This window comes from Staphylococcus sp. SUC_1.2 (genome assembly GCF_026222585.1).
This window is the reverse complement of the sequence record NZ_JANJPM010000011.1, coordinates 1-57671: the sequence shown is the minus strand read 5'-3', so window position 1 is coordinate 57671 and position 57671 is coordinate 1. Positions and strand designations below refer to the sequence as shown.

The following is a 57671-nucleotide window of genomic DNA, read 5'->3' as shown; positions in this document are numbered from 1 at the left end:
GGAGCGTTGATGACTCCTTTAATGCTTATAGTATTTAGATTTCCACCTCATGTAGCAGTAGGGACAAGTATGATGATGATTTTCTTTTCAAGTGTAATGAGTTCAATTGGTCATATTATTCAAGGTCATGTTGCTTGGTCATATTCAATTATTCTAATCATTTCTAGTTATATTGGCGCTCAAATTGGAGTAAAAATAAATCACTCGATTAAATCAGAAACAGTAGTATTATTATTACGCACAGTAATGTTAATTATGGGTGTATATCTAATTATTAAATCGTTTCTATAATAAAACAGGAGGAATTTAAGTGAAGCTTACAATTTTTCATACAAATGACATTCATAGTCACCTTAATGAATATGCACGTATTATGACGTACATGGCTGAACACCGACCTGAACTTCAACACCCTTCACTTTATTTAGATATTGGTGATCATGTTGATTTATCTACACCAGTAACAGAAGCAACTATGGGCAAAAAAAATATTGAACTTTTAAATGAGGCTCATTGTGATATTGCTACAATTGGGAATAATGAAGGAATGACTATTTCTCATGAAGCATTAAATAATCTTTACAATGATGCACAATTTAAAGTCATATGTGCTAATGTTTTAGACGAAGATGGCCACTTACCTCGTCATATTGCCACATCTTATATAAAAGAAATAGAAGATGTACGCTTTTTATTTGTAGCAGCGACGGCACCTTTCACGCCATTCTATCGAGCACTTGATTGGATTGTGACAGACCCATTAGAAGCCATCAAAGACGAAATTGAACAACGCAAAGGACAATACGATGTATTAATAGTTATGAGTCATGTAGGTGTCTTTTTTGATGAAAAATTATGTCAAGAAATCCCAGAGATAGATGTGATACTAGGAAGCCACACACATCATCATTTTAATCATGGTGAAGTCAATAATGGTGTACTTATGGCAGCAGCAGGGAAATATGGATATTATCTTGGAGAAGTGAATTTAACGATTGAAAATAAAAAAGTAGTTACTAAAGAGGCTACATTACATCCAGTAGACACATTACCAGTGGTTAAAACACATTTTGATGAAGAAGGAAAAGATTTGATGAAGAAGGCGATTATTAATAAGCCAGTTTCTTTATCTAGTAAAACAAATGTGATTACAAAAACGACTTATTTACTTGCAGAAAGTGTGTATGAGTTTACAAATGCAGATTGTACAATTATTAATGCTGGATTAATTGTTAATAGTGTTGAGAGCGATCAACTTACTGAATACGATATCCATACTATGTTACCTCATCCAATCAACTTAGTTCGTGTACGTTTGAAAGGTTCTGAATTGAAAAAGGTAATCTTAAAAAGTCAAAAGCAAGAATATATGTATGAACATGTCCAAGGATTAGGATTTAGAGGTGATATTTTTGGTGGTTATATATTATATAAATGTGGATTTATTCAATCAGAACATCGCTTCTTTGTAGATGGACAAGAAATAGAAGATAACCGTACCTATATATTAGGAACTGTAGATATGTATACATTTGGAAGATATTTCCCATTATTAAAAGGAACATCGATTGATTATTTAATGCCTGAATTTTTAAGAGATATCTTTAAAGAAAAATTAATTCATATGCATCATTCTTCTTAGTACACAAATGTTCATAGTTATGTCTTAATTTTATAAGTTATTACATTTTAATTTAATGTAAATTTCGTTATAATAGTTGAAGATAGATTAAACAGGAGGGTATGTGTTGTTATGGCTACTAAAAATGAAGAGATTTTACGTAAACCAGATTGGTTGAAAATAAAGCTAAACACTAATGAAAACTACATCGGCCTCAAGAAAATGATGCGTGAGAAAAATTTACATACAGTTTGTGAAGAAGCAAAATGTCCAAATATACATGAATGTTGGGGAGCTAGACGTACGGCTACATTTATGATTTTAGGTGCGGTATGTACAAGAGCTTGTCGTTTCTGTGCAGTAAAAACTGGCTTACCTAATGAACTAGATTTAAATGAACCAGAACGTGTTGCAGAGTCTGTAGAACTAATGAATCTTAAACATGTTGTTATCACAGCTGTTGCACGTGATGATTTAAGAGATGCAGGATCTAATGTATATGCAGAAACGGTTCGTAAAGTACGTGAACGTAATCCATATACGACAATTGAAATTTTACCGTCAGATATGGGTGGGGATTATGAAGCACTTGAAACACTAATGGCTTCAAGACCTGATATTTTAAACCATAACATTGAAACAGTACGTCGTTTAACTCCAAGAGTTCGTGCGCGTGCGACTTACGACAGAACATTAGAATTCTTACGTCGTTCTAAAGAGTTACAACCTGATATTCCAACTAAATCAAGTTTAATGGTAGGTTTAGGTGAAACATTGGAAGAAATTTATGAAACAATGGATGACTTACGTGCAAATGATGTTGATATTTTAACAATTGGTCAATATTTACAACCATCACGTAAACACTTAAAAGTTGAAAAGTATTATACTCCATTAGAATTTGGTAAATTAAGAAAAATTGCAATGGAAAAAGGATTTAAACATTGTGAAGCTGGTCCAATGGTACGAAGTTCTTATCATGCTGATGAACAAGTAAATGAAGTGGCAAAAGAAAAACACCGTCTTGGAGAAGAACAGTTACAACAAAAATAATATTAACCCAAAAATTTAAAATAAACTTTCTGTTAAGTGATATTGCATAATGAAGTCATATTATCTTGTGAAACAATAATATGAGTACATAAAGTCAATTAACAATGTTTATTAATAGATAGATGCTAAAACTTAGATTGCTCTTTTTCTTTAAAATAGGCAATCTAAGTTTTTATTATAATTACAATTAAAGGTGACTTATTATGATTAAAGTTAATCAACAGTATTTTGAATTAATTGAAGATTATAGAGAATGCTTTGACGAAGAATTATTTGCTTCAAGATATTCAGATATACTTGATAAATATGATTTTGTAGTTGGAGATTTTGGTTATGATCAATTACGTTTAAAAGGATTTTATAAAGATTCAAATAAAAAAGCTGAAATTTCAAAACGTTTTTCAACCATTCAAGATTATATTTTGGAATATTGTAATTTTGGTTGTCCATATTTCATAGTGAGACATATTAATGATAATGAACGATTAGAACTAGATAGTGTAGATGAAGTAGAGGATAAATTACATGATGTTAAAATAAAACCAACAATACAAGCTACGCAATCTACTGAAAAAAAGAATAATAAATAATGAAAGGTCAAAACAATGATATTCACAAAATATACATTGTTTTGACCTTTCATTTATTGAATAACTTGATTTAGATATTCAATGATTTCTTCGCTTTCTTCTTGAGACACACCTAATATATGAGCAATATATCCTTCTTCTTCAATATCGTCTGTGCCTATGATGCCAAATTTATTAGTTTGAAGATTTAATACCAGTGTTTTACCGTAATGACGATCGGTCTGAATAAGCATTAAATCATAGCGACTATGTTCACCTACAAATCCTACAAATTGTGCTTGCGATTGTTCCTCATCATCGTACAGAAACATATCTATCATATCAGTCATGCTCCTTTATTTTTAATATGTGAAATTAGTATAACGACAAATGATGCATGATGCAAAACTATGATATGATAATAATAATAAGAGGTGACCGATATGTATTTTGTAGATAAAGATAAATTAGCACTTAAAATAAAATATTTAAATCAGCTTATTAAGGATTATGAAACAAATAAATCAAATCATTATGCATTTGAACGTATTGCGCAAATGTTAATTGAATCATCAGTAGATATTGGAAATATGATTATTGACGCTTTTATTTTGAGAGATCCTGGTAACTATAAAGATGTTATTGATATTTTAGAACTTGAAGGGGTGATTTCCAAAGATACACAAAACCATATTAATGATACAGTTAAAATCAGAAAACAGTTTGCACATCATTATACAGAATTAGAAGTTGAAACACTTGTACCATTATTTGACACCTCAATACCGTATTATCGACAATTTGTGAAAGAAGTTACTCAATTTCTAAAAAAAGAAAATGTGCCAATTACCGCTTTTGGAAAAGGAGATTATTCATAATGAAAAATTATAAAGGTTATTTAATCGATTTAGATGGAACAATGTATATGGGTACAGCAGAAATTGATGGTGCTGCTCAATTTATCGATTATTTGAACAAAAACGATATTCCTCATTTATATGTTACTAATAACTCTACTAAGACGCCTGAAGAAGTAACAGAAAAGTTAAAAGAAATGAAGATTGACGCTAAACCAGACGAAGTAGTTACTTCTGCTCTAGCTACGGCAAATTACATTGCAGAAGAAAATAGTCAAGCTAGTGTGTATATGCTAGGAGGTAATGGTTTAAGAACAGCATTAACCGATGCAGGTTTAACCGTAAAAGAAGATGAGAATGTAGATTACGTAGTTATCGGTTTAGATGAAGCAGTCACATATGAAAAACTTGCAATAGCTACTTTAGCAGTACGTAAAGGCGCAAAATTTATCTCTACGAATCCAGATGTCTCAATTCCTAAAGAAAGAGGCTTCTTACCTGGAAATGGAGCTATTACAAGTGTGGTTAGTGTATCTACTGGACAACAGCCACAATTTATTGGTAAACCAGAAACCATCATCATGCAAATTGCTTTAGATATTTTGAAACTAGATAAGTCTGAAGTGGCTATGGTGGGAGATTTGTATGATACAGATATAATGTCTGGTATTAATGTGGGGATGGATACGGTACATGTACAAACAGGTGTAACATCTTATGAAGAAATTCAAACTAAACAACCAAAGCCAACCTATTCATTTAAAGATTTGAATGTGGCTATAGCTGAATTAGAAAGTAATACTAATTAATAAAAATAATTTCTATGATAACTTCTTATTACTTAAATTGATGATATGAGTAATAAGAAGTTTTTATATCTAACAGTTTTGTTATGCTCTGTGTAATTGTGATATGTAATCATTAGTACTAATATATAGAATATCAAAGATAAGAATAAGGACATATCGGATAAGATAGATACATATTTAACACTCACTAATTATTATATAAAATAAATTTGATATATAATTAATATTTTTATATAATAAAGTGTAAAAATAAAAGTGCGATATAATATTTCTTGATAGTAAGATAACTTTACTAAATATAAAATAAGTAGAATTGTTCTTCAAAATAAATAGCAATGTTTGTGAGGTGTAATATTCAATTGAGAGAAACTAAAAAAATAAGTGTTTTTTATGAAAAAGCAAAACCATATCTACTGACTATTCTATACTTAGCAATTTTTATAGCTTTGTATCTTATATATGGTTCAGGCGATACACATAATAACTTTATATATAACGAATTCTAGTAAGGAGTCAAAGGATGACAGATATTATAAATTTAATTAATGATATTGGACAAAAAAATCCAGATCGAGTAGCTATTAGACATAAATCAGATGAGTTAACGTATCGTCAACTTATAGAAGAATCTAGTAAGCTAGCACATTATTTGCAAGATACAAATAAGCCATTAATCATCTATGGTCATATGTCACCATATATGGTAGTTGGAATGATAGGAGCAATCAAAGCAGGATGTGGCTATGTCCCAATTGATACGTCAGTTCCAATAGAACGTGTAGAAATGATTATGAATAAAGTAGATCCAACATTTATTTTAAATACAACTGATTCAAGTGTGAATCAACCAAGGAAAGAACTTACAATCGAAGATATTAAACATTCTGATTATCCTATTGTTTTTGATAGTCAAATTGATAAAACAGATGTTGTTTATACTATATTCACTTCTGGTTCTACAGGTGAGCCTAAAGGTGTGCAAATTGAGTATGCGAGTTTAATAGAGTTTGCAGAATGGATGGTCTCATTAAATGAAACAGATAATCATCAGGAGTGGTTGAACCAAGCACCATTTTCATTTGATTTATCTGTAATGTCAATTTATCCATGTTTAACATCTGGTGGAACACTTAACTTAGTAGATAAAGATATGATAAAAAAACCGAAGTTATTAAATGAAATGCTTGTTCAAACGCCAATTAATGCTTGGGTATCAACACCATCATTTATAGAAATGTGTTTATTACTTCCTAACCTTAATGAAAAAGATTATCCAAGTTTAAATCATTTCTTCTTTTGTGGAGAAATTTTACCGCATAGAACAGCTAAAGCACTTGTTGATAGATATCCAAATGCAATTGTTTATAACACATATGGACCAACGGAAGCGACAGTTGCAGTTACTGGTGTAAAAATCACACCCGAGATTTTAGAACGTTATAACCCACTTCCAGTAGGTGTAGCAAGACCGAATACTACACTATCAACAACTGATGAAGGTGAACTTGTTATTAAAGGAACAAGTGTGAGTTTAGGATATCTAAAAAACAAAGAAAAAACTGAAGCAGTATTTAAGTTTGATAATGGCGTTCGCATTTATCACACGGGTGATAAAGCTATTGAAAAAGATGGTTATTGGTTTATCCAAGGACGTATCGATTTTCAAATAAAGTTAAACGGTTATCGCATGGAACTAGAAGAAATTGAAACACAACTAAGACACTCAAAATACGTTAGAGAAACTGTTGTTGTGCCAATTTATAAAAATGGAAAAGTTGTTTATCTTGTAGGTGCTATTGTACCTACTAAAAAAGTTGATAATGACTTAGAGATGACCAGAAACATTAAAAATGAATTGAAATCTCGCTTACCTGAATATATGATTCCGAGAAAATTCGTTTGGATGGAACAACTTCCATTAACATCAAATGGAAAACTTGATCGTAAACAAGTTGCAGAGGATATCGACGCATGATTCCTTATGGTACGTTTACCTTCTTCTTAGTCGCATTTATCGTTCTTTTACCAGTCATCATACTCGGATTTTTAGGTAAGCGAAGCTATGTATACAATGGGATAAGTACAGTGATTATGATTGTGATTATTTTCTCTTCAGATACATACAATTTATTTGGACAGAAATATTTAAGTGTTCAATTAATCAGTTTTGTAATTTATTTAATATGGCAAGTGCTATTAATCATGTGGTATTACAAATCACGACAAAAAAATAATACTTTTATTAAATTTTTAATTATTATGATTTTATCTATTTTACCTTTAGCACTTGTTAAAATATTACAAAGTTCATGGTTAGGTGGACATCAAATACATTTCCATGAACATAAGTTAATTGAATTTGTCGGATTCTTAGGAATCTCATATGTTACTTTTAAAAGTGTACAACTTATAATGGAAATTAGAGATGGTTCTATTAAAGAAATTAAAGTGGGGAAATTGATTCAATTTATTTCATTCTTTCCAACAGTATCTTCAGGACCCATCGACCGTTATAAACGTTTTGTCAAAGACGATAAAAAAATACCAACTGGTGAGCAATACAGAGGTATGGTAGTTAAAGCGATTCATATGATTATGATGGGCTTCTTATATAAATATATTATTGCTCATTTAATTAATGTATATGCAATTATGCCATTATTAATGCATTTACATGGTTTTACTCATAAATGGTTATATATGTATGCCTATAGCTTTTACTTATTTTTTGACTTTGCAGGTTATAGTTTATTTGCAATAGCAGTGAGTTATCTATATGGCATTAATACACCACCAAACTTTAAACAGCCGTTTAAAGCACGTAACATTAAAGATTTCTGGAATAGATGGCATATGTCATTATCATTCTGGTTTAGAGACTGTGTTTATATGAGAACATTGTTCTATATGTCTAGTAAAAAAATAATGAAGAATCAATTTGCAATGTCAAATTTTGCCTTCTTCTTAAATTTCTTTATTATGGGTGTATGGCACGGATTAGAAGTATTTTATATTGTATATGGTATTTATCACGGTTTAATGTTTATCGGATATGGATATTATGAACGCTGGAGAAAGAAACATCCACCTCGCTTTCAAAATGGTTTTGCTACAGCATTAAGTGTTATTATCACATTCCATTTTGTAGCATTTGGCTTCTTAATATTCTCAGGAAAATTAATTTAAAGGGAGAAATAAATGATGGAATTTAGAGAACAAGTTTTAGAAGTATTAGCTGATGTAGCAGAAAATGACGTAGTTAAAGAAAACCCAGATGTTGAGATTTTTGAAGAAGGAATTATTGATTCATTTCAAACAGTTGGATTATTATTAGAAATTCAAAATAGATTAGGAATTGAAGTATCAATTATGGATTTTGATCGCGATGAATGGGCAACTCCTAATAAAATTGTTGAAGCTTTAGAAGAATTACGATGAAATTCAAACCATTTTTACCAATTCTTATTAGTGGAATCATATTTTTAGCTTTTGTATTAATGCCTGCGAGTTGGTTTACTGGTCTCGTTAACAATAAGACACTTGCTGATAATAGAACGTCACTAACTGATCAAGTACTTAAAGGTACGCTCATTCAAAATCAATTATTTAGTAATGATAAATATTATCCACTTTATGGTTCAAGTGAGTTAAATAAACGTGATCCGTTTAATCCTGCGATAGCAATGCATCATCGAAAAAATACAAAGCCTGTATTCTTAGTTGGTACGGGCGGTAATACAGATTTAATTAATGCTATTGAATTAGCGGGTCAATATGATCAACTTAAAGGTAAAAAGATGACATTTATCATTTCACCACAATGGTTTAGTACACATGGCGTTAATGATATGGATATGGCTGCGCGTACGACACCAAATCAAATCAATCAGATATTTCAACAAAAGGATATGCCTTCAGAGTTAAAACAACGCTATGCTAAACGATTATTAAAATTTAGAAGTGTTCCTAATAAGGAATATTTAAAAGAATTAGTAAAAGATCCAAGCAACCCAAAAGGTCGTTATATTTCTAAGTTTAAAGAAAGTCAACTTCTTAAAATTGAGGCAATAAAAACATACTTTTCATTAGATAAATCACCATTAACTCATGTACACTCACTTACATCACCCAATGATTCTTGGAAAAACATGAGTAATAAAGCAGTGCAACTTGGTGAAAAACGTTCTACTTCTAATAGTTATGGTATCCGTAACGAATATTGGAAAAAACTAATGCATAAAAAGCCAATGAATCGTCGCCAATATGAATTTAAAATGAATTCACCAGAGTTTAAGGATTTATCTTTACTAGTAGATACAATGCATCAAGCAGGTGCTGATGTACAATATGTTATTCTTCCAGTAAATGGTAAATGGTACGATCATTTAGGTATTCACCGTTCAACACGTGAACCTGTCTATAAAAAAATACATAAAACTGTTGTCGCACATGGTGGGAAAGTGTATGATATGTCAAATAAAGACTATGAAAAATATGTATTAAGTGATGTGGTACATGTAGGTTGGAAAGGTTGGGTATACATGGATCGTCAAATTGAAAAACATATGAACAATCATCAAACTCAATTCTAAATAGCAAAAAAAAAAACACCCTACTCTGATTAAATACTGAGTGTAGGGTGTCTTTAATTTATATCGTTAGAAAACTTGTTCTACTTCTATAACGCCTGGTACTTCTTCGTGTAAAGCACGTTCTATACCTGCTTTTAATGTAATAGTTGAGCTTGGACACGTTCCACACGCACCATGTAATTGTAATTTTACGATGCCATCTTCTACATCGACTAATGTACAATCTCCACCGTCACGTAATAAAAACGGACGTAAACGTTCAATAACTTCGGCTACTTGATCAAACATTGTTGCATTCTCAGTAGGCATGAGATATGTCTCCTTTCAAGTAAAATACTTCATAAACTTATTATTAATTTATTATAATAGATAAAGAAAGAAAAATCTATAAAACTAAACGGGGGATTAATATATGACGAAAGTAAGTGTTGTTGTTTACGGTGCAGATGTAGTGTGTGCAAGTTGTGTCAATGCACCAACTTCTAAAAATACGTATGAGTGGCTAAAACCATTATTAGAAAGAAAATATCCTAATATTCATTTCGAATATACATATATCGATTTTCAAAAAGAAACTGAAAATTTAAGTGATCATGATCAACAATATATTGAGCAAATTGAAAATGATGAGTTGTTTTACCCGCTTATTACAATGAACGATGAATATGTGGCTGACGGTTATATTCAGTCAAAAAAAGTGACTCATTTTATAGAACAATATATTATAAACAATTAATATAAAGTGCAGTATTCAATTTTTATAAAAATGTGGGGAAGCTTGAGATGATGAATAAAATTAAATTCTGTCCTGCTTCCCAGTTTTATTTATCCATTATGATATTTATATAGCCACAAAACACCTGATTTTAATATATGCGCTAAACGTCCTGTGACTGTGCGATCCATAATATAGGCAAACCCTTTTTTCTCTCCTAGAGAACCTAAGAAACCTTGAACTTTTAATTCAGGCATTTTTTCAGGAAGTGGTTCATGATTCCATTGTTTTTTTAGTACATCGGCAATTTGATCACCCTGTACTTCTGCTAATTGAGCACTTGGCGCATGTGGTAAAGCTGCGCAATCTCCAACTACATAAACATTTTTATAAGTTGGTACTTGATGATATTGATTAACGATAACGCGACCACTTTTATTAATATCAATAGGCAGTTTTCTTACAATTTCAACGGGTTGAATACCTGCTGTCCATACTACAATATCAACAGGCTCTGGTGTACCTCCATTATAAATTGTTCCTTGCTCAACTTTATCAATCAAAGAATTAGGAACCACGTTTACATTATTTTCGCGGAACCACTTCGCAATATAATTACTTAATTTTTCTGGAAAATTTCTTAATATACGAGGTCCACGATCATATAAAATAATTTCTAAATCTGTGCGACTTTCACGTAGTTCACTTGCTAATTCAATACCACTCAAGCCAGCTCCTACAATTCCAACACGCGCTCCTTTAGGTAACTCGCTAATACTATGAAACGTTTCACGGGCTTTAGAAAGCGTTTGAATACTATGAGTGTATTCTTTAGCTCCTGGAACATTATGATATTTATCTTCACAACCTAGTCCGATAATCAACTCACTATAATCTACTTTAGTTTGTCCTACCGAAACAATTTGGTTATCTAAGTCGATATCACTTATTTCTCCATAAATTGTATTTACGCGATGTGAATTAGGAAAATTCATTCGCACATCACTATCAGATTTTGTGCCTGCAGTGAGCGCATAGAATTCAGGTTTTAAACCATGAAACGGCATTCGATCTATAAGAGTTAATGTGTATTCTTGAGGAAGAACATCTGGAAGAATGCGCGACATAATACGCATATTACCATACCCTCCACCAAGCAGAACTAAATGTTTCATATTATGTTACCCCTTTACATTAAAATATCAATTGGCTATGTAGTATTAATGTCAGACCTTTATAATGTCAGACTGTATAAATAAAGTATAGGTTCAATAATAAGTGATTCAGCCTATTTTAACGCTTATTTTTCATTTATTGTCCCCTAACAAATAAATGAAAGATTAATATAATTTTATTATATATGTTTTTAATAATCACGACAAACAAATGTGAAATGTTATTGCAAAATACAAATAGTTAAAAACCATAGCAATGCAACATATTAAGAGATTTGTTATAATAATGTAATTAAATTAAAAAGAAGGTGAAGTATGTTTCCATTAGTCGAATTCTGTATATCGAATATGGCCAAAGGCGGAGACTACGTTTACGATAAACTCGAAAGTGATCCTGAAGTAGATGTGTTAGAATATGGATGTCTCAATAATTGTGGTTTATGTTCTTCTGGGTTATATGCATTGGTAGATGGAGAAGTCGTAGAAAGGGATACACCTGAAGATTTGTTAAACAATATTTATAAACACATAGAAGAAAATGATTTTACAAACTTATTATAGGAGTGATTAGAAATGCCAACAGTAATACTTACTGAAGCAGCAGCTTATGAAGTAAAAGACATGTTGAAAAGTAATCATATGGAAAACGGTTATTTAAAAATTAAAGTGAATGGTGGCGGATGTACAGGTTTAACATATGGTATGTCTGCAGAAGAAGCCCCAGGATCAAATGATGAAATATTAGAATATTATGGATTAAAAGTCTTAGTAGATAAAGATGATGCTCCCGTACTGAATGGCACTAAAATTGATTTTAAACAATCATTAATGGGTGGTGGATTCCAAATCGACAACCCAAATGCAATTGCATCATGTGGATGTGGCAGTTCTTTTAGAACAGCAAAAGTAGCTGGACATCCTGAAAATTGTTAAGTCTCATATTCTTAAGTTAATACAATATAGTAATAATAAATTTAAATAATCGTTCTGTTGTTGCTTGAAAATATGGTATAAAAACTATAAAATTGGAAGTGGATTAATTTTGTCTTTTTTGTGAATAAATGTTCGCAAAATGGAATATAAAAGTGTTGACTAAGACTATAAATGGGGATGAACAAATAGGTTAAGTTCAAAGTTTTACGAAACAATCAGTATTTTTACAATACTATTGTATTATAAAATGCTACGTTTCAACATGTTCTGAAACTTGTAGCCTTTATCTACATTTAAGAAAAAATACGAAAGCTTAGGTGAATGAAATGGCACAAAATCGTAAAAAAGTACTTGTATTAGGTGCAGGATATGCAGGTTTACAAGCAGTTACTAAATTACAAAAAGAAGTATCTGCAAATGAAGCAGAAATCACTTTAGTTAACAAAAACAAATATCATTATGAAGCAACTTGGTTACACGAAGCGTCAGCTGGTACTTTAAATTATGAAGATTTAATTTATCCAATTGAAAGTGTAATTGACAAAAATAAAGTCAACTTCATCAATGCAGAAGTAACTAAAATTGATAGAAACGCTAAAAAAGTAGAAACTACTCATGGTATTTTTGAATATGATATTTTAGTTGTTGCTTTAGGATTTGAAAGTGAAACATTCGGTATTAACGGAATGAAAGAACATGCGTTCCAAATTGAAAATATTCATACTGCCCGCGAATTATCTCGTCATATTGAAGATAAATTTGCGAACTACGCTGCATCAAAAGAGAAAGATGAAAATGATTTAGCAATTTTAGTAGGTGGCGCTGGATTTACAGGCATTGAATTCTTAGGTGAATTAACAGACAGAATTCCTGAATTATGTAATAAATATGGTGTAGATCAAAATAAAGTTAAAATTACATGTGTTGAAGCTATGCCTAAAATTTTACCAATGTTCTCAGAAAATCTTGTAAATTATGTAGTTAATTATTTAGAAGAACGTGGCGTTGAATTTAAAATTGGTACGCCAATCGTTGCTTGTAATGAAAAAGGTTTCAAAGTTAAAACAAATGATCAAGAACAACAACTTGAAGCCAATACTGCAGTGTGGGCTGCTGGAGTTCGCGGTAGTCAACTTATGGAAGAATCATTCGAAGGTGTAAAACGTGGTCGTATCGTAACTAAACAAGATTTAACAATCGATGGTCATGATGATATCTTCGTTATTGGTGATGTTTCTGCGTTTATCCCAGCAGGTGAGGAACGTCCATTACCAACTACAGCTCAAATTGCTATGCAACAAGGTGCACATGTTGCTAAAAACATTGAAAATATCTTAAATGGTCAAGCTACAACTGACTTCGAATATATTGATCGTGGTACAGTTTGTTCTTTAGGTTCACATGATGGTGTAGGTCATGTGTTTGGTAGAGACATCACTGGTAAAAAAGCTGCGTTCATGAAGAAAGTGATTGATACACGTGCAGTATTCAAAATGGGTGGCGTTGGCTTAGCATTTAAAAAAGGTAAATTCTAAGTTAATAAATTAAATATTTAATCATTAAGGAGTGAGACAGAAATCTGTGAAACAAAATAGATTTCAATATCTCACTCCTTTATTTTAAAGGAGAGTTATATGATACATTTTAATTATGATTCGAATAAAATGACCGACATTATTATTCTAGGAGTACCCGATCATCTTAATCAAATTGGAAAGATCACGTACAAAAATAGTGACCTTACACAAACTATTGAAAATTACCGACATCGACATATTGTAAGTAGTCAATTAGGAAAAACATCTTCGACTATTTTATACATAAATAATGAACCTAAACGTTTAATTACGGTTGGACTAGGAAATTTGAAAACATTATCTTATGCTTCATTTTTAAAAGTATTTGGTACACTTTTTCAATATCTAAAAAAAGAGCGTGTGACAGAAGCAAATGTTCTTTTTGATACATTTAATTCAAAACAAATTGACAAAACAAGTATTGCAGAGATTTTCGGATTACAAAGTAGACAATCGATTTATGAATTTAACAACTATAAATCTAACAAATCCACACCATATCAACTGGAATTATATATAGAATCATCTAATAGTGATGAAGATATAAAAAATATAAAAGCAGGGTATTTGATTGGTGAATCGGTGAATATAGCACGTGACTTTAGTAATATGCCTCCCAATATACTTACTCCAGAATACTTTGCAAGTGAAGTAGCACATCACTTTAAATCGTCTTCTGTTTTAGTAGATATTAAAAGTAATGACACATTGTTATCAGAAGGTTTTGGTTTACTACATGCTGTAGGTAAAGGATCCACTCACTCTCCTGTTGTTATTACTTTAACGTATCATGGAACAGATGAAAATGAAGCGCCTATTGCATTAGTTGGGAAAGGGATTACATATGATTCTGGTGGTTATAGCATCAAATCTAAAATGGGTATGCAAACAATGAAATTTGATATGTGTGGTGCTGCTAACGTTGTAGGAATGATTGATGCTGCGTCTAAATTATCTTTACCAGTAAATATTGTAGGTGTCATTGTCTCTGCAGAAAATATGATTAGTCAACAGGCTATGAAACCAGATGATGTATATACTGCCTTAAGTGGTGAAACAGTAGAAGTTTTAAATAGCGATGCTGAAGGCCGTTTAGTTTTAGGAGATGGCGTATTTTATGCAAATCAATTTCAACCACGTTTAATATGTGATTTTGCTACTCTTACAGGTGCTGCTATAGCGGCATTAGGAGAAGATAAGGCTGCTTTATTTAGTTCGAATGCAGATGAAGATATGAAACACATTTTAGAAAGTGCTAGAGAAGTTGATGAATTCGCTTTTGAATTACCTATTACTCAAACTGAACAACAATTGATTCGTAATACAGAGGTCGCTGATTTAGTGAATCATACAAATGGACAAGGTAAAGCCTTATTTGCTGCAGCTTTCGTTACGCATTTTAGTGAGCAAACGCCACATATTCATTTTGATATTGCAGGTCCTGCAACGATTAATAAAAATAACTATAAAGGTCCTAAAGGTCCGACAGGAAGCATGATAATGACCATTGTGAATTGGTTAAGACAATCAATATAAAATGGATGTTAGAAATGAATATACATTCATTGTGAGGCAAAATAGATAAATGTCTGAGGTACATTGATACCTTAGACGTTTATTTTTTTTAAATACTATTATATTAGGCGTTGACAACCGCCTAACTACTTGATATTATTAATCACATAATTATACACTTTAGTTCGGTAGAGTGATAAAGGATGTGAGTATAATGTTTAATGCTGTAGTTATTGCCGTAATATTAATGATTATATTATGTCTCTTAAGACTGAATGTTATCATTAGTTTATTTATTAGTTCACTTGTAGGTGGTCTAATATCGGGCATGAGTTTAAACAAAGTAATTAGTGTATTCGGTAAAAATATTGTAGATGGTTCGGAAGTGGCATTAAGTTACGCTTTATTAGGGGGCTTTGCAGCACTGATATCATATAGTGGCATCACAGATTATTTAGTAAATAAAATTATTCGTGCGATTCATACTGAGAATAGCCGCTTATCAAGGATTAAAGTAAAAGTGATTATTATTTTAGTATTACTAGCAATGAGTATTATGAGTCAGAACTTAATTCCAGTACATATTGCATTTATACCAATTGTAATTCCACCATTACTTAGTCTATTTAACGATTTGAAAATTGATAGACGATTAATTGGTTTAGTTATAGGATTTGGTTTATGTTGGCCATATGTTTTACTACCTTATGGCTTTGGACAGATTTTCCACCAAATTATACAAAGTGGATTTCAAAAAGCTCATCATCCTATCGAATTTAATATGATTTGGAAAGCAATGTTAATTCCTTCACTTGGTTATATTGTCGGTTTAGTTATTGGGTTGTTTGTTTATCGTAAACCACGTGAATATAAGCAAGAGGTACTTAAAGATAATGAAGAAGAAATAGCAGAAATTCGGCCATATGTATTAGTTGTTACGATTGTTGCTATTTTCGCTACTTTCTTAGTTCAAACATTTACGGATTCAATGATTTTTGGAGCATTAGCTGGAGTGCTGATATTCTTTATTTCTGGTATTTATAAATGGAATGAATTAGATAGTCAATTTGTAGAAGGAATAAAAATAATGTCATTTATTGGTGTCGTTATTTTATCAGCTAACGGTTTTGCCGGTGTCATGAATGCTACTGGTGATATTGAAAAATTAGTTTCTAGTTTAACTGAGATTACAAATGGACATAAATTAATTACTATTATTGCAATGTATATTGTTGGCCTTATTGTTACGTTAGGCATTGGATCATCTTTTGCTACGATTCCAATTATTGCAGCTTTATTTATACCACTAGGTTCATCTCTTGGTTTAGATAATATGGCATTAATTGCTTTAGTAGGAACAGCTGCTGCACTTGGAGATTCTGGTTCACCAGCAAGTGATTCAACACTTGGACCCACAGCAGGTCTTAATGTAGATGGTCAACATGATCACATTAGAGATACATGTATACCTAACTTCCTTTTCTATAATGTTCCATTGATGATTTTTGGTACAATAGCTGCAATGGTATTATAGAAAAAAAGAGGTGACAACATGTCTAATTTACTTGAAACATTTGATATGAAAATCGAAACAGTAGATGAGGGAATAGTTGTAATTTCTATGCCAGTCACTGATAAGGTTAAACAACCCTTTGGCTATCTACATGGTGGTGCAAGTATTGCATTAGGTGAAACAGCTTGTTCATTAGGCGCTGCCCATTTAATTGATACGAAACACTTTATCCCATTAGGTTTAGAAATGAATGCCAATCATATTCACTCAGTAAAAGAGGGACGCGTGATTGCTACCGCTTCTATTATTCATAAAGGTCATACGACACAAGTATGGAATATAGAAATTAAAAGTGATCAAGATAAATTAATTAGTATCATGAGAGGTACAATAGGGATTAAACCATTAAAATAACAAATTATAAAATACTAGCCTGTAGAAAATATTCATCTACGGGCTAGTATTTTATATTTATGATACTTCTCTATGGTGATTTATTCTTTGAAATACGCTATAAATTCTTTGAACTGCTTCTTTACCTCCCATGATATTTCTAGCAAATGGACCAAGTTCTAAATCAGCTAGTCCACCAGCAACAAATAAATGAGGTAACCATTCTAATTCATGTGTGATTTTTGGAAATCCACAAGATAGGAGGGGAGCATTAGCATTTTGAATTAGGGATTGTATCATGGGTTGCTGCAAAGTTGAAGACTTAAATCCAGTTGCTAAAAGAATGTAATCATATGGGATATTTAAATTTTCAGTAATAATTTGATGCGATTTTAAGTCCTTAATCTCTTCTTTATGTATGATAAGTCTTTTGTTTTGAACATATTTCTTTAAGCGTAAATATAACTCGTGAGGCATTGAACCTTTATGTCTTTCTGTTAACACTGTTTGAAGTTTTTCTTCATGTGAAGAATGATTTAAAAAGGCCTTCATTTTTTTGGGACCTAGCCAACCAGGATCAGCATCAAAATGTTGAATATCTATATTTTTATTCATCCATAAATGAACGATTTTATTCTTATCTAATTTTAAAACCTTTAATGTTAAATGAGCAGCTGAAATACCACTTCCAATGACATGAGATGATTGTGAAAATAATTGAGAATTAAAATGATCACTAAATATATGACATACATCTTTAGCTTGAGTAAATGCGGCAGGGACAAAAGGTTCATTATGACATCCTTGTGCTAAAACAACACAATCAGTTTGAATGACAGAATGATGACTTGTTGTAATACTCCATCCTCTTTGATTTTTTTCAATGCGTTGAACATAACTTTGATTTAGATGGTAGTTATGTATTTGAGCATGTGTGTGATCCATAAACATCTCTGTTTGAGATCTTTGATAACGACCAAAAGTTGGATTAATATACTAATTCATTTTTGCAAATTTTTTCAAATGAAATGGGTCAGGATGAATATGATGTACAATAGGTGAACGTAAGTAAGGCATAGCAATTCTATTTGTGCATTTATGAAATTGTTCGCATAAAGAATCATGAGGGTCGATAATTGTAAGATTTTGGATGGACATGCCTACTTCACGTAACTTAATTGCTATAGTGGTTCCTTGTATACCGCCACCAATAATAGTCCGATGCATAATAAAACTCCTTTAAAACGTAATTATTACGATTTATAATAACATAAAACTATCTTTTTCAAAACAAAAAATCGAAGCACTTTAAGAAAGTACCTCGATTTTTATCAAATTATATTTTCTTATTGTTAAATTCATCTTTAAGTTCATCAATTTTTGTATCTTTAGTATAAGGCGTTTTATTATTATATGATGCTTTCATCATTAAATGGCTAGAAAGAGGGCCAGTAATCAAAATGAAAATAATGCCGAATATCAGTTGCATATTGGCGTATCCTTCTGTTCCCATAAAATATAAAAACGTTCCAAATAATAAAAATATAGCACCTAATGTTGCAGATTTACCTGCAGCATGACCGCGTGAATAGACATCTTTTAAACGAATAATACCAATAGCAGTAATTGCACTTATCAATGCACCTAAGATAATGAAAATGATGGCTAAACTAATGATGATTTTTGCTATCACGTTCAATCACCTTACCTTTATCTATAAATTTAGAGAATACTGCTGTACCTAAGAACGCTAAAATACCAATAAGTAAAATAACTACAAGTAAGTATTGTGAGCCGATAAATACACTATATAATGCAACACACGCCATCAATTGTAAGCCAATAGCGTCTAGTGCAAGGACGCGATCAGGTAAAGTGGGACCTTTAATAATACGAATAAACATTGCTAGCATCGATAATACTACGACAATTAAAGCAATAATAATAATTGTTTTTACCATTAAGCTTCGCCCACCTCTCTCACTACTTTTTCAAGTGATGATTTAATGCTTTCAATTTCTTCTTCTTTCGTACTAAAGTCAATTGAGTGAATGTATATTTTAGTTCTATCATCACTAATACCTAAAACGACAGTTCCTGGTGTTAAAGTGATTAAATTAGATAATAAAACAATTTGCCAATCATGTTTTAAATCTGTGTGATAAATAAAGAAACCAGGTTGATTTTTAAGTCTTGGCTGTAACACAATTTTGGATACATCAATATTGGCTTTCATTAATTCTATAAAAAAGACAACAATCAATTTAATGACTTTATAAACTCTTTTTAAATAAAAACTACCAGGCAATACTTTTTTAAATAAGTAAACAAGCCCAATTCCTATTAAAAATCCTAGTAAAAAGTTATTAAATGTATAACTGCCACTTAAAAACATCCATATAATAGCTAATATAATATTTAACACAAATTGAAGAGCCATTAGTATCTACCTCCTAATACACTTTTAATATAAACATTAGGATCATAGAAAGATTTAGCTGCTTCTGATATAAATGGATAAAGTGCATCAGCAGATAAACCAAATAGTACAGTAATGACAACGGCAATTACTGAAACGATTGTTGCTTGTTTTACATTTACTTTGTTATTCAGTTTATATCCCTTAGGTTCACCAAAGAAACCATGTAGGAAAATACGAATCACAGAATAGAGTACGATTAAACTTGAAAGTAATACGATAATTGCACTGATATAAAATCCTTTTTCAAAAGCGGCTTTTACAATAAAGTATTTTCCATAAAACCCACTAAATGGGGGAATACCAGCCAAGCTTAAAGCTGCAATAAAGAAAGACCAACCAAGTATAGGATATGTCTTAATTAAACCACCGAATGACTTAAGATTTGATGTTTTGGTAATTTGATACATGACACCAATAATTAAGAAAAGTGCAGTCTTAACTAACATATCGTGAATGGTATAATATATAGCACCCATAATTCCTAATTTACTCATCATAGCAACACCAACGAGTATGACACCTACTGCAATCATAATATTATATAAAATAATTTTTTTAATATCATAATAAGCAATGGCACCAATGGATCCAAATATAATCGTTAATAGTGCTAAGAATAAAATAGTATAGTGAGAAAAACTCATTGTGTTATGGAAGAAAAGACTAAGTGTTCTTAAAATAGCATAGACGCCAACTTTAGTTAATAAAGCACCGAAGAATGCAATGATAGCAAAAGGTGGCGCATAGTATGATCCAGGTAACCAAACATATAATGGAAAGACACCAGCTTTAGTTGCAAACACAAAGATGAACAAAATAAAGACAATACTTAATAATCCTTGATGTGAATGAGATAATTCATTCAGTTTTACGCTAATGTCAGCCATATTTAAAGTGCCGACAATTGAATATAAGATAGCAACAGCAATAACGAAAAATGTCGATGTTACAACATTAATAAGTAAATATTTCACCGTTTCTTGAAGTTGAATACGTGTACCACCTAATACAAGCAATGCATAAGATGACATTAAAAAGACTTCAAAGAATACGAAAAGGTTAAAAATATCTCCAGTAGTGAAAGCACCAATAATACCCACTAACATAAAGACGATTGAAAAATGAAAATAATAACGCTCTCTATCGATTCCGGCAGTTGAAAAAGAATAGATCGTAATGAGCAGAGTAATGATAATACTCGTTACAATCAACATTGCCCCTAACGTATCTAATAAAAAGATAATACCATATGGGGCTGGCCAAGAACCTAATTCTACTTTAAGAGGACCAAATTTACTAACATTAATTAAATTAATCATCGCTACAATCAAAGTTAAAACTAAACCTATCAATGTGACCGCACGCTTTAATGGATAGCGTTGACCCAAAAAGATAAGAATAATAGCGGTAATGATTGGTATAACTAATGTAAGAACAACCATATTAGTTGCTATCATCACTAGGCACTCCTTTCATTTGTTCTATGTTGTCTGTGCCTAATTCTTTATACGTTCTAAAAGCTAAGACTAAGAAAAAAGCAGTAGTTGCAAATGCAATAACAATTGCAGTAAGTATTAATGCATGAGGGATTGGATCTACATAGTGATGAATGTCTTTTTCATATATTGGCATTTCACCATGTTTCAATCCTCCCATAGTAATTAAAAATAAATTTGATGCATGTGTAATCAGCGTTGTTCCCATAATAATACGTATTAAACTTTTAGATAAAACGAGATAGACACTGATTGATGTAAGTATGCCACATACAATAATCATAATAATTTCCACTATTCGTTCTCTCCAATCGTTATAATAATAGTCATTACTGTACCAATTACTGCACACATAACGCCAAAGTCGAAGAACATTGGTGTATTCATATGAACAGAGTGTAGAAGTGGTAATGGAATATTAAATTCTGTATGTGTAAAGAAACTTTTTCCGTAAAACCAACTTGCTATAGGCGTACTTACACAGAATAATAAACCAATACCAATTAAGATTTTAAAATCCCAAGGAAAGATTTTACGCATCGTTTTTATATCAAATGCAATCATAATAATGGTTAAAGCGGTTGATAGAAGCAATCCACCAACAAATCCTCCACCTGGTGTGTAATGTCCTGCTAAAAATAAAGTAATACCAAAAAGAGCAATTAAGAAAGCAATAATTACAGCTGAATACTGAAATATTAAATTGTTATTTTGTCTATTCATTGCTTTCCACCTCACTTGTTTTGTTACGTTTACTTCGTAATTTAATCATCGTGTAAACTGCAAGACCTGCAATACCTAATACAGAAGATTCAAATAAGGTATCCATACCACGGAAGTCTACGAGAATAACGTTAACCATATTTTTACCATGTGCTAAGTCATAAACATGTGCCTTGTAATATTCTCCAATAGAAGAAAAATGTCTATTACCATAAGCGATAAGACCTAATATTGTCACTACCAAACCAACACCAATAGAGATGATAGCATTCGTTAATTTAAATGATGTTTTTTCATTATAGCGATTTAAGTTAGGCAAGTGATAGAAACATAATAGAAATAGACCCGTTGAGATAGACTCAACAACAAATTGTGTTAAAGCTAAATCAGGTGCCTTAAAGAAAACAAATAAAATTGATACTGCATAGCCAACAACACTAAGCATAATAATACTAAATAAACGAGATGTTGCTGTAACAACTAAGAACGCTGAGATAGTAAGTATTATGATAATAATCATTTCATAGATGTGAATTGTATTTATATTTTTAAAATTAAAGCTAAACGGCACCCTCACTAATGTGATGAGTGTTAACACAATTAATGTACCAAAAATAAAGACTAAACTATCACGTACATACCCATTAACATAATAATTAGTTAGAGAAGCGGAATGATTTGGTAACCATTTGCCAGTAGTATCATACCAATAATTTAATTTTAAGTTGTCTGGTTGTGCTTTTAATAAACGAATCCAGTAATTGAACGTAAATAATAAGATAATACCTACAATCCAAATCGTTAAAGTAGAGATGAACGCAGGAGTAATACCATGGAACATATGGAATTCTGCATGTACGGTTGATATTCCACTTATGGCTTTAGTAGCTGGTTCGATTATAGAATGTGTTAATAGTCCAGGGAATAGTCCAAAAACAACAACTAGCGTTGCTAGAATTGCTGGTGAAATTAACATTAATAATGATGCTTCATGTGCTTTCTTAGGTAATAAATCAGAATGATATTTACCAAAGAATACATGTAGTACGAATTTAATTGAATATACAAATGTAAATATACTACCTACAATCGCTAAAATTGGAAAAATAATACCTAGAGTATTTAAACTAAATAGAGGCGTGTGTGTAGCTTCTATCATAGCCTCTAAGAATTTTTCTTTTGATAAGAAACCATTAAATGGTGGCACACCTGCCATACTTAATGCTGTAATTACAGTAAGAGTAAAAGAAATTGGCATGATAGTAAGTAAACCGCCCAATTTTTTTACATCACGTGTGCCTGTCACATGATCAATGGCACCTGTAATCATAAATAATGCACCTTTAAAGGTAGCATGGTTAATTAAATGGAAAGCAGCTGCTGTAAAACCAGCGATATATAATTGACTGTCACTACCTTCAAAATGATAACTTATAGCTCCAATACCTAGCATAGACATAATCATTCCCAATTGTGAAACTGTAGAAAATGCTAGAATCCCTTTCAAATCTTGTTGTTTCGTTGCATTTAATGAAGCCCAAAATAGTGTGATTAAGCCTACTAAAGTAATAGTCCATATCCATCCTTCTGATATCGCGAATAATGGGGTTAAACGTGCAACAAGATATAACCCTGCTTTAACCATTGTAGCTGAATGTAAATATGCACTGACAGGAGTAGGTGCCTCCATTGCATCAGGTAACCAAATGTAAAATGGCACTTGTGCAGATTTTGTGAAAGCTGCTAACATAATTAAAACCATTGCAAGTGTAAAGAAAGAACTGTCTTGTATTTGAGATACATGATGGATTAAATAATGTAGACTTAATGATTGTCCTGCAAGTGAAATTAAGATTAATCCACCAAGTAAACTAAGTCCTCCAAATACAGTGATAATCAGTGACTTTTGTGCTCCATATATAGAAGCTTTCTTTTCTCTCCAAAAAGAAATGAGTAAAAAACTTGAGAATGAAGTTAATTCCCAGAATAGATATAAGATAATGATATTATCTGAGAGTACGACGCCTAACATTGCACCCATAAACAGTAATAAATAACAGTAAAAATTCCCTAATCGTTCAGATTTATCTAAATAACCGATTGAATAAAGAACTACTAAACTTCCAATGCCAGTTATAAGCAAACTAAAGAGTATGCTTAAGCCATCAAGATAAATATCAAAATTCATGCCGATATGTGGCATCCAATTGAAAGTTTTTATTACTGTATTACCTGATTGAGTAGTTGAAATATAAGATAAAAAATAAATAAATAAGACAACAGGAACAGGTAATACAAACCATCCTAAATGAATCTTTTTAAAGAAACGATAAAGGATTGGAATAATGAGTGCGAATATTAACGGTAAAAGTACCGCAATATGTATCAAACTCACTATATTTTCCTCCTTCAAAAATTGTTATAAATTTTATTATACATCAATCAATTTATTCTGAAAAACTGTGAAAAGATGTAAAGTCAGCAATTTTACTTATCTTGTTAAATAGGAAGAAAGACGTAAAATGGACTAGAAAAAATTTTGTTTATATTGGATAGAATAGTCTTTTTTTAGACTGTTTAAATTGTCTAATGCCAATTTTGCGTATTCTGTGTGTTGTTGTTTTAATTCGTTTTCCATTTTAGTAATCGCTTGTTGTAAAGAATCTTCATATTTCATCTCTTCTACATTAAAATCTCTCAATTGTGAACGTGTTGCATAACGTTTTTCATAATGGCTTAAAGCACGTCTTTCATGAAAAAAAACACCTTCAGTTTCACCAGGATGATGTAAATCTCCTTGTTTAGGATGTTTAATGACTTGTTCAATTTGTACTAAAACTTGATGATCGCTATCTTCTTTAATCGTTACACCATAAGTACCTGTTTTGTGAGAGAATCGATATAACATGCTATATTACTTCCTTTCAAATATGTTAATATGTATCTATATCATCATAACATGAATGGAGAATTTAAATGACTAACTATCCACAGTTAAATAAAGAAATACAAGATAATGAAATTAAAGTAATTATGCATACAAATAAAGGAGATATGACATTTAAGCTGTTTCCTGAGATTGCTCCAAAAACAGTTGAAAATTTTGTGACACATGCAAAAAATGGATATTATGACGGCATTACATTCCATCGTGTCATTAATGATTTTATGATTCAAGGTGGAGACCCTACTGCTACTGGTATGGGGGGAGAAAGTATTTATGGAGGTTCATTTGAGGATGAGTTTTCATTAGAAGCATTTAATTTATATGGTGCTCTTTCAATGGCAAATGCTGGTCCAAATACAAATGGTTCACAATTCTTTGTTGTTCAAATGAAAGAAGTACCAGATACAATGCTTAATCAGCTTGTTGATGGCGGTTGGCCTGAACCAATTGCTAAAGCTTATGCAGAAAAAGGTGGAACACCTTGGTTAGATCAAAAACATACTGTGTTTGGTCAATTAATTGACGGTGAAACTACATTAGAAGATATTGCAAATACTAAAGTAGGGGCACAAGATAAGCCTGTACATGATGTGGTTATTGAATCTATTGATGTAGAAGATAAAAAAGCTTAATTCATCAAAGAAATATCATTAAATAAAAAAAGGTGAGCGTAAACTGTTTTAAATAAGACATTTACGCTCATCTTTTTATATTAAAAACGAACTTTTTAATGTAAATTTATGAAGAAGAAATATAAATTTCTAAAGAAATTAATTTTTTATTAGTTTATCGTTAGTCCAAGTATGGGATTTATGCTATTATTAATATGTTAAGAAAAACGAAATAAGGGGTTATCAAGTTGAATACTCACTATAAAGAAGGTCAGCATATTAAAGTGCGTGTGACTGGAATTCAACCGTATGGCGCTTTTGTTGAGACCCCTGACCATACTGAAGGACTTATCCATATTTCAGAGATTATGGATGATTATGTCCATAATCTAAAAAAATTTCTATCAGAAGGTCAAATTGTAAAAGCTAAAATCCTTTCTATAGACGATGAAGGAAAGCTTAATTTGTCACTTAAAGATAATGATTACTTTAAGAATTATGAACGAAAAAAAGAAAAACAGTCTGTATTAGATGAAATTAAAGAGACAGAAAAGTATGGGTTTCAAACGCTTGAAGAACGCCTACCGGTCTGGATTAAGCAGTCTAAACGTGCAATTCGTAATAATAATTGAATGACTGTCAACACGCTAAAACGTTACTTTTTTAAGTAACGTTTTTTATTATGTCAATATATTGCTAAATTTAAAAAGATGGTTAATGCATATAAGCATAAAAGTAGAGACATAAAAATGTTCATGTTATAGTTTGAAAATAATAAAACTAAAAGATTTAGAAAGGAATTACTTATGAATAATAAATATAAAAAATTATTTGAAACTGTTACATTACCCAACGGTGTATCATTAAGAAATCGCTTTGTACTTGCCCCTTTAACACATACATCATCAAATGATGATGGTACCATTTCAGATGTCGAAATTTCTTACATTGAGAAACGTGCCAAAGATGTAGGTCTTGCAATTAATGCTGCGAGTAATGTAAATGATATTGGTAAAGCCTTCCCAGGCCAACCATCTGTCGCACACGATTCAGATATCGAAGGTTTAAAACGCTTAGCGACAGCAATGAAGAAAAATGGCGCAAAAGCATTAGTCCAAATTCATCATGGTGGTGCACAAGCTTTACCTGAATTGACTCCTAATGGAGATGTTGTGGCACCAAGCCCCGTTTCAATGAAAAGTTTTGGTCAACAACAGGAACATCATGCAAGAGAAATCACTACTGAAGAAATCGAACAAACAATTAAAGATTTCGGTGAAGCTACACGTCGCGCCATTGAAGCTGGATTTGACGGCGTAGAAATACATGGAGCGAACCATTACTTAATTCATCAATTCTTCTCTCCATACTATAATCGTCGTGAAGATGAATGGGGAGACCATTTAAAATTCCCACTTGCAGTGATTGATGAAGTATTAAAAGTTAAAGAAACTTATGCAAATAAAGATTTTATTGTAGGTTATAGATTATCACCAGAAGAAGCAGAATCACCTGGTATTTCAATGGAACACACAGAAAAATTAATTAAAACAATTACAAAAAAAGCGATTGATTATGTTCATATTTCAATTATGGATATTCATTCACAAACACGTGAGGGTAAATATGAAGGAGAAGAACGTCTAAAACTTATCCATCAATGGGTAGATGGACGTATGCCAGTCATTGGTATAGGTTCTGTATTTACTGCTGATGATGCTTTAGATGCAGTAGAATCGACAGGCATTGAACTCGTAGCATTAGGTCGTGGAATTCTTCTAGATTATAACTTTATCCATAAAATTGAAGAGGGTAAAGAAGAGGAAATTATCTCATACTTTGATCCAAATCGTGAAGATAAACATGCGTTACCACCAAATTTATGGGAACAATTTAATAAAGGATTTTATCCGTTACCTCGTAAAGATAAATAATTAATAAAATATGAAATAGTATAGTAGTGAGACAGAACTCATAATGAATTTTGTCCACTACCTTTTTTTATTAAGAAAAAAAGGTTTATATTAAAATTTTAGCTAATAGAAATAATTTACTTGTAAAATGATAAGAGGATATGTCATTATCTTTGTAAGGGCTTTCATAAATGGATTTAGAGAGACTTTAATGTTTTAAAATAGAATTGCGAAAGCCAGTAAATATAGTGATTAGTTTTAATATAACAATAAGCAAAGGGGAGATATTATGACTAAATCTGAAAAAATTATTGAACTAACAAACCATTACGGTGCTCATAACTATGTGCCGCTACCAATTGTTGTTTCAAAAGCAGAGGGGATTTGGGTTACTGATCCAGAAGGTAATAAATATATAGATATGTTATCAGCATATTCAGCAGTTAACCAAGGTCATCGTCATCCAAAAATTATTCAAGCATTAAAACATCAAGCAGATAAAGTGACACTTGTCTCTCGTGCTTTTCATAGTGATAACTTAGGGGAATGGTACGAAAAAATTTGTAAATTAGCTGGTAAAGATAAAGCACTACCAATGAATACAGGTGCTGAAGCAGTTGAAACAGCCTTAAAAGCTGCACGTCGTTGGGCCTATGATGTTAAAGGTATTGAACCAAATCAAGCTGAGATTATTGCATTTAATGGGAACTTCCATGGTCGTACAATGGCCCCTGTGTCTTTATCATCTGAAGCTGAATATCAACGTGGATATGGTCCTTTATTAGATGGTTTTCGTAAAGTTGACTTTGGCAATGAAACACAATTAAAAGAAGCAATTAATAAAAACACAGCAGCTGTTTTAGTTGAACCTATTCAAGGCGAAGCAGGCATTAATATTCCTCCAGAAGGTTATTTGAAAACCATTAGAGATTTATGTAATGAACATAATATTTTGTTTATCGCCGATGAAATTCAAGCTGGATTAGGACGATCTGGAAAATTATTTGCATGTGATTGGGATAATGTTAAACCGGATGTATATATTTTGGGTAAAGCGCTTGGTGGAGGCGTCTTACCAATTTCAGTTGTATTAGCAGATAACGAGGTGCTTGATGTATTTACACCTGGTTCTCATGGTTCTACTTTTGGTGGCAATCCGCTTGCTTGTGCAGTGTCAATTGCGGCTTTAGATGTCATTATCGATGAAAATTTACCAGAACATTCAAATGAACTAGGTGAATATTTTAAATCAGAATTACAAAAGATTAATCACCCTGCAATTAAAGAAGTTCGTGGACGCGGGTTATTCATTGGTGTGGAATTACACGAAAGTGCAAGACCATTTTGTGAAGCATTGAAAGAAAAAGGTTTATTATGTAAAGAAACCCATGATACAGTAATTCGTTTTGCACCACCTTTGGTTATTACTAAAGAAGAATTAGATGAAGCATTAAATCGAATTAGAAGTGTATTTAAGTAAATAGATATGACGTAATATGGCATGATTTAATTTCTTTAAAAAGTATAGGCGTGTTACAATACTTATGAAAGCGAAAACATTTGTGAAAAAAAAGAGGCGAAAGTGATTATGACTGAGAATAATAATTTAGTGACTTCTACACAAAGCATCATTAAAGAAGCATTGCATAAATTGGGATTTGATGATGGTATGTATGATTTAATTAAAGAACCATTAAGATTCTTGCAAGTACGTATTCCAGTACGTATGGACGATGGTACAGTTAAAACATTTACTGGGTATCGTGCACAACATAATGACGCTGTAGGTCCTACTAAAGGTGGCGTTCGTTTCCATCCTGATGTAGATGAAGAAGAAGTCAAAGCTTTATCGATGTGGATGACTTTAAAATGTGGCATTGTCAACTTACCTTATGGTGGAGGTAAAGGTGGTATTGTATGTGATCCACGTCAAATGAGTATTCATGAAGTAGAACGTTTATCACGAGGATATGTACGTGCAATTTCTCAATTTGTAGGACCAACTAAAGATATTCCTGCTCCAGATGTGTTTACAAATTCTCAAATTATGGCTTGGATGATGGATGAATATAGTGCTTTAGATAAGTTTAATTCTCCAGGTTTTATTACTGGTAAGCCAATTGTCTTAGGTGGCTCACAAGGACGTGATCGTTCTACTGCTCTTGGCGTAGTGATTGCTATTGAACAAGCTGCTAAGCGTAGAGGAAAAGAAATTAAAGGGTCACGTATTGTGATTCAAGGCTTTGGGAACGCTGGAAGTTTCTTAGCTAAATTTTTAAATGATATGGGTGCTAAAGTAGTTGGTATTTCAGACGCGTATGGTGCATTACATGATCCTAATGGCTTAGATATCGATTACTTACTAGATCGTCGTGATAGCTTTGGTACTGTAACTAACTTATTTGAAGATACAATTTCAAATAAAGAATTATTCGAACTTGATTGTGATATTTTAGTACCGGCTGCAATTTCAAATCAAATCACAGAAGATAATGCACACGATATTAAAGCTGATATTGTTGTAGAAGCGGCAAATGGACCAACCACTCCAGAAGCTACACGTATTTTAACTGAACGTGGCGTTTTACTCGTACCCGATGTATTAGCAAGTGCAGGTGGCGTGACAGTATCTTATTTTGAATGGGTACAAAACAACCAAGGTTATTACTGGTCAGAAGATGAAGTCAATGAAAAATTACGGGAAAAATTAATCGAGGCTTTTGATACTATTTATGAATTAGCTCAGAATAGAAAAATTGATATGAGATTGGCAGCTTATATTGTAGGAATTAAACGTACCGCTGAAGCAGCACGCTATCGTGGATGGGCGTAAATATAACTATTAAAAATGAACCTCCCAATGATGAGAAATATATACTCGTTATTGGGAGGTTTTTTATAGAGTGATTTAATTAATAAAATTACTCGTTTGGGATAGTAGCTTTATATTTATCAGCAAAATTTGTAAATAGACCGTCAACACCATATTGATTTAAACGTTGCATATCTGTAGTTTTATCTACTGTATAAGGATGAATTAGGAAACCTAAATCTTTTAAATGCTTAGTGTTTTCAGCGTTTAAACTAGTATAATCTGGGCCGACACCTATGGCATATGAGAGAATATGTTGTAAATCTGCTTCACTTTGTTGTTGCAATTCATTTTTATCAAGTAATCGAATCAATGGTACTCGTGAATCTAATTGATGCATTTTTTGTAAACTTTCTTCTGAGAAAGACTGAATTAATATATGTCCATGATTTAAAGAGTTACCAGTTAACATGTGATGTTTTTTTAATGTTTCAAGTAGTTGTTCTTCCATACCTGGATATACATTAGGATTTTTAGTTTCAATATAATAATTAGCCTTTGTACCGTATCGAGATAAAATTTCATCTAGAGTAGGGACTTTAGCATTTTTATATTCTGGTTTCGCATATTCAGGGTGAGCATTGTTAAACCATGACCCAGCATCTAGTTGTTTAAGTTGTGCGAGTGTATAGTCTTCGACACGACCTGTACCGTTTGTTGTACGATCAACGGTTTCGTCATGCATTGCTACAAGTTGTCCATCTTTCGTACGTTGTAAGTCTAATTCAATATACGACGCCCCTAACTCATTATGACTTTTATCATATGCATGAAACGTATGTTCCGGCGCATAGCCACTTGCACCTCTATGAGCGATAGTCGTAAAACGTTCGCCAGTTAAGTTGGTCATCCAATTCGAATGATCTTGATTACGATGTTTACTAATCGCTACTGACGTATATTTATTTTGTGATTGATTAAACTGTTGATGTGTTGCAGCAGAATTAGAAGTAGTGCTATAGTTGTTATGATTATTATTTGCTTCTACTGGATTATGTAATGTTACTAAACCGATAGTGGCTATTGGTAAACTAGATATCATTGCTTTTTTAGAAACCTTCAAAAAACTCATCCTCTCAATGCAATTTAAAAATACATTAAAACTTTAGCAAAGAGAAGAAATTTTTAGAATAATTTTTTCAAAATTTTAGCAGAACTATTAATTTATTAACAATAAATATAGAGAAAGTTAAAATAATTAAATTAAATTTAACTAAAAAATGAGTCTTGCCAAATTACTTTGTATTTATATGCAATTTTACATTGAAATACTTAAAAAAATAAGGCACTTTCGTATAATTTAATAAACATCACTAAACTAAATTAACGAAGTGCCTTATGCATAAAGATTCTAACATGACTTAACTTACTCTATGAAAAGAAAGTTCAGTACTTATTCTTACAAGTGATGTAATCTTCACAAAATCAAAAACCTTCTTATAAAATGATTAAGCGATTTAAAGTCAATCTTTAAGTAGATGCTTTATTAGAATCTTTATTTATTCAATTTCATAGTCATTTAATAATAGTATTTATTATTGTTTTAAAATATTTTCTGCAACGTTTAATTGATGACGCACAGCATCTTGGCCTGTAGAACCATAACTTTTTCTTCTATTTAAACAATTTTCTGGTTTTAAGTAATCATATACATCTTCTTCGATTTTATCATTTAATTCTTGATAACGTTCAAATGGTACATCTAATAAATAGATGCCTTGTTGAATACATTCAAAGACAATTTTTCCTACAATTTCATGTGCTGTTCTAAACGGTACATTCTTATCTACTAAATAATCTGCAAGTTCTGTTGCGTTAGAGAAATCTTGATGCACTGTTTCATTTAAACGATTAGTATTAACTGTTAACGTATTAAGCATGCCTTCAAAAATACGTAATGAACCTTTAATCGTACGAACTGAATCAAATAAACCTTCTTTATCCTCTTGTAAGTCTTTATTATATGCAAGAGGCAATCCTTTCAATGTGACAAGCATACTCATTAAATGTCCTGTCGTACGTCCCACTTTACCACGAATGAGTTCAGCCATATCTGGATTTTTCTTTTGAGGCATAATAGATGAACCAGTAGAAAATGCATCAGATAGTGTAATAAATTTCGCTTCATCCGTAGACCAAAAAATAATTTCTTCCGCAAAACGTGATAGGTGAGTCATTGTTAATGATATATTATGCAATGTTTCAATAATGTAATCACGATCACTCACTGCATCAAGACTATTTTCATAAATATATTCAAAACCAAGTAGTTCTTGAGTTTTATGTCTATCGATAGGATGTGTAGTGCCACTCAATGCTGCAGCGCCAAGTGGAGATATATCAATACGTTTTAAACTATCTGCAAAACGTGTATAGTCTCTTTCTAACATCCAAAAATATGTCATGATGTGATGTGCGAAAGAAATAGGTTGAGCACGTTGTAAGTGCGTATAACCTGGCATGATCGTGTCTACATGAGATTTTGCTAAAGTTAAAATAGACTCTTGGAATGAACGAATGAGTGCTTGAATCTCAATGACTTGTTTTTTTACATAGAGATGTAAGTCTGTTGCTACTTGATCATTTCTACTACGACCTGTGTGTAATTTGCCACCTGGATCTCCAATGCGTTGTATCAGTTCATGTTCGATATTTAAATGTATATCTTCTAAAGCATGTTTAAATTCAATATTATGGTTATGAAAATCTGCTTGTATATCTTTCAAACCTTTTACAATGGCATTTTTTTCTTCTTCAGAAATAATGTTTTGGTGTGCAAGCATTGTTGCATGTGCAATACTACCTTGAATATCCTCATCTAAAAGCGTTTGGTCAAAGTCAATAGAAGCATTAAACTCATCTACCCACTCTTCAGGTTGTTGTTGAAAACGACCTCCCCATGCTTTATTACTCATTACTATAACCTCCATGTAAATAAGCATTTACTTGTGTTGGTAGTCCATAAATATCGATAAAGCCGACTGCAGCTGATTGATCAAAAGCATCTTCTTTAGTATAAGTTGCTAACTTTTCATCATAAAGTGTATAAGGCGATTTTCTACCATTAACAATAGCATTACCTTTAAATAATTTAACTCTGACATCTCCTTCAACATATTGTTGAGTGCTATCAATGAATTGCTTTAGACTGTCTGTTAAAGGTGAGAACCATAAACCATTATATGTTTGTTCAGCAAATTGTTTTTCAATGACCGGTTTAAAATGCGCTACATCTTTAGTTAATGTTAATGTTTCTAAAGATTTATGAGCTTTTAATATCACTTCAGCACCTGGCGTTTCATATACTTCACGTGATTTTATACCAACTAAACGATTCTCTACGTGATCGATACGTCCGATACCATGTTTACCAGCTAAATCATTTAATGTTAGAATTAGCTGATCTAAATCATAGTCTTTATGGTTAAGTTGAACAGGAACACCATTTTTAAATGATAAGATAATTTCATCTGGTGTATCTGGTGTATCCTCTAATTCAGCAGTTAAATCATATGCATCTTTCGGTGGAGCAGCATATGGATCTTCTAAAATACCACATTCATTTGCACGACCCCATAAATTTTGATCGATTGAATAAGGTGAATCATGATTAATACTTACAGGAATACCATGTTTGATTGCATAGTCGATTTCTTCTTCACGACTCCAGCCCCACTCTCTAACAGGAGCAAATGTTTTCAAATTAGGGTTAAGTGCTTTAATTGCTACTTCAAAACGTACTTGATCATTACCTTTACCAGTACAACCATGTGCAATACCGATTGACTTTGTTTGTTCAGCAATTTCTACTAATTTCTTCGCTATTAACGGTCTTGAAAGCGCAGATACTAAAGGATAACTATTTTCATACATTAAATTTCCTTTTATTGCATAACTTACATAATCTTCACTAAATTCTTTAGTTGCATCAATAATATGACATTCGATGGCGCCCATGTCTAATGCTTTAGAATAAACAACATCTAAATCTTTACCTTCGCCAACATCTAAACATACTGCCACTACGTCATATCCTTTATCTATAAGCCATTTAACGGCTACACTAGTATCTAATCCACCTGAATAAGCTAAAACAATTTTATCTTTCATATTGTCACCTCAAAATTTTCTGAAAATTGATATAATTCTATACTAACAGATTTATTATGAAAATAAAACCATTTTTTTACATATTTATACAAAATAAAGATAATTTGAATATCATTAATCATCTATTGTTATTTCTATATTTATTGAATATTACTACAACTAAGGAGTTTATTGCTGTTTCGATTGTGTATTCATTACAAGGTAAGGTAATTTAATTATTCTAAAAAAAACAGACTATTTTTTGAATAATTGAACTTGTTCATTGAATAGATAACTTAAAGTTAGTAAAATGAAACTAATTCATAAACATTGGAGGATTTATAAATGACTCATATTCAATTAGATTATGGAAAAACGTTAGAATTTTTTGGTCAACATGAACTTGATCAACAAAAAGATATTGTAAAAACAATTCATAAAACGATTCATGAAGGTACAGGTGCTGGAAGCGACTTTTTAGGTTGGGTAAATTTACCTGAAGATTATGATAAAGAAGAGTTTTCTAGAATTCAAAAAGCAGCAAAACATATTCAATCGAATTCAGATGTATTGGTAGTTATCGGAATTGGCGGTTCATATTTAGGTGCACGTGCTGCAATTGAAATGCTTACTTCATCTTTCCGTAACAGTACAGAATATCCTGAGATTGTATTTGTAGGAAATCACTTATCTTCAAGTTATACACAAGAATTAGTGAATTACTTGTCTGATAAAGACTTTTCAGTAAATGTTATTTCTAAATCAGGAACAACGACTGAGCCTGCTGTAGCATTTAGATTGTTTAAACAATTAGTTGAAGAAAAATATGGTAAAGACGAAGCAAAAAAACGTATTTTTGCTACAACTGATAAAGCAAAAGGTGCATTGAAACAATTAGCAGATAATGAAAGTTATGAAACATTTGTTGTACCTGATGATGTAGGTGGTCGTTATTCAGTATTAACTGCAGTAGGATTATTACCAATTGCAACTGCAGGTATTGATATTGAAGCAATTATGAATGGGGCAAATAAAGCTCGTAAAGAACTATCATCTGAAAATTTAGAAGAGAATATTGCATATCAATATGCAACAATTCGAAATGTTCTTTATAGTAAAGGTTATACAACTGAAATGTTAATTAACTACGAACCATCTATGCAGTACTTTAATGAATGGTGGAAACAGTTATACGGTGAATCTGAAGGTAAAGACTTTAAAGGTATTTATCCTTCAAGCGCAAACTATACTACTGATTTACATTCATTAGGTCAGTACGTTCAAGAAGGACGCCGTTTCTTATTTGAAACTGTTGTAAAAGTAAATCAATCTAAACATGATATTACAATTGAAAAAGATGATGACGATTTAGATGGCTTAAATTATTTAGCTGGAAAAACAATCGATGAAGTTAATACAAAAGCATTTGAAGGTACGTTATTAGCTCATACTGATGGTGGCGTTCCTAATATCGTTGTGAATATCCCACGTTTAGATGAAGAAACATTCGGTTATGTTGTTTACTTCTTTGAATTAGCTTGTGCGATGAGTGGCTATCAATTAGGTGTTAATCCATTTAACCAACCTGGTGTAGAAGCTTATAAACAAAATATGTTTGCTTTACTTGGTAAACCAGGTTATGAAGATAAGAAAAAAGAATTAGAAGAACGTTTATAATATCAACATAAATTTAAATAAAATGATAGTTTAAAGCCTAGGACATGATGAGCTGTCTTAGGCGTTTTTTATATATTGGCAGTCAATGACTCAATTGAATATATACTTATATCAATCTTTTTCAACATACTAGACTTTCATAAAAAGAAGTTTTTGTTTAACGTAATATGGGGTCAAGAGAAGGAAACTGAATTCGTTTTGAATTCAGTCTCACTCTCTTTTAAATGATTAATATGACTAATGTTAAATCTGTTATCTAGTACTTGTGACTGATTTCTTATTGAATTAATAGTTTTTTTAAGAAAAGAGTGTAAAATAATTTTATACTCAATAGAGAATGATGAAATTTCAAGAAAGGATTTGATGATATAGTGTTTCATCAAATTGAACATTGGTTTAATGTGTTACAACAATTAGGATACTTTGCAGGTTTTATTATTCTCTATTTAAGAGCTATGATTCCTGTTTTTCCTTTAACTCTATATGTCATCTTAAATGTTCATGCTTATGGTTTTATTACAGGAACCATTATTAGTTGGTTAGGGATCGTTGCTGGGACATTTACTGTATTTTATTTTTTCAGGAAATTCGTTGATGCATCTTTTATGCAAAGAGTTAAAGCAAAAAAAGGTGTGAAAAAACTTACACATTTTATAGATAAACAAGGACTTGTTCCTATTTTTATATTAATGTGTTTTCCATTTACACCTAATACAGTAGTAAACTTTGTAGCTAGTTTTTCTCATATTAAAATGAAGAATTATTTTATTATTTTATTATTTTCAAAGTTTATTTCCATCTCATTTTTAGCAGTGATGGGTAGAGAAGTGACTACATTTTTAACCCATCCTATAAGAGCAATTATTTTAATTATTGTTACTATAGTCATATGGTTTATTGGAAAAAGAGTTGAAAAACATTTTATGGGAACACATGAGGAGTGACATTTTGCGTCGAATTATAAGTACGAGTATCTCCATTATTTTAGCAATTATTTTTGTGATATTTATCCAAAATTTTTTACTAAGAAGTGCAATTGTTCATACTAATGAGATGGCCCCCACTCTAAATAAAAATGATTATATAATGATTAATAAATTGAAAGTGACATTCAATTTATTAAATGAAGGCGATATTATTATGTATCGTCATCATGATCAAATCCATTTTAGCCGTATTATTGGGAAAGCAGGCGAATCGGTAGAAATAAGGCATGGTAAATTATATAAAGATGATAGACAAGTGAATAAATATTATGCTAAAAATAGAGATATTAATGATTTCGCATTACGAGATTTAGAAAATACTGATGGGGATATTATTCCACCTGACTCATTTTTAGTGTTGAATGATAATAGTAATACATTAACTGATTCGAGAAAATATGGATTAATTAAAAAAAGTGATGTTATAGGAAATGTATGTCTAAGGTATTATCCTTTTAGATCATTCAACTATGAGTTTAATAAATAGATGAGGTGTTATATTTGAAAAAAGAAATAACAGAATGGATTGTTGCGATAGCTGTAGGCTTATTGCTCGTATGGCTTGTAGTCACTTTTGTTGCCAAATCCTATACAATAAAAGGCGACTCTATGGATCCAACATTAAAAGATGGACAACATGTGATGGTTAACATTTTAGGTTATAAGGTAGGAAACATAAAAAAAGGAAATGTTATTGTCTTCCATGCTAATCAATCTGATAACTATGTTAAAAGAGTAATAGGCGTACCAGGAGATAGTGTGACATATAAAAAAGATCAGCTATATATTAATGAGAAAAAGGTAAATGAGCCTTACTTAGACTATAATGAAAAACATAAACAAGGAGAGTACATTACAGGATCTTTTGAAACTAAGGATCTTCTTAATGCTCATCCTAACTCTAACGTTATTCCTAAAAATAAATACTTAGTATTAGGAGATAACCGTGAAGTTAGTAAAGATAGTAGAGCGTTTGGATTAATAGATAAACAACAAATCGTCGGTAAAGTATCATTTAGATTTTGGCCATTAAATAATTTTAAATTTAATTTTAATCCAGATAAGTAGGATATCAATTTAAAATAAAAGTAGAATGTCAATTCAGGTGAATTCGCATTCTACTTTTATTTTATCTACTTTACTTTTTAAGAACGTATGTTCCGTGGTAAAATGAGTTTAAAGGAGCGTGTAGATAATGGAATTAAATACATATCTTGGAAGAGCTGGTACCGGTAAATCGTATCATATGATTAAAAATATTAAACAACAAATGAAAGAAAATCCTCTTGGAGATCCTATCATTTTAATTGCACCTACCCAAAGTACGTTTCAATTGGAGCAATCTTTCGTAAATGATCGAGAGTTAAATGGGAGTTTAAGAACGGAAGTTTTACATTTTGAGCGTTTGAGCTATAGAATCTTTCAAGAACTCGGAGGATTAACTGAAACACGTTTAACTAAAGCAGCTATTGAAATGATGATATTCAATATCGTTCAACAACACAAATCAGAAATGAAATTATATCAATCTCAAGCAGATTATTATGGTTTTAGTGAAAAATTAAGTGAACAAATCCAAGATTTTAAGAAATATTCTGTAACACCTCATCAACTTGACTTATTTTTAGAAGATAATGAATTACAAACAAGAACCCGACATAAACTAGAAGATATTTCGCTTATTTATCATTATTTTGAAGAACGATTAAATGGAGAATTTATTACCGCTGAAGACAGTCTTAATTATTTTATTGAAATAATGCACAAATCTGAGTGGATTAAGCATGCTGATATTTATATAGATGGATTTTATAACTTTTCAACGCTTGAATATCAAATTATTAAAGCATTAGTACAAAATGCTAAACAAGTTACTATATTATTAACTACAGATGGTAATGAAGATCACTTTAGTATGTTTAGAAAACCTTCTGACGTACTTATTCACTTAAAAGAAATTGCAAATGAATTACATATACCTTTAAATGAACATTATTTTACAACACCATATCGTTTCAAAAATAAAGATTTATTACAATTAGAACAACAATTTGACGCACTTCAAGTTAATCCAACTCAATCACATGGTTATATTGATTTACTTGAGTCATCGAATATGAGAGAAGAAGTTAATGAAATAGCACGACGTATTATTAAAGATACACGTGATAAACACTTTAGATATCAAGATATTGCAATTTTATATAGAGATGAAACATATGCTTATCTATTTGAATCTATTTTGCCACAATACGATATTCCTTATAATATTGATACTAAAAAATCGATGACACATCATCCTATAATGGAAATGATACGTTCTTTATTAGAAGTTATCCAAAGTAATATGGGGCTTAGTCCAATGATGAGACTATTTAAAACCAATATTTTATCTCATCAATTTAAAAATAGTAGTTACTTAATTGATCTATTAGAAAACTTTGTCATTGAACGAGGTATTTACGGTAAAAAATGGTTAGATGATAAATTGTTTAATATCGATAATTTTACAAAAATGGGACGTAAAGCGCATCAATTAACTGAAGAAGAAAAAGAAGCATTTGAAGACGTCATACGCTTAAAGGATGATGTTGTAAATAAAATACTTCGTTTTGAGCAAGCCATGCTTCACTCTAAAAATGTTAGAGATTATGCAACTGCATTTTATGAAACAATGGAAGCTTTTGATTTACCTAAATATTTAATGGCTCACCGTGATGAACTAGATTTAAAAGGGGACCATGAGAAAGCAGAAGAAATTGACCAATTATGGAATGGATTAATACAAATACTAGATGATTTAGTCACAGTATTTGAAGAAGAAGAAATGAGTTTAAATCGATTCTTAGAAGTATTTGACATTGGACTTGAACAACTCGAATTTGTAATGATTCCTCAAACATTGGATCAAGTGAGCATAGGGACTATGGATTTAGCAAAAGTTGATAATAAAAAACATGTTTATATGGTTGGGATGAATGATGGAGTGATGCCACAGTCCATGTCATCTTCAAGTTTAATCACTGATGAAGAAAAACGTTTGTTAGAGGAACAGGGAAGTGTTGAATTAAGTCCAACCTCTGATATCTTACAAATGGATGAAGCATTTGTATGCTACATTGCTATGACACGTGCATGTGAACAAATGACTTTTTCATATAGTCTTATGGGGATGCAAGGAGATGAAAAAGAGAAAAGTCCATTTTTAAATCAGATTCAAGCATTGTTCAGTAATTTGGATATCCAAAATATTCATTATCTGCATCATGCTTATCCTCTTACATTAATGGAACATCCACATCAAACTAAAATTCATTTATTTGAAGCATTGAAATCGTGGTTGGAAGAAGAAGCGGTAGCAGATACGTGGCTTGATGCTTATAAAGTTATAAGTGAAAATGAAGAATTAAATGACAGTATAAACTATTTATCAACAGCATTAACATATGATAATGAAACCATTCAACTCACACCACAATTGTCAGAAGCATTATATGGAACGTCTATTAATGCTAGTGTTTCACGATTTGAAGGTTATAATGATTGCCCGTTCCAACATTATGCTACTTACGGTCTTCGTTTAAATGAACGTACCAAATATCAACTTGAAAGTTTTGATTTAGGTAATATTTTTCATAATGCTTTAAAATATATTTCGGATAAAGTAAACGGAGAATTTAGTCAACTGGATAATCAGAAAATCCATGCACTTACAGAAGAAGCTCTACAACATGTTTTACCACAAGTGCAATTTAATTTAATGGATTCCAATGCATATTATCGTTATGTATCTAAACGTATAGGTGTCATTGTTGAAAGTACTTTAAAGGCACTTCGTTATCAAAATGAGAATACAAAATTTAGACCAAAACGTTTTGAAACTGCTTTTAGAAAGAAACCAAGAACTGAAGAAGAGTTGATTGCACATCCCTTAATGACGACACAAGGGATTCCGATTCATATTCGTGGACAAATTGATCGTATCGATACTTATACAAAAAATAATACAAGTTTTGTAAATATTATTGATTATAAATCATCTAATCATAGCGCCAATTTAAATTTGAAAAAAGTTTATTATGGTAAACAGATGCAAATGATGACGTATATGGATATCGTATTACAAAATTCAGAGCGACTTGGTTTAAGTTCAGAGGTTAAACCAGGTGGATTGTTATATTTCCACATTCATGATGAACGTTTGAAATTTGAAAAATGGGGCGATTTAACTGAAGAGGCATTAAATAAGAAAAATATTAATCAAGCTATTCTAAAAGAATATAAATTAAAAGGATTAATCAATAGTGATGCTGAAGTTATCGATGCTATGGATATAAGACTTAACGAGATATCTAAATCAGATATTGTACCCGTGACATTAAAAAAAGATGGAGGTATTAGTGCACGGGGAAGCCAAGTTGCTGATGAAACAACGATTCATAAATTTATTCAACACAATAAAAATAATTTTATTGAGACTGCTTCAAATATTATGGATGGTCATACAGAAGTAGCTCCACTTAAATTTGAAGACAAATTACCATGTGAATTTTGTAGTTTCCAGTCAGTATGTCACGTAGATAGCCTTATTGATAGTAAACATTATCGCCATGTAGATGAATCGATTAATCCAATTCAAGCAATTCAAGAGGTCGAATTAGAAAGCGGTGAGGACAATGAATAATATTCCGATAAAACCTAAAGACGCACAATGGACGGATGCACAATGGAACAGTATATATGCAAAAGGACAAGATATACTAGTTGCAGCAGCTGCTGGCTCAGGAAAAACAGCTGTTCTAGTTGAACGTATTATTCAAAAAATCTTAAGAGATGAAGTAGATGTTGATAAATTACTTGTAGTAACATTTACGAACTTAAGTGCTAGAGAGATGAAACATCGTGTAGAACAACGTATTCAACAAGCTTCATTAGAGGATCCTAAGAATGAACACTTAAAAAGTCAACGTATAAAAATACATCAAGCTCAAATTTCTACACTGCATAGTTTTTGTTTAAAGGTGATTCAACAACATTATGATGTTATCCAACTAGACCCTAATTTTAGAACGATTAGTGAAGTAGAAAACGTACTTTTATTGGAGCAATCAATTGATGAAGTACTAGAACATCATTATGAAAATCCTGATATTGAATTTTTGACTTTAGTCGAACAACTATCAAATGATAGAAATGACGATGGATTTAGAGAAATGTTAAAGCGATTTTATTATTTTAGTATAGCTAATCCTTCACCATTTAAATGGTTAGATTCATTAGTTGATCCTTACGAGAATGATGAGAAGCAACAAGACTACCTTAAAGAATTAAAAATACTTGCAGAAATATATATGAAAGCAGCATTTGACTCACTTCTTGAAGCAGAAAATCTTTTATCCTATTGTAATGCTGTTGAAAAACATTTAGAAGTTGTCCAAAGAGAGAAAATGATATGTCAAAGCATATTAGAAGATGGTGTTTTGAATAGAGATGCACTTCTTAATCATACACCTGAAAAATTTCCACAAATGTCATCAAAAATAAAAAAAGAAAATGAAGATTTAGAGACACTTGAAGATATTAAATCTTTCTATAAAGAATATAATGAAACCATTCAAGATGTAAAAAATAAATATTTAATGCGGTCAGTAGATGAACTTAAAGACGATATGAAACAGTTAGCGCCTCGGATAAAATATTTAGTTCAAATCATTAAAGATATCATTAATGATTTTGCTAAGAAAAAACGTAGTAGAAATGTACTAGACTTTGCAGATTATGAACATTTTGCCTTACAAATATTAACAGATGAAAACGGGATGCCTTCTACTATCGCTAAAGATTATCGTCATCAATTTGAAGAAATACTTATTGATGAATATCAAGATACCAATCAGGTACAAGAGGCAATTATATCTACTATCAAACGTGGTGATGAATTAGATGGCAACTTATTTATGGTGGGAGACGTAAAGCAATCTATTTATAAGTTTAGACAAGCGGATCCTACATTGTTTATGAGTAAATATCATCGATTCACTAAAGAAGGGCAACAAACGGGACTTCGAATTGACTTATCTAATAACTTCCGCTCAAGAAAGGAAGTACTTTCAACGACTAATTATCTTTTTGATCATATGATGGATGAAGCGGTTGGAGAAATTAATTATGATGCCGATGCGCGTTTATATTTCGGCGCTCATTATTATCCAGAAAAACCAATGCCACTCGAATTACATGCGCTGATTAAATCTGAAAATGAGGACACAGACTTAGATAGACAGGAACAAGAAGCATATTATGTAGTTGAACAAGTAAAGCATATCCTTGACAATAAACTCGTTTACGATGCGAAAAACAATGCCTATCGTAAAGCAACTTATAAAGATATTGTTATTTTAGAACGTGGAATGAGTAATGCTAGACGTTTGCAAAAAGTATTTAAAGATAATAATATTCCGTTCCATGTTAATAGTAAGGAAGGTTATTTTGAACAAACGGAAGTACGACTAGTACTATCGTTTCTTAGAACGATTGATAACCCATTGCAAGATATTTATCTAGTTGGGTTAATGCGCTCTGTTATTTATCAATTTACTGAAGATGAACTTGCTGAAATTCGAGTAGTCAGTTCAAATGATGATTACTTTTATCAATCAATTTTACACTATATAAAATATGATCAAGCTAACACACAATTAGTTGATAAATTACGTCGTTTTATTGAAGATATACATTTATATCAAGATTATGGGCAAACACATCCTGTGTATCAGTTAATTGATAAGTTCTATAATGATCATTATGTCATTCAATATTTTAGCGGACTGATTGGTGGTAAAGGCAGACGTGCTAATCTTTTTGGATTGTTTAATAAAGCAATAGAATTTGAAAACTCTACGTTTAGAGGACTTTATCAATTTATAAGATTTATCGATGAATTGATAGAGCGTAAAAAAGATTTTGGTGAAGAAAATGTGATAGGACCTAATGATAATGTAGTTCGAATGATGACAATTCATAGCAGTAAAGGTTTAGAGTTTCCATATGTTATTTATTCTGGTCTTTCTAAGAATTTTAATAAAGAAGATATTCGGAAACCTTTAGTATTAAATCAAAAATATGGTTTAGGAATGGAGTACTATGATTTAACAGATAATATTTCTTATCCATCACTTTCATCTGTAGTTGTTAAATCGTTAACAGAAAAAGAATTGATTTCTGAAGAGATGCGTTTAATGTATGTGGCATTAACTCGTGCAAAAGAACAGCTCATTCTAATCGGAACGGTAGATAAAGAAGAAAAGTTAAGAAAGTATGAACGTTTGCCTATTTCAAATCAACTCATTGCACTTCATAAAAGATTATCAGTAGAACGACCTTTTAATCTGGTATATAGTATTTTAGCGAAACACTTATCTCAATCTATCACATCCGATTATCAATTTGAGACATCTATCAATCAATTAGATGACAGTTTGAAACCATATGTAGATTTGAAAATCATTCATTTTGATGAATTATCTTTAATAAGTGATTCAAATGAGACATTACATCGAACTATCAATGATATTGAAGAAGAGGCTCCGAATAATAAAGAAAACGAACAACAAATGATTCATCAATTAACGTTTAAGTATCCATTTATAAAAAATACTCAAAAGCCATCAAAACAATCTGTATCTGAATTAAAACGTCAATTAGAAACTAAAGAAGATGGAACAAGTTACGATAGAGTAAGACAATATCGCATTGGTGCTTATACTTATGAACGTCCTAAATTCTTAAGACAAGAAAGAAAACGTAAAGCTAATGAAATTGGTACATTGATGCATACCGTTATGCAGCATCTTCCATTTAGAGAACAACGATTAACTGAAATAGAGTTAGATGACTATATTCATATGTTAATTGATCAACACATTATTGAAGAAGACGCTAAAAAAGATATCCAATTTGAAAGAATTATGGAATTTATTCGTAGTGACTTATATATGAAAATTGCACAAGCTGATGAAGTATACAGAGAGCTACCATTTGTAGTTAATCAAGCACGTGTAGATGAAATACCAGATTTAGATGAAGATGTCTCCATTATCCAAGGTATGATTGATTTGATTTTTATTAAAGATAATCAATATTATTTTGTAGATTACAAAACAGATGCTTTTAATCGAAGAAGAGGGCTGACGGATCAAGAGATTGGAATACAATTACGTGATAAGTATAAAATTCAAATGAAATATTACAAAAACACCTTAGAAACAATACTAAATAAAAGAGTGAACGGCTATTTATATTTCTTCCAATTCGGTGAGATGAGCATTGAAGATGCTTTATAATATCAATCTTATTTTAGAAAAGATGCGTCAAATTTCTAAAATTTCAGACATATATATTTGTTATTTATTAATAATTAAAGTTATAATATGAAATAAGATATAGATGAGGAGTTGATAATGAATGAAATTTTTATCATTCAAATACAATAACGCTGAATCATATGGCGTTAAAGTAAAGCGTGAAGACGCTGTATGGGATTTAAAACAAATTTTTGCTGAATTTGGTGAAGGAGACTTCCATCCACAAACGTTACTTGAAGGTTTACAACAAAACCAAACACTTGATTTCCAAGAACAAGTACGTAAAACAATAGTAGCTGTTGAAAATAGTGGAAAAGCAGATCAGTATAAATTCTCATTTAATGATATTGAATTTTTACCTCCTGTAACACCACCGAATAATGTTATTGCTTTTGGTCGTAACTATAAAGATCATGCCTCTGAGTTAAATCATGAAGTGCAACGTTTATATGTGTTCACTAAAGCAGCTTCTTCTTTAACTGGTGATAACGCAACAATTCCAAATCATAAAGATATTACAGATCAGTTAGATTACGAAGGTGAATTAGGAATTGTTATCGGTAAATATGGCGAAAAGATTCCTAAAGGCTTAGCATTAGATTATGTCTATGGCTATACTATCATTAATGATATTACAGACCGCACTGCTCAAAATGCACAAGATCAAGCATTCTTATCTAAAAGTTTAACAGGTGGTTGCCCAATGGGACCATATATTGTTACTAAAGATGAATTACCTACTCCAGAAAATGTTAATATTGTCACTAAAGTGAATAATGAAATTCGCCAAGATGGAAACACTAGTCAAATGATTAATAAAATTGATGACTTAATTCAAGAAATTTCTAAATATGTTGCTTTACATCCTGGTGATATCATTGCAACCGGTACTCCAGCGGGTGTAGGAGCTGGATTACAACCACCAAAATTCTTACAACCAGGTGATGAAGTTAAAGTAACTATTGATAACATTGGTACTTTGACAACTTATATTGCCAAATAATAATGCTAGTTATGTTTAAAAGGAGAGAAGCTAAGGCTTCTCTCCTTTTTAAATTTTAATACTTAAAAAGTGGAAATATGTTATGATAATTAAAAGAAAGTGATTATAAATATTGGAGGTAATCAAGTCTTGTTACATATGCATATTGTGAGTTGGGTTTTAACCATTGTGTTATATATTATTGCATTTTTACACATTTCAAAATCACAGGGGCCAACACCAACTTTTAAATCATTACATATGGGGCTTAGAGTCTTTATGCTCCTTACAATATTCTCAGGATTTTGGGAATTAATTGAAGAGTTTATGGCAGCGAGTCATGGTGAAGGTGGCAACCACATGCTTCTTACTTTAAAAATGTTATGTGGCTTAGGTGTTGTTGCTTTAATGGAAGTATCATTAGCTAAAAGAAAAAAACATGCACCTAGTCATGGCTTATTTTGGGCAACAATTATTTTAATTATTATTACTATGGCTCTTGGAATTATCTTACCATGGGGTCCATTATCTAAAATGTTCGGTTTAAGTTAAGTAAAAAGAATCGTTTGAGTGTCTACTCAAACGATTCTTTTTATATATTGCGTGCTTTGTAACCAATCATATTGATTAAATCTTTAGGATGACTATAAGGAGGCGCATAGGCAACTTCAAATTCAGCCAATTCATCTACTGTAAGTTGATTCATCATAGCCATTGATAAAATATCAATACGTTTATCGGCGCCTTGTTTTCCAACTGCTGCGGCGCGTATTAATTGTCTATTGTCTTTATTAAAATAGACACGTAAGTGTAGGGGTGTATTACCTGGGTAATATCCTGCGTGTGCACCAGACTTAATTTCAACCATCTCATAATTAAATAGACTTAATTCTTCAGGTTTTATTCCTACGCTCGCAAAAGTGTAGTCAAAAAATTTTACAATATTTGAACCAAGAAAACCTTTAAATGTAATATGTTTATTACCTGAGAGTTGTTCTGCTATAATACTTGCTGCACGATGAGCACCCCAAGCTAAAGGTACTTGAGCATTCATATTTACATGGCGATAATGTGAGGTGATGACATCACCTAGAGCATAAATATCAGGTATATTTGTTTTAAAGCAATCATCAACAGGAATAAAACCTTGTTTATCTATATGAATATTTGATGAACGTAAAAATGATGAATTAGGATGAGTTCCTATACCTTCAATAATGATATCGAAATCTTCATGTATACCAGATTTAAAATAAACAGTATGCGCTTGAATTGATTCAATTTCTTCATTTAATCTATATGAAATGTTTCTTTGATCAATTTCGCTAAAAATGGCTGCATTCATATCTTGGTCCATTAATTTATTGACTTTATCTGAACGATGAATCCATGTCACATCAAGACCACGTTGATAAAGGTTTTCTAATACTTCTAATGAAATGTAACCAGCACCGACAACTAATGCTCGCTTAGCTTTATGACGAGAAATATATTGATCGATTTGGTCCATATCTTCTGCATTTCTTAGAGTGAAAGTAAAATTATTAGTAAATCCAAGAGTATTCGCACTAGCGCCAGGACTTAAGATTAATTTGTCATAAGTTTCGTCGAATGTTTCGCCTGTTTGATGATTTAATACACGTACGACATGTTGTTGATCGTTTACTTCAATTACTTCATGATGTGTTTTAACTACAATATTTTTCTTCTCTTTAAAAATGTCTGGTGTAATAGGCAATATTTGATGACGATCAGAAACGAGATGTCCAATATAGTAAGGTAAACCACAATTAGCAAAACTCATATCTCGATCTTTTTCAAAAATGATAATGTCGCTTTCTTTATCTAAGCGACGAATTTGACTTGCACATGTTGCGCCCCCAGCAACAGCACCAACTATAATAATTTTAGCCATACATATCCTCCATAACTAAGAAGTAAACAAGTGAGATACAATTATAATTTTTAGAATCTTACTTTAAGTACTCTCATTTTTATTATTGATAAGGTATTTCTAGTTTGAAAAATTCATTTAGGTAACGCCCAATTCCATCTTCGTTATTGGAATAAGTGATATGATTAGCGATATGTTTTAAATCATCTAAACCATTGTCCATAGCAATTCCGTATTGAGCATATTTAATCATTTCTAAATCATTATCTTCATCTCCAAATGCAATAATATTAGAAGAATCTATATTTAAATATGATTTAACATAGTCAATGCCACGAGCTTTACTAATACCTCGTTTTACGATTTCAATAACAGGAAAAGGTGCACCCCAACGACGATGTTCAATATTTTCAGCATAAAAACGAGTTAACATTTGTTTAATACGTGTGATATTCACTTCTTCAGCTTCCACTAATATGGAAGTTGGAGATTCATTAAGTTTTTCTAATAAATTGCCTGTTTGGATTTTAGGATTGCCCATTGAAAAACCTTCAAATAATCGAGGATCATGGTCATTGATAAAGACACTGTCTCTCACTTCAGCAATAATGTTTGTAACATTAGCTTTTTGAAGTGCCTCTATCATACTTCTAGCGATGTCTACATCTAATACCTCATGTTTGGTTTCAAAGTCATCTGCTTTTGGATGATGAACATAGGCACCATTAAAATTAACAATAGGTGTATTCATGTTAAGTTCATGATAATATATTTGGCTTGCACGATAAGGACGTCCAGTTGCAATCATCAAGTAATGACCTTGTTTTTGTAAGGAAGTTAAAACTTTTTTTGTATAATCACTAATTTCTTTATTATCATTTAATAATGTTCCATCTAAATCTAAACAAATTAAATAAGGTTTCATAAATATCTCCTTGCATTACAGTTCATAAATATTAGTTTATTTGTATCATAGCATTTTATTGGCGTTTTGTCGGATATTTGATATATTAGTGTAAAGATAATTATTGAGAGGTGATACTAATGGAAGAAGCATTAAAAGATAGTATCCTTGGCGCTTTGGAAATGGTAATTGACCCTGAATTAGGTATAGACATTGTTAATTTAGGTTTAGTATATAAAGTAAATGTTGATGATGAAGGATTATGTACTGTAGAGATGACACTTACATCTATGGGCTGTCCACTTGGACCACAAATCATCGATCAAATTAAGACAGTATTAGCCGAAATTCCAGAGATTCAAGATACAGAAGTTAATATTGTTTGGAATCCGCCATGGAATAAAGATATGATGTCTAGATATGCAAAAATCGCATTAGGCGTTGGATAAATTTAAGTGAGCTCGACAGCATTAATTGTATGAAGCTCTTTATTATGAAGAGCTTCATATAATATTTAATAGAGAGTAGGGGATGAATTTTTCTTCTACTCTCTTTTTTAATATATAAGAATGTGACAATTTTATTTTTAAATGAGTAAAAAAGAAATGACACAATTGTAATATAAATTGAATTTACTTCTAGGTTATACTACAATACATAAGACTTATATCTTAAGAAAAGTATAATTTTCAACAATTAAGAATTAATCAATGAAAATGAATTTATATTTTATTTAATTGTATATCAAATTTTCAGTCAACTTAGTATAAAACACAGAATCATATTATACAGTGTATTAAATTCATAGACTATAGAATGACCAATCATACATACAAATTTCTATAATTAACTTTATTGTTATTCTGATTTTAGTGCTTTTATATCTAATGAATTTATTGAAAATTTATTATTTAATAGGGAAAGAATGTGAACAATGAAACAAAATTTAGAAAAGGGCGTTCATGATAAAATAAAAATGCGCTATATGCCTGGTTTAGATGGTCTAAGAGCAATTGCCGTATTAGGCATCATTATATATCATTTGAATAGAAAGTGGCTAACTGGTGGTTTTATTGGCGTAGATACTTTCTTCGTCATTTCAGGATACTTAATTACAAGTTTACTTTTGAGAGAGTATGAAGAAAAAGGAATTATTAATCTTAAACAATTTTGGATTAGACGCATAAAACGTCTACTGCCAGCGGTGATAGCTTTATTAATAACAGTAGGTATTGCGACCTTATTATTTGAACCTCAACAAATTATTAGAGTTAAACATGATATTATTGCGGCGTTATTTTATGTTTCAAATTGGTGGTATATCGCTAAAGATGTTAACTATTTTGAACAATTTTCATTCATGCCTCTTAAACATTTATGGTCTCTTGCTATCGAAGAACAATTTTATTTATTTTTCCCATTCGTTTTAGTGATATTATTACTTACGATTAAAAAATATCGTAATGTGACACTTATATTTTGGATAGTATCATTGGCCTCTTTATTAGAAATGGTCATTATATCACAACCAAATGTGGGATATTCACGTGTTTATTTTGGTACAGATACTCGTTTACAAACATTATTATTAGGCGTCATATTAGCATTTGTTTGGCCACCATTTAAATTAAAAGCTAATCCACCACAACGATTACGTCGTGCAATAGATGGTATTGGTATAGGTAGCCTACTTATCTTAATTATTTTATTCTTTACAGTTAATGACGATAGTGATTGGATATACAATGGTGGGTTTTATTTGATATCTTTAGTGACATTATTTGTTATTGCAAGTGTCGTTCACCCATCTACAATGATTGCTAAATTTTTAGGACATCCTTTGTTAGTGTATATCGGAAAACGTTCATATAGTTTATACTTATGGCATTTCGCCGTCATTAGTTTTCTACATATACATTTTGTTGATGGTCAGTTACCAATATATGTATATATCTTAGATATACTATTAACTGTGGTGTTTGCGGAATTATCTTATCGTTATATTGAAACACCATTTAGACGTGAAGGATTAAGTGCATTTTCTTTTGACCGATTACGTAAACCTAAATTTATAAGAACAATCGTTACTATCATAGCTGTGATTCCATTGTTATTAATATTTATGGGTGCATTTGATCGATTTGGAAAAGATGAAATTGCAAATAAAGCAAACAGTTTTAATACAAGTACTGCTGATAAATATTTAGTCAAAATGATGCCCGGTGAAAATATTAAGTTAAATGGACAAACAAGTAAGAGTGAGAATAAAGATAAAGTTTACACAAATATCAGCCCATTACTTATTGGCGATTCAGTTATGGTAGATATTGGTGAAGAATTTAAATCTCAAGTTCCTAAAGCAACTATAGATGGTAAAGTAGGTCGTCATTTACAAGAAGCCCTGATAGTTGCAAATAATTATACTAATTATAATAAACCATCAAATCAAGTTGTATTAGAACTTGGTACAAATGGAGATTTTACTCAAGATGAGCTTGATCAACTTATTAGTAAATTTGGTAAAGCTAAAATATATTTAGTTAATACAAGGGTACCGAGAAGCTGGCAAGATAATGTAAATAAACAACTTTCAGACGCAGCTAAGCGACATAAAAATGTTGTTTTAGTAGACTGGTATAAACGTTCTGCCGGTCACACTGAATATTTTGCATCTGATGGTGTGCACTTAGAACATAGTGGGGTACAAGCATTATCGGATGAAATACTAAAAAATATGACTAAAAAATAAATAATTAAAAAGGATTAACTAGTTGAGGATGCTCACAAAGTTAATCCTTTTTTAGCATTTAAGAAAAAATTAAGGTAACAATGTTTAAATAGTAAGGTAATATGATAAGTAATGAATGAAACGTAAAGAATGCTTGATATGATAGGATTTATTGAATTGTTAAAAAGATGAGTAAAAGTGTTGATTAATTAGTAAAGAAGGTCTATAATGTAATTAAGGTCAAAGAAAGTCAAAGTCAAACGAAGAAGTATTTGACCATACTCTTATACAAAAAGTAGGGGTGAATACATTTGGATATCAATCAAATGACTTATAAAGTACAAGAAGCTTTGCAAAAAGCAATTGAATTAAGTAAAGAAAATGAATTACAAAATATTGAAATTGAAGCAATACTAAAAGGAACTTTAGAAGAAGACGAAAGTTTGTTTAAAAGTATTTTAGAACGTGCAAATATAGACACTGATCAATTAAATCAAGCGTATAGTGAAAAATTAAAACACTATCCATCAGTACAAGGTGATAATGTTCAATATGGACAATATATTGGCTCAAAAGCAAACGAATTATTAAATAAAGCTGAGTCATATATGAAAGAATATGAAGATGAATATATCTCAATGGAACATATTTTACGTGCTGCTATGGACATTGATGAAACAACACAACAATTTGTAGGAAATAAAGAAGAAGTAGTCAAAGAAATTATTACTAAAGTTAGAGGAGGAAATCATGTGACTTCACAAAATCCAGAAGTAAATTATGAAGCTTTAGAGAAATATGGTAGAGATTTAGTAGAAGAAGTTCGCCAAGGCAAAATGGATCCAGTTATTGGTAGAGATGAAGAAATCCGTAATACCATTCGAATTTTAAGCCGTAAAACTAAAAATAACCCAGTATTAATTGGAGAGCCTGGTGTAGGTAAAACTGCAATTGTAGAAGGATTAGCACAACGTATTGTACGTAAAGATGTGCCGGAATCATTGCTAGATAAAACTATTTTTGAATTAGATTTAAGTGCATTAGTTGCAGGTGCAAAATTTAGAGGCGAATTTGAAGAACGTCTTAAAGCAGTACTTAAAGAAGTGAAAGAATCAGATGGACGTATTATCCTATTTATCGATGAAATTCACATGTTAGTTGGTGCTGGTAAAACAGATGGTGCAATGGATGCTGGTAATATGTTAAAACCAATGTTAGCTCGTGGTGAATTGCATTGTATCGGTGCTACAACATTAAATGAATATAGAGAATATATTGAAAAAGATTCAGCCTTAGAACGTCGATTCCAAAAAGTAGGTGTAAGTGAACCTGACGTAGAAGATACAATTTCAATCTTACGTGGTTTAAAAGAACGCTATGAAGTTTATCATGGTGTGCGTATTCAAGACCGTGCTTTAGTAGCAGCAGCAGAATTATCAGATCGTTATATTACTGATCGATTTTTACCAGATAAAGCAATTGATTTAGTCGACCAAGCTTGTGCAACTATCCGAACAGAAATGGGATCAAATCCAACTGAATTAGACCAAGTTAATCGCCGTGTTATGCAATTAGAAATTGAAGAAAGTGCATTAAAAAATGAATCAGATAATGCAAGTAAACATCGATTAGAAGAATTACAAGAAGAACTTTCAAATGAAAAAGAAAAACAAGCGTCATTACAATCTCGTGTAGAACAAGAAAAAGAAAAAATCGCGAAAGTTCAAGAAAAACGTGCTGAATTAGATCGTAGTCGTCAAGCTTTAGAAGATGCGCAAACAGAAAGTAATTATGAAAAAGCAGCAGAATTACAATATGGTACGATTCCACAATTAGAAAAAGAATTAAAAGAATACGAAGAAGCTTTCCATGATGAACAAGGCGATAATGAACGCATGATTCGCGAAGTTGTTTCTGATGAGGAAATTGGAGATATTGTAAGCCAATGGACAGGTATTCCAGTTTCTAAATTAGTCGAAACAGAAAGAGAAAAATTATTAAACTTAAGTGATATCTTACATGAACGTGTCGTAGGGCAAGATAAAGCGGTTGATCTTGTGTCAGATGCTGTAGTGAGAGCGCGTGCAGGTATAAAAGATCCTAATCGTCCAATAGGTAGTTTCTTATTCTTAGGTCCAACTGGTGTAGGTAAAACAGAGTTAGCTAAATCACTCGCTTCATCATTATTCGACTCTGAAAAACATATGATTCGTATTGACATGAGTGAATATATGGAAAAACATTCTGTTTCTAGATTAATTGGTGCGCCTCCTGGTTATGTAGGCCATGATGAAGGTGGTCAATTAACTGAAGCGGTAAGACGTAACCCATATTCAGTTATTCTACTCGACGAAGTTGAAAAAGCACATAGTGATGTATTCAACGTGTTACTTCAAATTTTAGATGAAGGGCGTTTAACTGATTCTAAAGGTCGTAGCGTAGATTTCAAAAATACAATTATTATCATGACAAGTAATATTGGTTCACAAATATTATTAGAAAATGTTAAAGATTCTGGTGAAATTACTGAAAGCACTGAAAAAGCAGTTATGGATAGTTTACATGCATTCTTTAAACCAGAAATTTTAAACCGTATGGATGATATTGTATTATTTAAACCATTATCTATAAATGATATGAGTATGATTGTAGATAAAATTTTAACTCAATTAAATATTCGATTAATGGATCAACGTATTTCAATTGAAGTATCAGACGAAGCTAAAAAATGGTTAGGTGAAGAAGCATACGAACCACAATTTGGTGCTAGACCACTTAAACGTTTTGTACAACGTCAAATTGAAACACCACTTGCTCGTATGATGATTAAAGAAAATATGCCAGAAGGTACAAAAGTAAATGTTGATCTTAACGATAGTCAAGAATTAACATTTGATGTACAAAAATCTTCAGCTGAATAGTATATAAAAAGGCATTGGAAAGCAAAGCTTTCCAATGCCTTTTCTTATTATTAAACTTGTTAAGAGCGTTATATTACTCCAAACACGTAATACAATACCATTTAGACGTCTCTATTCCCTTTACGAGCGAAATCATTAGGTTTAATCATAGCACCTAAAATGGCAATAGCAATAGTAATGATGATTGCAATAATAATTGGTTTAATCACATCTAAACTGCCGCCACCATTTAAACTATTAAGTACAAAGTTAACCATTTGTGTTAAGATTAACGCCCAAATAAAAGTTACGAGGTATTTCATATATATGACCTCCAATTTATATATATTATCATTTTAAAGTAAAGTGAATTATTTGTATAGTATTAGTAGAGAATGTATAAAAATTTGTGCCATTTTTTATATGAATTATTGGCTCGTGACTGTTTAACAAAATCGTCTAATAAAGTGTAACTACTTGAGTTAGATTTAAAAAGTATGTTAAATTAATACCTGGTATTAAAAAATGAAGTGAGAAGGTGTACGTTCATGAACGTAGGTATAAAAGGTTTTGGTGCTTATGCACCTGAGAGAGTAGTCGATAACGCCTATTTTGAAGGTTTTTTAGATACGTCTGATGAATGGATTTCAAAAATGACTGGCATTAAAGAAAGACGTTGGTCTCGTGACGACCAAGATACGTCAGATTTAGCATATGAAGCAAGTAAGAAAGCAATTGAAGATGCTGGTATTAAAACGAATGATATAGATATGATTATTGTAGCTACAGCAACTGGAGATATGCCATTTCCATCTGTAGCTAATATACTACAAGAAAAATTAGGTACTGGTAAAGTGCCTACTATGGATCAACTTGCTGCATGCTCAGGTTTCATGTATTCAATGATTACTGCAAAACAATATGTTCAATCTGGAGACTATAAAAATATTTTAGTAGTGGGTGCGGATAAATTATCCAAAATCACTGACTTAACTGATCGTTCAACTGCTGTACTATTTGGAGACGGTGCAGGTGCAGTAGTAATTGGTGAAGTCTCAGAAGGACGAGGTATTATTAGCTATGAAATAGGCTCAGATGGGTCAGGTGGAAAATATTTATATTTAAATAAAGAGACTGGTAAACTAGTAATGAATGGACGCGAAGTTTTTAAATTCGCTGTAAGAATTATGGGCGAAGCGTCTACACGTGTAGTTGAAAAAGCGGGTTTAGAATCTGATGATATTGATATGTTTATACCACATCAAGCAAATATCAGAATTATGGAATCAGCACGTGAAAGATTGGGTATTGAAAGAGAAAAAATGAGTGTTTCAGTTAACCGTTTTGGAAACACGTCAGCTGCTTCGATTCCTTTAAGTATTCAACAAGAGTTAGAAAACGGAAGAATTAAAGATGATGACACTTTAGTACTCGTAGGTTTCGGTGGTGGCCTAACCTGGGGCGCTATGGTAATCAAATGGGGTAAATAGGAGGATTTAATGTATGACTGAAAACAAAAGAGTGGTAATTACTGGTATGGGTGCATTATCACCTATTGGAAACGATGCCCAAACAAATTGGGAAAATGCCTTAAAAGGTGTCAATGGAATTGATACAATTACACGCGTTGATACTGAAGAATATAACGTTCACTTAGCAGGTGAATTAAAAGACTTTAATATTGAAGATCATATTTCGAAAAAAGATGCGCGTCGCATGGATCGTTTTACACAATATGCAGTAGTAGCGGCAAGACAAGCTGTAGAAGATGCTAATTTAACTATCAATGATGATAATGCTAATCGTATCGGTGTTTGGATTGGTTCAGGTATTGGGGGAATGGAAACATTTGAAGTTGCACATACAATACTGAAGAATAAGGGACCAAGAAGAGTTAGTCCTTTCTTTGTTCCAATGCTTATTCCTGACATGGCTACTGGGCAAGTTTCAATTGATTTAGGTGCAAAAGGACCTAATGGTTCAACTGTTACTGCTTGCGCAACAGGTACAAATTCTATCGGTGAAGCATTTAAAATCATTCAAAGAGGTGCTGCTGATGCTATGATTACTGGTGGTACTGAAGCACCTATTACGCATATGGCACTTGCAGGATTCAGTGCAAGTCGTGCATTATCAACAAACGATGATAAAGAAACAGCATGTCGTCCTTTCCAAGAAGGACGTGACGGATTTATCATGGGTGAAGGCGCTGGTATCTTAGTCATTGAATCATTAGAATCAGCACAAGCACGTGGCGCACAAATTTACGCTGAAATTGTAGGATATGGTTCAACTGGAGATGCTTATCACATTACTGCACCAGCACCTGAAGGCGAAGGTGGTTCTCGTGCAATGCAAGCGGCTTTAGATGATGCAGGTATTGAAGCTAAAGATATTCAATACTTAAATGCACATGGTACAAGTACGCCAGTAGGTGACTTGTATGAAATTAAAGCGATTAAAAATACATTTGGAGATGCAGCTAAAAACTTAAAAATTAGCTCAACTAAATCGATGACAGGACATTTATTAGGTGCTACTGGGGGAATTGAAGCAATTTTCTCTGCATTATCTATTCGTGACTCTAAAGTTGCACCGACGATTCATGCAGATTCACCAGATCCAGAATGTGACTTAGATATTGTTCCAAATGAAGCACAAGATTTAGAAATTGAATATGCAATGAGTAATAGTCTAGGTTTCGGTGGGCATAACGCAGTATTAGTATTTAAAAAGTTTAAAGATTAAAAATTAAGTTAAGAGTAGAAAACCATGCAATAAG

53 protein-coding genes and 1 pseudogene (1 of these 54 running past the window's edge) are annotated in these 57671 nt (G+C 31.5%); 36 read left to right on the top strand and 18 right to left on the bottom strand.

The window, feature by feature from the left end; genetic code table 11:
- The 4 genes from NR218_RS05480 to NR218_RS05465 all read left to right on the top strand — a co-directional run.
- Positions 1–291, top strand: the final stretch of a protein-coding gene (locus tag NR218_RS05480; protein ID WP_017175871.1) for a sulfite exporter TauE/SafE family protein. It extends 537 nt beyond the left edge of the window; 291 of the gene's 828 nt are visible here — the last part of the coding sequence; its start codon lies off the left edge, out of view; it ends in the stop codon at positions 289–291.
- A gap of 19 nt (positions 292–310) precedes the next feature.
- The gene (locus NR218_RS05475) at positions 311–1642 is read left to right on the top strand and encodes a bifunctional metallophosphatase/5'-nucleotidase (protein ID WP_048679484.1); all 1332 of its coding nucleotides are present in this window, start codon (positions 311–313) and stop codon (positions 1640–1642) included.
- 111 nt (positions 1643–1753) lie between these two features.
- The gene (gene lipA, locus NR218_RS05470) at positions 1754–2674 is read left to right on the top strand and encodes a lipoyl synthase (protein ID WP_265883270.1); all 921 of its coding nucleotides are present in this window, start codon (positions 1754–1756) and stop codon (positions 2672–2674) included.
- A gap of 203 nt (positions 2675–2877) precedes the next feature.
- Positions 2878–3264 (top strand): YutD family protein, encoded by a 387-nt coding sequence (locus NR218_RS05465; protein WP_017175869.1) that lies wholly within the window; start codon positions 2878–2880, stop codon positions 3262–3264.
- A gap of 53 nt (positions 3265–3317) precedes the next feature.
- Here the strand turns inward: NR218_RS05465 and NR218_RS05460 are convergent, their stop codons facing one another.
- Positions 3318–3584, bottom strand: a complete 267-nt coding sequence (locus NR218_RS05460) for a DUF3055 domain-containing protein (protein WP_002448201.1) — start codon at positions 3582–3584, stop codon at positions 3318–3320.
- Between the two features lie 102 nt (positions 3585–3686).
- Here NR218_RS05460 and NR218_RS05455 point away from each other — a divergent pair, with 102 nt between their 5' ends.
- The 7 genes from NR218_RS05455 (at position 3687) to dltD (ending at position 9501) form a co-directional block, all read left to right on the top strand.
- Positions 3687–4121 carry a DUF86 domain-containing protein gene (locus tag NR218_RS05455; RefSeq protein WP_017175868.1) on the top strand — a complete coding sequence of 145 codons (435 nt, stop codon included), beginning with the start codon at positions 3687–3689 and terminating at the stop codon, positions 4119–4121.
- The gene (locus NR218_RS05450; RefSeq protein ID WP_002448132.1) at positions 4121–4909 is read left to right on the top strand and encodes a TIGR01457 family HAD-type hydrolase; all 789 of its coding nucleotides are present in this window, start codon (positions 4121–4123) and stop codon (positions 4907–4909) included. Before NR218_RS05455 ends, NR218_RS05450 begins: the two co-directional genes overlap by 1 nt.
- A gap of 335 nt (positions 4910–5244) precedes the next feature.
- Entirely contained in the window at positions 5245–5415 is a 171-nt protein-coding gene (locus tag NR218_RS05445) for a teichoic acid D-Ala incorporation-associated protein DltX (RefSeq protein ID WP_002455559.1), read from the top strand.
- Between the two features lie 14 nt (positions 5416–5429).
- Positions 5430–6884, top strand: coding sequence for a D-alanine--poly(phosphoribitol) ligase subunit DltA (dltA, locus tag NR218_RS05440; RefSeq protein ID WP_048679899.1), 1455 nt, complete (start codon positions 5430–5432; stop codon positions 6882–6884).
- Positions 6881–8095 (top strand): D-alanyl-lipoteichoic acid biosynthesis protein DltB, encoded by a 1215-nt coding sequence (dltB, locus tag NR218_RS05435; protein WP_019835072.1) that lies wholly within the window; start codon positions 6881–6883, stop codon positions 8093–8095. Before dltA ends, dltB begins: the two co-directional genes overlap by 4 nt.
- Positions 8096–8110: 15 nt before the next feature.
- Positions 8111–8347, top strand: a complete 237-nt coding sequence (gene dltC, locus NR218_RS05430) for a D-alanine--poly(phosphoribitol) ligase subunit 2 (RefSeq protein WP_017175865.1) — start codon at positions 8111–8113, stop codon at positions 8345–8347.
- Positions 8344–9501, top strand: a complete 1158-nt coding sequence (dltD, locus tag NR218_RS05425; protein ID WP_048679902.1) for a D-alanyl-lipoteichoic acid biosynthesis protein DltD — start codon at positions 8344–8346, stop codon at positions 9499–9501. The genes dltC and dltD overlap by 4 nt, the downstream gene beginning before the upstream one ends.
- A 66-nt stretch (positions 9502–9567) precedes the next feature.
- On the opposite strand, the gene NR218_RS05420 is transcribed toward dltD, so the two are convergent.
- On the bottom strand, positions 9568–9810 hold the full coding sequence (locus NR218_RS05420) for a NifU family protein (RefSeq protein WP_002433501.1): 243 nt from the start codon (positions 9808–9810) through the stop codon (positions 9568–9570).
- Positions 9811–9913: 103 nt separating this feature from the next.
- On the opposite strand from NR218_RS05420, the gene NR218_RS05415 reads away from it, so the two are divergent.
- Positions 9914–10237 (top strand): YuzD family protein, encoded by a 324-nt coding sequence (locus NR218_RS05415; protein ID WP_048679904.1) that lies wholly within the window; start codon positions 9914–9916, stop codon positions 10235–10237.
- A gap of 89 nt (positions 10238–10326) precedes the next feature.
- Here the strand turns inward: NR218_RS05415 and NR218_RS05410 are convergent, their stop codons facing one another.
- On the bottom strand, positions 10327–11391 hold the full coding sequence (locus NR218_RS05410) for an NAD(P)/FAD-dependent oxidoreductase (protein ID WP_265883269.1): 1065 nt from the start codon (positions 11389–11391) through the stop codon (positions 10327–10329).
- A 315-nt stretch (positions 11392–11706) separates the two neighbouring features.
- On the opposite strand from NR218_RS05410, the gene NR218_RS05405 reads away from it, so the two are divergent.
- The 6 genes from NR218_RS05405 to NR218_RS05380 all read left to right on the top strand — a co-directional run bounded on the left by NR218_RS05405 (position 11707) and on the right by NR218_RS05380 (position 17343).
- Entirely contained in the window at positions 11707–11952 is a 246-nt protein-coding gene (locus tag NR218_RS05405) for a YuzB family protein (protein WP_265883268.1), read from the top strand.
- 12 nt (positions 11953–11964) lie between these two features.
- Positions 11965–12324: a HesB/IscA family protein gene (locus NR218_RS05400; RefSeq protein ID WP_049379468.1), complete on the top strand. Its 360-nt coding sequence runs from the start codon at positions 11965–11967 to the stop codon at positions 12322–12324.
- A 326-nt stretch (positions 12325–12650) separates the two neighbouring features.
- A complete protein-coding gene (locus tag NR218_RS05395) occupies positions 12651–13859 on the top strand; it encodes an NAD(P)/FAD-dependent oxidoreductase (protein ID WP_017175861.1) in 1209 nt (402 codons plus the stop codon).
- A 99-nt stretch (positions 13860–13958) separates the two neighbouring features.
- Complete coding sequence (locus NR218_RS05390) at positions 13959–15437, top strand: M17 family metallopeptidase (protein ID WP_265883267.1); 1479 nt, start codon at positions 13959–13961, stop codon at positions 15435–15437.
- 193 nt (positions 15438–15630) lie between these two features.
- Complete coding sequence (locus NR218_RS05385) at positions 15631–16950, top strand: Na+/H+ antiporter family protein (RefSeq protein ID WP_019835068.1); 1320 nt, start codon at positions 15631–15633, stop codon at positions 16948–16950.
- 18 nt (positions 16951–16968) lie between these two features.
- The gene (locus NR218_RS05380; protein WP_017175858.1) at positions 16969–17343 is read left to right on the top strand and encodes a PaaI family thioesterase; all 375 of its coding nucleotides are present in this window, start codon (positions 16969–16971) and stop codon (positions 17341–17343) included.
- A 57-nt stretch (positions 17344–17400) separates the two neighbouring features.
- Here NR218_RS05380 and NR218_RS05375 read toward each other — a convergent pair.
- The 9 genes and pseudogenes from NR218_RS05375 to kapB form a co-directional block, all read right to left on the bottom strand.
- A pseudogene (locus NR218_RS05375) lies at positions 17401–18549 on the bottom strand (NAD(P)-binding domain-containing protein).
- A 109-nt stretch (positions 18550–18658) separates the two neighbouring features.
- Positions 18659–19015 (bottom strand): Na+/H+ antiporter subunit G1, encoded by a 357-nt coding sequence (locus tag NR218_RS05370; RefSeq protein WP_017175855.1) that lies wholly within the window; start codon positions 19013–19015, stop codon positions 18659–18661.
- The gene (locus NR218_RS05365; RefSeq protein ID WP_017175854.1) at positions 18993–19283 is read right to left on the bottom strand and encodes a Na(+)/H(+) antiporter subunit F1; all 291 of its coding nucleotides are present in this window, start codon (positions 19281–19283) and stop codon (positions 18993–18995) included. The genes NR218_RS05370 and NR218_RS05365 overlap by 23 nt, the downstream gene beginning before the upstream one ends.
- The gene (locus NR218_RS05360) at positions 19283–19762 is read right to left on the bottom strand and encodes a Na+/H+ antiporter subunit E (protein ID WP_017175853.1); all 480 of its coding nucleotides are present in this window, start codon (positions 19760–19762) and stop codon (positions 19283–19285) included. The genes NR218_RS05365 and NR218_RS05360 overlap by 1 nt, the downstream gene beginning before the upstream one ends.
- Positions 19762–21261: a Na+/H+ antiporter subunit D gene (locus NR218_RS05355; protein WP_017175852.1), complete on the bottom strand. Its 1500-nt coding sequence runs from the start codon at positions 21259–21261 to the stop codon at positions 19762–19764. The genes NR218_RS05360 and NR218_RS05355 overlap by 1 nt, the downstream gene beginning before the upstream one ends.
- Complete coding sequence (gene mnhC1, locus NR218_RS05350) at positions 21248–21595, bottom strand: Na+/H+ antiporter Mnh1 subunit C (protein ID WP_002448250.1); 348 nt, start codon at positions 21593–21595, stop codon at positions 21248–21250. Before mnhC1 ends, NR218_RS05355 begins: the two co-directional genes overlap by 14 nt.
- Positions 21595–22023, bottom strand: a complete 429-nt coding sequence (locus NR218_RS05345; RefSeq protein WP_048761469.1) for a Na(+)/H(+) antiporter subunit B — start codon at positions 22021–22023, stop codon at positions 21595–21597. The genes mnhC1 and NR218_RS05345 overlap by 1 nt, the downstream gene beginning before the upstream one ends.
- The gene (locus tag NR218_RS05340) at positions 22016–24418 is read right to left on the bottom strand and encodes a Na+/H+ antiporter subunit A (protein ID WP_049379470.1); all 2403 of its coding nucleotides are present in this window, start codon (positions 24416–24418) and stop codon (positions 22016–22018) included. Before NR218_RS05340 ends, NR218_RS05345 begins: the two co-directional genes overlap by 8 nt.
- A 132-nt stretch (positions 24419–24550) precedes the next feature.
- Positions 24551–24931, bottom strand: a complete 381-nt coding sequence (gene kapB / locus NR218_RS05335; RefSeq protein ID WP_002448064.1) for a sporulation phosphorelay system protein KapB — start codon at positions 24929–24931, stop codon at positions 24551–24553.
- Positions 24932–24999: 68 nt separating this feature from the next.
- Between kapB and NR218_RS05330 the strand changes: the two genes are divergently transcribed.
- From NR218_RS05330 to NR218_RS05310, 5 genes are all read left to right on the top strand, one after another.
- Positions 25000–25602 (top strand): peptidylprolyl isomerase, encoded by a 603-nt coding sequence (locus tag NR218_RS05330; RefSeq protein WP_017175849.1) that lies wholly within the window; start codon positions 25000–25002, stop codon positions 25600–25602.
- A 227-nt stretch (positions 25603–25829) separates the two neighbouring features.
- Entirely contained in the window at positions 25830–26213 is a 384-nt protein-coding gene (gene ygs / locus NR218_RS05325; RefSeq protein WP_002455545.1) for a S1 domain-containing post-transcriptional regulator Ygs, read from the top strand.
- 174 nt (positions 26214–26387) lie between these two features.
- The gene (locus NR218_RS05320) at positions 26388–27515 is read left to right on the top strand and encodes an NADH-dependent flavin oxidoreductase (RefSeq protein WP_017175848.1); all 1128 of its coding nucleotides are present in this window, start codon (positions 26388–26390) and stop codon (positions 27513–27515) included.
- A gap of 268 nt (positions 27516–27783) precedes the next feature.
- Entirely contained in the window at positions 27784–28974 is a 1191-nt protein-coding gene (locus tag NR218_RS05315; RefSeq protein ID WP_049420589.1) for an ornithine--oxo-acid transaminase, read from the top strand.
- A gap of 108 nt (positions 28975–29082) precedes the next feature.
- Positions 29083–30327: a Glu/Leu/Phe/Val family dehydrogenase gene (locus NR218_RS05310; RefSeq protein ID WP_017175846.1), complete on the top strand. Its 1245-nt coding sequence runs from the start codon at positions 29083–29085 to the stop codon at positions 30325–30327.
- Positions 30328–30415: 88 nt separating this feature from the next.
- On the opposite strand, the gene NR218_RS05305 is transcribed toward NR218_RS05310, so the two are convergent.
- From NR218_RS05305 to NR218_RS05295, 3 genes are all read right to left on the bottom strand, one after another.
- Positions 30416–31438, bottom strand: a complete 1023-nt coding sequence (locus NR218_RS05305; protein ID WP_416346227.1) for a glycerophosphodiester phosphodiesterase — start codon at positions 31436–31438, stop codon at positions 30416–30418.
- Between the two features lie 463 nt (positions 31439–31901).
- Positions 31902–33281 carry an argininosuccinate lyase gene (gene argH, locus NR218_RS05300; protein WP_019835060.1) on the bottom strand — a complete coding sequence of 460 codons (1380 nt, stop codon included), beginning with the start codon at positions 33279–33281 and terminating at the stop codon, positions 31902–31904.
- Positions 33274–34476 (bottom strand): argininosuccinate synthase, encoded by a 1203-nt coding sequence (locus NR218_RS05295; protein ID WP_019835059.1) that lies wholly within the window; start codon positions 34474–34476, stop codon positions 33274–33276. Before NR218_RS05295 ends, argH begins: the two co-directional genes overlap by 8 nt.
- A gap of 324 nt (positions 34477–34800) precedes the next feature.
- Here NR218_RS05295 and NR218_RS05290 point away from each other — a divergent pair, with 324 nt between their 5' ends.
- The 8 genes from NR218_RS05290 to NR218_RS05255 all read left to right on the top strand — a co-directional run bounded on the left by NR218_RS05290 (position 34801) and on the right by NR218_RS05255 (position 47015).
- A complete protein-coding gene (locus NR218_RS05290; protein WP_265883266.1) occupies positions 34801–36132 on the top strand; it encodes a glucose-6-phosphate isomerase in 1332 nt (443 codons plus the stop codon).
- 368 nt (positions 36133–36500) lie between these two features.
- Positions 36501–37076 (top strand): TVP38/TMEM64 family protein, encoded by a 576-nt coding sequence (locus NR218_RS05285; RefSeq protein WP_025987168.1) that lies wholly within the window; start codon positions 36501–36503, stop codon positions 37074–37076.
- A 4-nt stretch (positions 37077–37080) separates the two neighbouring features.
- Positions 37081–37605 carry a signal peptidase I gene (gene lepB / locus NR218_RS05280; protein WP_017175840.1) on the top strand — a complete coding sequence of 175 codons (525 nt, stop codon included), beginning with the start codon at positions 37081–37083 and terminating at the stop codon, positions 37603–37605.
- A gap of 14 nt (positions 37606–37619) precedes the next feature.
- A complete protein-coding gene (gene lepB / locus NR218_RS05275) occupies positions 37620–38186 on the top strand; it encodes a signal peptidase I (protein WP_265883265.1) in 567 nt (188 codons plus the stop codon).
- 127 nt (positions 38187–38313) lie between these two features.
- Positions 38314–41802 carry a helicase-exonuclease AddAB subunit AddB gene (addB, locus tag NR218_RS05270; RefSeq protein WP_265883264.1) on the top strand — a complete coding sequence of 1163 codons (3489 nt, stop codon included), beginning with the start codon at positions 38314–38316 and terminating at the stop codon, positions 41800–41802.
- Positions 41795–45460 carry a helicase-exonuclease AddAB subunit AddA gene (gene addA / locus NR218_RS05265; protein ID WP_054105353.1) on the top strand — a complete coding sequence of 1222 codons (3666 nt, stop codon included), beginning with the start codon at positions 41795–41797 and terminating at the stop codon, positions 45458–45460. Before addB ends, addA begins: the two co-directional genes overlap by 8 nt.
- A gap of 121 nt (positions 45461–45581) precedes the next feature.
- Complete coding sequence (locus NR218_RS05260; RefSeq protein ID WP_265883263.1) at positions 45582–46484, top strand: fumarylacetoacetate hydrolase family protein; 903 nt, start codon at positions 45582–45584, stop codon at positions 46482–46484.
- A 129-nt stretch (positions 46485–46613) separates the two neighbouring features.
- The gene (locus NR218_RS05255) at positions 46614–47015 is read left to right on the top strand and encodes a YisL family protein (protein WP_017175835.1); all 402 of its coding nucleotides are present in this window, start codon (positions 46614–46616) and stop codon (positions 47013–47015) included.
- A gap of 40 nt (positions 47016–47055) precedes the next feature.
- Here NR218_RS05255 and NR218_RS05250 read toward each other — a convergent pair whose 3' ends face one another.
- A complete protein-coding gene (locus NR218_RS05250) occupies positions 47056–48378 on the bottom strand; it encodes a CoA-disulfide reductase (RefSeq protein ID WP_017175834.1) in 1323 nt (440 codons plus the stop codon).
- A gap of 82 nt (positions 48379–48460) precedes the next feature.
- Complete coding sequence (locus tag NR218_RS05245; protein WP_048761188.1) at positions 48461–49282, bottom strand: Cof-type HAD-IIB family hydrolase; 822 nt, start codon at positions 49280–49282, stop codon at positions 48461–48463.
- Between the two features lie 119 nt (positions 49283–49401).
- Between NR218_RS05245 and NR218_RS05240 the strand changes: the two genes are divergently transcribed.
- The 3 genes from NR218_RS05240 (at position 49402) to clpB (ending at position 54910) form a co-directional block, all read left to right on the top strand.
- A complete protein-coding gene (locus NR218_RS05240; RefSeq protein WP_002448080.1) occupies positions 49402–49710 on the top strand; it encodes a metal-sulfur cluster assembly factor in 309 nt (102 codons plus the stop codon).
- A gap of 485 nt (positions 49711–50195) precedes the next feature.
- A complete protein-coding gene (locus NR218_RS05235) occupies positions 50196–52010 on the top strand; it encodes an acyltransferase family protein (RefSeq protein WP_017175832.1) in 1815 nt (604 codons plus the stop codon).
- A 290-nt stretch (positions 52011–52300) separates the two neighbouring features.
- Positions 52301–54910 (top strand): ATP-dependent chaperone ClpB, encoded by a 2610-nt coding sequence (gene clpB / locus NR218_RS05230; RefSeq protein ID WP_017175831.1) that lies wholly within the window; start codon positions 52301–52303, stop codon positions 54908–54910.
- A gap of 101 nt (positions 54911–55011) precedes the next feature.
- Here clpB and NR218_RS05225 read toward each other — a convergent pair whose 3' ends face one another.
- Complete coding sequence (locus NR218_RS05225) at positions 55012–55212, bottom strand: DUF2929 family protein (protein ID WP_017175830.1); 201 nt, start codon at positions 55210–55212, stop codon at positions 55012–55014.
- 225 nt (positions 55213–55437) lie between these two features.
- Here NR218_RS05225 and NR218_RS05220 point away from each other — a divergent pair, with 225 nt between their 5' ends.
- Positions 55438–56379: a beta-ketoacyl-ACP synthase III gene (locus NR218_RS05220; protein WP_049416120.1), complete on the top strand. Its 942-nt coding sequence runs from the start codon at positions 55438–55440 to the stop codon at positions 56377–56379.
- Between the two features lie 13 nt (positions 56380–56392).
- Positions 56393–57637: a beta-ketoacyl-ACP synthase II gene (fabF, locus tag NR218_RS05215; RefSeq protein ID WP_049382334.1), complete on the top strand. Its 1245-nt coding sequence runs from the start codon at positions 56393–56395 to the stop codon at positions 57635–57637.
- Positions 57638–57671: the final 34 nt, after the last annotated feature.

What these genes read in the sequence shown, in the direction of transcription:
- lipA (WP_265883270.1), top strand. Translation starts at nt 1,754, where the DNA reads ATGGCTACTAAAAATGAAGAGATTTTACGTAAACCAGATTGGTTGAAA.
- NR218_RS05465 (WP_017175869.1), top strand. Translation starts at nt 2,878, where the DNA reads ATGATTAAAGTTAATCAACAGTATTTTGAATTAATTGAAGATTATAGA.
- NR218_RS05460 (WP_002448201.1), bottom strand. Translation starts at nt 3,584, where the DNA reads ATGATAGATATGTTTCTGTACGATGATGAGGAACAATCGCAAGCACAA.
- NR218_RS05455 (WP_017175868.1), top strand. Translation starts at nt 3,687, where the DNA reads ATGTATTTTGTAGATAAAGATAAATTAGCACTTAAAATAAAATATTTA.
- NR218_RS05450 (WP_002448132.1), top strand. Translation starts at nt 4,121, where the DNA reads ATGAAAAATTATAAAGGTTATTTAATCGATTTAGATGGAACAATGTAT.
- NR218_RS05445 (WP_002455559.1), top strand. Translation starts at nt 5,245, where the DNA reads ATGTTTGTGAGGTGTAATATTCAATTGAGAGAAACTAAAAAAATAAGT.
- dltA (WP_048679899.1), top strand. Translation starts at nt 5,430, where the DNA reads ATGACAGATATTATAAATTTAATTAATGATATTGGACAAAAAAATCCA.
- dltB (WP_019835072.1), top strand. Translation starts at nt 6,881, where the DNA reads ATGATTCCTTATGGTACGTTTACCTTCTTCTTAGTCGCATTTATCGTT.
- dltC (WP_017175865.1), top strand. Translation starts at nt 8,111, where the DNA reads ATGGAATTTAGAGAACAAGTTTTAGAAGTATTAGCTGATGTAGCAGAA.
- dltD (WP_048679902.1), top strand. Translation starts at nt 8,344, where the DNA reads ATGAAATTCAAACCATTTTTACCAATTCTTATTAGTGGAATCATATTT.
- NR218_RS05420 (WP_002433501.1), bottom strand. Translation starts at nt 9,810, where the DNA reads ATGCCTACTGAGAATGCAACAATGTTTGATCAAGTAGCCGAAGTTATT.
- NR218_RS05415 (WP_048679904.1), top strand. Translation starts at nt 9,914, where the DNA reads ATGACGAAAGTAAGTGTTGTTGTTTACGGTGCAGATGTAGTGTGTGCA.
- NR218_RS05410 (WP_265883269.1), bottom strand. Translation starts at nt 11,391, where the DNA reads ATGAAACATTTAGTTCTGCTTGGTGGAGGGTATGGTAATATGCGTATT.
- NR218_RS05405 (WP_265883268.1), top strand. Translation starts at nt 11,707, where the DNA reads ATGTTTCCATTAGTCGAATTCTGTATATCGAATATGGCCAAAGGCGGA.
- NR218_RS05400 (WP_049379468.1), top strand. Translation starts at nt 11,965, where the DNA reads ATGCCAACAGTAATACTTACTGAAGCAGCAGCTTATGAAGTAAAAGAC.
- NR218_RS05395 (WP_017175861.1), top strand. Translation starts at nt 12,651, where the DNA reads ATGGCACAAAATCGTAAAAAAGTACTTGTATTAGGTGCAGGATATGCA.
- NR218_RS05390 (WP_265883267.1), top strand. Translation starts at nt 13,959, where the DNA reads ATGATACATTTTAATTATGATTCGAATAAAATGACCGACATTATTATT.
- NR218_RS05385 (WP_019835068.1), top strand. Translation starts at nt 15,631, where the DNA reads ATGTTTAATGCTGTAGTTATTGCCGTAATATTAATGATTATATTATGT.
- NR218_RS05380 (WP_017175858.1), top strand. Translation starts at nt 16,969, where the DNA reads ATGTCTAATTTACTTGAAACATTTGATATGAAAATCGAAACAGTAGAT.
- NR218_RS05365 (WP_017175854.1), bottom strand. Translation starts at nt 19,283, where the DNA reads ATGGTAAAAACAATTATTATTATTGCTTTAATTGTCGTAGTATTATCG.
- NR218_RS05360 (WP_017175853.1), bottom strand. Translation starts at nt 19,762, where the DNA reads ATGGCTCTTCAATTTGTGTTAAATATTATATTAGCTATTATATGGATG.
- NR218_RS05355 (WP_017175852.1), bottom strand. Translation starts at nt 21,261, where the DNA reads ATGATAGCAACTAATATGGTTGTTCTTACATTAGTTATACCAATCATT.
- NR218_RS05345 (WP_048761469.1), bottom strand. Translation starts at nt 22,023, where the DNA reads ATGAATAGACAAAATAACAATTTAATATTTCAGTATTCAGCTGTAATT.
- kapB (WP_002448064.1), bottom strand. Translation starts at nt 24,931, where the DNA reads ATGTTATATCGATTCTCTCACAAAACAGGTACTTATGGTGTAACGATT.
- NR218_RS05330 (WP_017175849.1), top strand. Translation starts at nt 25,000, where the DNA reads ATGACTAACTATCCACAGTTAAATAAAGAAATACAAGATAATGAAATT.
- NR218_RS05320 (WP_017175848.1), top strand. Translation starts at nt 26,388, where the DNA reads ATGAATAATAAATATAAAAAATTATTTGAAACTGTTACATTACCCAAC.
- NR218_RS05315 (WP_049420589.1), top strand. Translation starts at nt 27,784, where the DNA reads ATGACTAAATCTGAAAAAATTATTGAACTAACAAACCATTACGGTGCT.
- NR218_RS05310 (WP_017175846.1), top strand. Translation starts at nt 29,083, where the DNA reads ATGACTGAGAATAATAATTTAGTGACTTCTACACAAAGCATCATTAAA.
- NR218_RS05305 (WP_416346227.1), bottom strand. Translation starts at nt 31,438, where the DNA reads ATGAGTTTTTTGAAGGTTTCTAAAAAAGCAATGATATCTAGTTTACCA.
- argH (WP_019835060.1), bottom strand. Translation starts at nt 33,281, where the DNA reads ATGAGTAATAAAGCATGGGGAGGTCGTTTTCAACAACAACCTGAAGAG.
- NR218_RS05295 (WP_019835059.1), bottom strand. Translation starts at nt 34,476, where the DNA reads ATGAAAGATAAAATTGTTTTAGCTTATTCAGGTGGATTAGATACTAGT.
- NR218_RS05290 (WP_265883266.1), top strand. Translation starts at nt 34,801, where the DNA reads ATGACTCATATTCAATTAGATTATGGAAAAACGTTAGAATTTTTTGGT.
- addB (WP_265883264.1), top strand. Translation starts at nt 38,314, where the DNA reads ATGGAATTAAATACATATCTTGGAAGAGCTGGTACCGGTAAATCGTAT.
- addA (WP_054105353.1), top strand. Translation starts at nt 41,795, where the DNA reads ATGAATAATATTCCGATAAAACCTAAAGACGCACAATGGACGGATGCA.
- NR218_RS05260 (WP_265883263.1), top strand. Translation starts at nt 45,582, where the DNA reads ATGAAATTTTTATCATTCAAATACAATAACGCTGAATCATATGGCGTT.
- NR218_RS05250 (WP_017175834.1), bottom strand. Translation starts at nt 48,378, where the DNA reads ATGGCTAAAATTATTATAGTTGGTGCTGTTGCTGGGGGCGCAACATGT.
- NR218_RS05245 (WP_048761188.1), bottom strand. Translation starts at nt 49,282, where the DNA reads ATGAAACCTTATTTAATTTGTTTAGATTTAGATGGAACATTATTAAAT.
- NR218_RS05240 (WP_002448080.1), top strand. Translation starts at nt 49,402, where the DNA reads ATGGAAGAAGCATTAAAAGATAGTATCCTTGGCGCTTTGGAAATGGTA.
- NR218_RS05235 (WP_017175832.1), top strand. Translation starts at nt 50,196, where the DNA reads ATGAAACAAAATTTAGAAAAGGGCGTTCATGATAAAATAAAAATGCGC.
- NR218_RS05225 (WP_017175830.1), bottom strand. Translation starts at nt 55,212, where the DNA reads ATGAAATACCTCGTAACTTTTATTTGGGCGTTAATCTTAACACAAATG.
- NR218_RS05220 (WP_049416120.1), top strand. Translation starts at nt 55,438, where the DNA reads ATGAACGTAGGTATAAAAGGTTTTGGTGCTTATGCACCTGAGAGAGTA.
- fabF (WP_049382334.1), top strand. Translation starts at nt 56,393, where the DNA reads ATGACTGAAAACAAAAGAGTGGTAATTACTGGTATGGGTGCATTATCA.